At 30.5% G+C, this 57,671-nt stretch carries 52 protein-coding genes; 29 read left to right on the top strand and 23 right to left on the bottom strand.

Going from position 1 to position 57,671, the window contains the following annotated elements:
• Positions 1 to 23: 23 nt before the first annotated feature.
• Genes Q0C16_RS00580 through Q0C16_RS00565 form a run of 4 tightly spaced genes read left to right on the top strand, consistent with a single transcriptional unit; the run spans position 24 to position 5,363 of the window.
• A complete protein-coding gene (locus tag Q0C16_RS00580) occupies positions 24 to 1,241 on the top strand; it encodes a DNA double-strand break repair nuclease NurA (RefSeq protein ID WP_292319094.1) in 1,218 nt (405 codons plus the stop codon).
• Complete coding sequence (locus Q0C16_RS00575; protein WP_292319093.1) at positions 1,220 to 3,343, top strand: ATP-binding protein; 2,124 nt, start codon at positions 1,220 to 1,222, stop codon at positions 3,341 to 3,343. Before Q0C16_RS00580 ends, Q0C16_RS00575 begins: the two co-directional genes overlap by 22 nt.
• Positions 3,344 to 3,387: 44 nt before the next feature.
• Positions 3,388 to 3,909 carry a cob(I)yrinic acid a,c-diamide adenosyltransferase gene (locus Q0C16_RS00570; protein ID WP_292319165.1) on the top strand — a complete coding sequence of 174 codons (522 nt, stop codon included), beginning with the start codon at positions 3,388 to 3,390 and terminating at the stop codon, positions 3,907 to 3,909.
• Between the two features lie 5 nt (positions 3,910 to 3,914).
• Positions 3,915 to 5,363: an aldehyde dehydrogenase family protein gene (locus tag Q0C16_RS00565; RefSeq protein WP_292319092.1), complete on the top strand. Its 1,449-nt coding sequence runs from the start codon at positions 3,915 to 3,917 to the stop codon at positions 5,361 to 5,363.
• On the opposite strand, the gene pcn is transcribed toward Q0C16_RS00565, so the two are convergent.
• Positions 5,357 to 6,133: a proliferating cell nuclear antigen (pcna) gene (gene pcn, locus Q0C16_RS00560; protein ID WP_292319091.1), complete on the bottom strand. Its 777-nt coding sequence runs from the start codon at positions 6,131 to 6,133 to the stop codon at positions 5,357 to 5,359. The two genes, Q0C16_RS00565 and pcn, sit on opposite strands and share 7 nt — an antisense overlap.
• 59 nt (positions 6,134 to 6,192) lie before the next feature.
• Between pcn and Q0C16_RS00555 the strand changes: the two genes are divergently transcribed.
• The 4 genes from Q0C16_RS00555 (at position 6,193) to Q0C16_RS00540 (ending at position 10,259) form a co-directional block, all read left to right on the top strand.
• Positions 6,193 to 7,035 carry a UbiA family prenyltransferase gene (locus Q0C16_RS00555; RefSeq protein WP_292319090.1) on the top strand — a complete coding sequence of 281 codons (843 nt, stop codon included), beginning with the start codon at positions 6,193 to 6,195 and terminating at the stop codon, positions 7,033 to 7,035.
• A 9-nt stretch (positions 7,036 to 7,044) separates the two neighbouring features.
• Positions 7,045 to 7,767, top strand: a complete 723-nt coding sequence (locus Q0C16_RS00550) for a hypothetical protein (protein WP_292319089.1) — start codon at positions 7,045 to 7,047, stop codon at positions 7,765 to 7,767.
• A 352-nt stretch (positions 7,768 to 8,119) separates the two neighbouring features.
• Positions 8,120 to 9,298: an MFS transporter gene (locus Q0C16_RS00545; RefSeq protein WP_292319088.1), complete on the top strand. Its 1,179-nt coding sequence runs from the start codon at positions 8,120 to 8,122 to the stop codon at positions 9,296 to 9,298.
• 52 nt (positions 9,299 to 9,350) lie between these two features.
• Entirely contained in the window at positions 9,351 to 10,259 is a 909-nt protein-coding gene (locus tag Q0C16_RS00540; RefSeq protein WP_292319087.1) for a dihydrodipicolinate synthase family protein, read from the top strand.
• 182 nt (positions 10,260 to 10,441) lie between these two features.
• On the opposite strand, the gene Q0C16_RS00535 is transcribed toward Q0C16_RS00540, so the two are convergent.
• Positions 10,442 to 10,858 carry a PPC domain-containing DNA-binding protein gene (locus Q0C16_RS00535; protein ID WP_292319086.1) on the bottom strand — a complete coding sequence of 139 codons (417 nt, stop codon included), beginning with the start codon at positions 10,856 to 10,858 and terminating at the stop codon, positions 10,442 to 10,444.
• Between the two features lie 74 nt (positions 10,859 to 10,932).
• Between Q0C16_RS00535 and Q0C16_RS00530 the strand changes: the two genes are divergently transcribed.
• Positions 10,933 to 11,799 (top strand): NAD(P)-dependent oxidoreductase, encoded by an 867-nt coding sequence (locus Q0C16_RS00530; protein WP_292319164.1) that lies wholly within the window; start codon positions 10,933 to 10,935, stop codon positions 11,797 to 11,799.
• A gap of 8 nt (positions 11,800 to 11,807) precedes the next feature.
• Here the strand turns inward: Q0C16_RS00530 and Q0C16_RS00525 are convergent, their stop codons facing one another.
• Positions 11,808 to 12,176, bottom strand: a complete 369-nt coding sequence (locus tag Q0C16_RS00525) for a hypothetical protein (RefSeq protein ID WP_292319085.1) — start codon at positions 12,174 to 12,176, stop codon at positions 11,808 to 11,810.
• A 211-nt stretch (positions 12,177 to 12,387) separates the two neighbouring features.
• Positions 12,388 to 13,875 carry a carboxypeptidase M32 gene (locus tag Q0C16_RS00520; protein ID WP_292319084.1) on the bottom strand — a complete coding sequence of 496 codons (1,488 nt, stop codon included), beginning with the start codon at positions 13,873 to 13,875 and terminating at the stop codon, positions 12,388 to 12,390.
• 132 nt (positions 13,876 to 14,007) lie between these two features.
• Here Q0C16_RS00520 and Q0C16_RS00515 point away from each other — a divergent pair, with 132 nt between their 5' ends.
• From Q0C16_RS00515 to Q0C16_RS00505, 3 genes are all read left to right on the top strand, one after another.
• Positions 14,008 to 15,159 carry an acyl-CoA dehydrogenase family protein gene (locus Q0C16_RS00515; protein WP_292319083.1) on the top strand — a complete coding sequence of 384 codons (1,152 nt, stop codon included), beginning with the start codon at positions 14,008 to 14,010 and terminating at the stop codon, positions 15,157 to 15,159.
• An 89-nt stretch (positions 15,160 to 15,248) separates the two neighbouring features.
• Positions 15,249 to 17,204 (top strand): 3-hydroxyacyl-CoA dehydrogenase/enoyl-CoA hydratase family protein, encoded by a 1,956-nt coding sequence (locus tag Q0C16_RS00510; RefSeq protein WP_292319082.1) that lies wholly within the window; start codon positions 15,249 to 15,251, stop codon positions 17,202 to 17,204.
• Positions 17,205 to 17,329: 125 nt separating this feature from the next.
• Positions 17,330 to 18,976, top strand: a complete 1,647-nt coding sequence (locus tag Q0C16_RS00505; RefSeq protein WP_292319081.1) for a long-chain-fatty-acid--CoA ligase — start codon at positions 17,330 to 17,332, stop codon at positions 18,974 to 18,976.
• A gap of 21 nt (positions 18,977 to 18,997) precedes the next feature.
• Here the strand turns inward: Q0C16_RS00505 and Q0C16_RS00500 are convergent, their stop codons facing one another.
• The gene (locus Q0C16_RS00500; protein WP_292319080.1) at positions 18,998 to 20,977 is read right to left on the bottom strand and encodes an AMP-binding protein; all 1,980 of its coding nucleotides are present in this window, start codon (positions 20,975 to 20,977) and stop codon (positions 18,998 to 19,000) included.
• Between the two features lie 93 nt (positions 20,978 to 21,070).
• On the opposite strand from Q0C16_RS00500, the gene Q0C16_RS00495 reads away from it, so the two are divergent.
• The 6 genes from Q0C16_RS00495 (at position 21,071) to Q0C16_RS00470 (ending at position 28,002) form a co-directional block, all read left to right on the top strand.
• Entirely contained in the window at positions 21,071 to 22,225 is a 1,155-nt protein-coding gene (locus Q0C16_RS00495; protein WP_292319079.1) for a thiolase domain-containing protein, read from the top strand.
• A 10-nt stretch (positions 22,226 to 22,235) separates the two neighbouring features.
• A complete protein-coding gene (locus Q0C16_RS00490; RefSeq protein WP_292319078.1) occupies positions 22,236 to 23,414 on the top strand; it encodes a thiolase domain-containing protein in 1,179 nt (392 codons plus the stop codon).
• Positions 23,415 to 23,428: 14 nt separating this feature from the next.
• Complete coding sequence (locus tag Q0C16_RS00485) at positions 23,429 to 23,959, top strand: Zn-ribbon domain-containing OB-fold protein (RefSeq protein ID WP_292319077.1); 531 nt, start codon at positions 23,429 to 23,431, stop codon at positions 23,957 to 23,959.
• A 10-nt stretch (positions 23,960 to 23,969) separates the two neighbouring features.
• On the top strand, positions 23,970 to 24,425 hold the full coding sequence (locus Q0C16_RS00480; protein ID WP_292319076.1) for a Zn-ribbon domain-containing OB-fold protein: 456 nt from the start codon (positions 23,970 to 23,972) through the stop codon (positions 24,423 to 24,425).
• Between the two features lie 150 nt (positions 24,426 to 24,575).
• The gene (locus Q0C16_RS00475; protein ID WP_292319075.1) at positions 24,576 to 26,474 is read left to right on the top strand and encodes an AMP-binding protein; all 1,899 of its coding nucleotides are present in this window, start codon (positions 24,576 to 24,578) and stop codon (positions 26,472 to 26,474) included.
• 19 nt (positions 26,475 to 26,493) lie between these two features.
• Positions 26,494 to 28,002 (top strand): class I adenylate-forming enzyme family protein, encoded by a 1,509-nt coding sequence (locus tag Q0C16_RS00470; protein ID WP_292319074.1) that lies wholly within the window; start codon positions 26,494 to 26,496, stop codon positions 28,000 to 28,002.
• On the opposite strand, the gene Q0C16_RS00465 is transcribed toward Q0C16_RS00470, so the two are convergent.
• The gene (locus tag Q0C16_RS00465) at positions 27,994 to 28,416 is read right to left on the bottom strand and encodes a cupin domain-containing protein (protein ID WP_292319073.1); all 423 of its coding nucleotides are present in this window, start codon (positions 28,414 to 28,416) and stop codon (positions 27,994 to 27,996) included. The genes Q0C16_RS00470 and Q0C16_RS00465 overlap by 9 nt on opposite strands.
• A 94-nt stretch (positions 28,417 to 28,510) precedes the next feature.
• Here Q0C16_RS00465 and Q0C16_RS00460 point away from each other — a divergent pair, with 94 nt between their 5' ends.
• Positions 28,511 to 29,770 (top strand): M20 family metallo-hydrolase, encoded by a 1,260-nt coding sequence (locus Q0C16_RS00460; protein WP_292319072.1) that lies wholly within the window; start codon positions 28,511 to 28,513, stop codon positions 29,768 to 29,770.
• A gap of 4 nt (positions 29,771 to 29,774) precedes the next feature.
• On the top strand, positions 29,775 to 30,155 hold the full coding sequence (locus tag Q0C16_RS00455) for a putative metallopeptidase (RefSeq protein WP_292319071.1): 381 nt from the start codon (positions 29,775 to 29,777) through the stop codon (positions 30,153 to 30,155).
• A gap of 70 nt (positions 30,156 to 30,225) precedes the next feature.
• Here Q0C16_RS00455 and Q0C16_RS00450 read toward each other — a convergent pair whose 3' ends face one another.
• From Q0C16_RS00450 to Q0C16_RS00440, 3 genes are all read right to left on the bottom strand, one after another.
• The gene (locus Q0C16_RS00450) at positions 30,226 to 31,233 is read right to left on the bottom strand and encodes a hypothetical protein (protein ID WP_292319070.1); all 1,008 of its coding nucleotides are present in this window, start codon (positions 31,231 to 31,233) and stop codon (positions 30,226 to 30,228) included.
• Between the two features lie 259 nt (positions 31,234 to 31,492).
• Positions 31,493 to 32,749, bottom strand: coding sequence for an amidohydrolase family protein (locus Q0C16_RS00445; protein WP_292319069.1), 1,257 nt, complete (start codon positions 32,747 to 32,749; stop codon positions 31,493 to 31,495).
• 35 nt (positions 32,750 to 32,784) lie between these two features.
• Positions 32,785 to 34,173 carry an APC family permease gene (locus Q0C16_RS00440; RefSeq protein WP_292319068.1) on the bottom strand — a complete coding sequence of 463 codons (1,389 nt, stop codon included), beginning with the start codon at positions 34,171 to 34,173 and terminating at the stop codon, positions 32,785 to 32,787.
• A gap of 347 nt (positions 34,174 to 34,520) precedes the next feature.
• Between Q0C16_RS00440 and Q0C16_RS00435 the strand changes: the two genes are divergently transcribed.
• Positions 34,521 to 35,258, top strand: a complete 738-nt coding sequence (locus tag Q0C16_RS00435) for an exodeoxyribonuclease III (protein WP_292319067.1) — start codon at positions 34,521 to 34,523, stop codon at positions 35,256 to 35,258.
• A 6-nt stretch (positions 35,259 to 35,264) separates the two neighbouring features.
• Here Q0C16_RS00435 and asd read toward each other — a convergent pair whose 3' ends face one another.
• Together asd and Q0C16_RS00425 are read right to left on the bottom strand one after the other, a co-directional pair.
• Positions 35,265 to 36,329: an aspartate-semialdehyde dehydrogenase gene (asd, locus tag Q0C16_RS00430; protein ID WP_292319066.1), complete on the bottom strand. Its 1,065-nt coding sequence runs from the start codon at positions 36,327 to 36,329 to the stop codon at positions 35,265 to 35,267.
• A complete protein-coding gene (locus Q0C16_RS00425; protein ID WP_292319065.1) occupies positions 36,326 to 37,426 on the bottom strand; it encodes a hypothetical protein in 1,101 nt (366 codons plus the stop codon). The genes asd and Q0C16_RS00425 overlap by 4 nt, the downstream gene beginning before the upstream one ends.
• A 255-nt stretch (positions 37,427 to 37,681) precedes the next feature.
• Between Q0C16_RS00425 and Q0C16_RS00420 the strand changes: the two genes are divergently transcribed.
• Positions 37,682 to 38,821, top strand: coding sequence for an alkaline phosphatase family protein (locus tag Q0C16_RS00420; RefSeq protein ID WP_292319064.1), 1,140 nt, complete (start codon positions 37,682 to 37,684; stop codon positions 38,819 to 38,821).
• Positions 38,822 to 38,833: 12 nt separating this feature from the next.
• On the opposite strand, the gene Q0C16_RS00415 is transcribed toward Q0C16_RS00420, so the two are convergent.
• The 10 genes from Q0C16_RS00415 to Q0C16_RS00370 are packed head-to-tail and all read right to left on the bottom strand — an operon-like array spanning position 38,834 to position 47,983.
• Positions 38,834 to 39,958, bottom strand: coding sequence for an MFS transporter (locus Q0C16_RS00415; protein WP_292319063.1), 1,125 nt, complete (start codon positions 39,956 to 39,958; stop codon positions 38,834 to 38,836).
• A gap of 47 nt (positions 39,959 to 40,005) precedes the next feature.
• On the bottom strand, positions 40,006 to 40,626 hold the full coding sequence (locus tag Q0C16_RS00410; RefSeq protein WP_292319062.1) for a type I 3-dehydroquinate dehydratase: 621 nt from the start codon (positions 40,624 to 40,626) through the stop codon (positions 40,006 to 40,008).
• Entirely contained in the window at positions 40,619 to 41,845 is a 1,227-nt protein-coding gene (locus Q0C16_RS00405; RefSeq protein WP_292319061.1) for a hypothetical protein, read from the bottom strand. Before Q0C16_RS00405 ends, Q0C16_RS00410 begins: the two co-directional genes overlap by 8 nt.
• A complete protein-coding gene (locus tag Q0C16_RS00400) occupies positions 41,842 to 42,615 on the bottom strand; it encodes a shikimate kinase (RefSeq protein ID WP_292319060.1) in 774 nt (257 codons plus the stop codon). Before Q0C16_RS00400 ends, Q0C16_RS00405 begins: the two co-directional genes overlap by 4 nt.
• Positions 42,585 to 43,736: a chorismate synthase gene (gene aroC / locus Q0C16_RS00395; protein WP_292319059.1), complete on the bottom strand. Its 1,152-nt coding sequence runs from the start codon at positions 43,734 to 43,736 to the stop codon at positions 42,585 to 42,587. The genes Q0C16_RS00400 and aroC overlap by 31 nt, the downstream gene beginning before the upstream one ends.
• On the bottom strand, positions 43,705 to 44,454 hold the full coding sequence (locus tag Q0C16_RS00390) for a shikimate dehydrogenase (RefSeq protein WP_292319058.1): 750 nt from the start codon (positions 44,452 to 44,454) through the stop codon (positions 43,705 to 43,707). Before Q0C16_RS00390 ends, aroC begins: the two co-directional genes overlap by 32 nt.
• Entirely contained in the window at positions 44,442 to 45,482 is a 1,041-nt protein-coding gene (gene aroB / locus Q0C16_RS00385; protein WP_292319057.1) for a 3-dehydroquinate synthase, read from the bottom strand. The genes Q0C16_RS00390 and aroB overlap by 13 nt, the downstream gene beginning before the upstream one ends.
• Positions 45,482 to 46,276, bottom strand: a complete 795-nt coding sequence (gene aroF / locus Q0C16_RS00380; protein WP_292319056.1) for a 3-deoxy-7-phosphoheptulonate synthase — start codon at positions 46,274 to 46,276, stop codon at positions 45,482 to 45,484. The genes aroB and aroF overlap by 1 nt, the downstream gene beginning before the upstream one ends.
• Positions 46,266 to 47,204 carry a transketolase C-terminal domain-containing protein gene (locus Q0C16_RS00375; RefSeq protein ID WP_292319055.1) on the bottom strand — a complete coding sequence of 313 codons (939 nt, stop codon included), beginning with the start codon at positions 47,202 to 47,204 and terminating at the stop codon, positions 46,266 to 46,268. The genes aroF and Q0C16_RS00375 overlap by 11 nt, the downstream gene beginning before the upstream one ends.
• A complete protein-coding gene (locus Q0C16_RS00370) occupies positions 47,201 to 47,983 on the bottom strand; it encodes a thiamine pyrophosphate-dependent enzyme (protein WP_292319054.1) in 783 nt (260 codons plus the stop codon). Before Q0C16_RS00370 ends, Q0C16_RS00375 begins: the two co-directional genes overlap by 4 nt.
• 157 nt (positions 47,984 to 48,140) lie before the next feature.
• Between Q0C16_RS00370 and Q0C16_RS00365 the strand changes: the two genes are divergently transcribed.
• Genes Q0C16_RS00365 through trpC form a run of 7 tightly spaced genes read left to right on the top strand, consistent with a single transcriptional unit; the run spans position 48,141 to position 54,251 of the window.
• Entirely contained in the window at positions 48,141 to 49,409 is a 1,269-nt protein-coding gene (locus Q0C16_RS00365) for a TrpB-like pyridoxal phosphate-dependent enzyme (RefSeq protein ID WP_292319053.1), read from the top strand.
• Positions 49,409 to 50,137 carry a tryptophan synthase subunit alpha gene (gene trpA, locus Q0C16_RS00360; RefSeq protein ID WP_292319052.1) on the top strand — a complete coding sequence of 243 codons (729 nt, stop codon included), beginning with the start codon at positions 49,409 to 49,411 and terminating at the stop codon, positions 50,135 to 50,137. The genes Q0C16_RS00365 and trpA overlap by 1 nt, the downstream gene beginning before the upstream one ends.
• The gene (trpD, locus tag Q0C16_RS00355; RefSeq protein WP_292319051.1) at positions 50,124 to 51,161 is read left to right on the top strand and encodes an anthranilate phosphoribosyltransferase; all 1,038 of its coding nucleotides are present in this window, start codon (positions 50,124 to 50,126) and stop codon (positions 51,159 to 51,161) included. Before trpA ends, trpD begins: the two co-directional genes overlap by 14 nt.
• On the top strand, positions 51,151 to 51,741 hold the full coding sequence (locus Q0C16_RS00350; protein WP_292319050.1) for a phosphoribosylanthranilate isomerase: 591 nt from the start codon (positions 51,151 to 51,153) through the stop codon (positions 51,739 to 51,741). Before trpD ends, Q0C16_RS00350 begins: the two co-directional genes overlap by 11 nt.
• Positions 51,734 to 52,921, top strand: a complete 1,188-nt coding sequence (locus Q0C16_RS00345) for a chorismate-binding protein (protein ID WP_292319049.1) — start codon at positions 51,734 to 51,736, stop codon at positions 52,919 to 52,921. The genes Q0C16_RS00350 and Q0C16_RS00345 overlap by 8 nt, the downstream gene beginning before the upstream one ends.
• Complete coding sequence (locus Q0C16_RS00340; RefSeq protein WP_292319048.1) at positions 52,921 to 53,505, top strand: aminodeoxychorismate/anthranilate synthase component II; 585 nt, start codon at positions 52,921 to 52,923, stop codon at positions 53,503 to 53,505. The genes Q0C16_RS00345 and Q0C16_RS00340 overlap by 1 nt, the downstream gene beginning before the upstream one ends.
• A 2-nt stretch (positions 53,506 to 53,507) precedes the next feature.
• Entirely contained in the window at positions 53,508 to 54,251 is a 744-nt protein-coding gene (trpC, locus tag Q0C16_RS00335) for an indole-3-glycerol phosphate synthase TrpC (protein ID WP_292319047.1), read from the top strand.
• A gap of 159 nt (positions 54,252 to 54,410) precedes the next feature.
• On the opposite strand, the gene Q0C16_RS00330 is transcribed toward trpC, so the two are convergent.
• On the bottom strand, positions 54,411 to 56,039 hold the full coding sequence (locus tag Q0C16_RS00330) for an acyl-CoA dehydrogenase family protein (protein WP_292319046.1): 1,629 nt from the start codon (positions 56,037 to 56,039) through the stop codon (positions 54,411 to 54,413).
• Between the two features lie 35 nt (positions 56,040 to 56,074).
• Entirely contained in the window at positions 56,075 to 57,583 is a 1,509-nt protein-coding gene (locus Q0C16_RS00325) for an AMP-binding protein (RefSeq protein WP_292319045.1), read from the bottom strand.
• Positions 57,584 to 57,671 lie beyond the last annotated feature (88 nt).

Here is a 57,671-nt window from a genome sequence, read left to right as displayed (position 1 = left end):
TTATAAGATGATAGGCGATTGAGTTGAGCTTTGATCTTCCAACAAAAATAATAAATAATCTAGGAAATGATATAGTAAAATCATATAAAACTACTTCAACTCAGAAAAAATTTTCTCTAACTTTAAAAGATATAATTGGTAACGATGATTTGAACGAAATGGAAACCAATGTAGAACTCTATGAATACTCATCAAGATTTTTCAATAACAAAAAAATCATACAAGATAAAAACTTTTTCATGATAGGAATTGATTCAAGTAGCAGAGCAATAATGACTCCTGAGGCAGACATAATGATTTCTGCCGTTTCAATATCTGGTCAAGGACCTGTAGAGTTAAGTGATTGGCCATACCTATATCCGGATTTAGCATACATACCAGTAAAGCCAGAACCATTCATATATGTAGCATCGGATGACTTAGATTTATCTGATAATTTGAATGGAGCAATCAGTCAGATAGGCTTCTTAAATAGTGAGGATGATATATCTAAATTTATGGATTATTCAAGGCTCAAATTGGAGTCTTGGGCGCTTATTGAACCATCATATGCCTTAGGAAAATATTTTAAAGGCAAAAATAAAAAATTTGTTGTATTGCTTGATGGCCCAATATTTTTATTAGACAACAAAAATGATAATTTAAAGTTCGAACTAATGATAAATAGAGCTAAAAGTGTAGAATTGCTGGAAGCACAAAATATACCTGTTATTGGAATAGTAAAAAGGCTAGAGAGAGGGAAAATATTAGGAAAATTACAAGAGTTTTCAGCCATTTTTGATCAATGCATAGGCCATTATTCGAATTTTAATGATTTATTAATAATACAAAAAATGTTGTATTCCAGCTGCTATAATAATTATTATGGAAAAATACTAACGACCCCTAAAATTAAGATTAAATCCGATGGATTAGAAAAAATCGTAGAATATGTATTAATACCTCCGAGCAGATATCAAAGTATTAGTAAAGGAAGAATATTTAGATTGGAGTATACAGAAAAAACCTTAGAGATATTAACTAACATCTACAATACAGAACCTGTTCAAATGTTAATTAATGATTCCATAACAAAACAAAGCTCGGAATCTATAACAATTGCTTACAGCGATAAGAGGGGTAAAATGATAACTCAAGTTTTAAAAGATTTGCTTATCAATACAATAGTAGGTAGAGGCGCCCCAATATCTTACGATACGCTGAGAGAGGCTGAAGCTGAATGGATAAAAAGGAAACAATAGGCTTAAATGAGGAATTCTTAAATAGTGCAGAAGATCAAGCAAATAAACTTGAAAAACTATTATTGATGTCATATGAAGAAGCTAGAAAAGATGGAAAAATAATTGGAAAGATTTCTAGATATGGAGAAGTTAAAGTTGAAGAAAATTCAGAGATAGAATTCATAATTGACCCTGCTACATATTACTCAGATTCTGACGCACCTTTTCATAAAGTTGGGGATTATTTAGTTGTAATAGATCCAAAGGATTTGAGAAAAGTTTTGATAAGAATAAAAAGTATAATAAGAAAGGATGAATTAGCAGCTATAGGGTTAGAACCCCCAATAAGCCAAATAGTAAATAGTGTAGAACCTAGAGGGTTAATAACAAATACTCTAGTTAAGGGAGAACTCGTTTTAGAAATGACTAAGGATGATAAAAATCCAAGGCCAGCTACAAAAAGCATAGAGCCTCAATCACCGGTAGTAGATCCAAATCCTGATATTTTAATTAAGCTATTAGATTTACCAAGAGAAGGAATAACTTTAGGGGCATTAAGTACACCTTCAGGCCTAGTAAAGAATGGTCAAATACCAGTTAGGTTGCCTCTTAGTGCTCTTTATCATCATATGCTTATATTAGGTACTACTGGAAGTGGGAAGACAACATTACTAAAAAATTTGATAGCAAGCTTATATAATCAACTTGAAAAGCACCCAATATCTATAATTATTGATTTAAATCAAGATTTTGTACAGTTACCAATACCAAATAATATAACTCCTATTCCTCAAGAAATAGCAAATAGTTGCTATAAAGATGTTAGGCAACTTAAAGGTATAATATCCGTAGTCCCAATATCATCAGATTTAATAGAATCTAAATTAGACGTGAACATGATTGATATCAATAAAACATTTAAAGAAATTGCAAAAAAATACTTTTATGAAACTTTTGGACCTTTAATAAATAATAATAAGGTAGAATTTAACCAATTTGAAAGAAATAAAACAGTGATTTTACAGACTAATAATCCATTTAAGCTAATATTTATTCCATACGTAATAAATACATTAGAAACAAGTACAGACAATCTTTCTCCGTTATTACCAGGTCTTACTCCTTTAGCAAAAGATCTTCTCAAGAAAATGAGAGAAAAATTCAAGAAAAAACATGGAGTTTATTCACCAATTCAAGCGATTTATGGAGCTTTATCAATATTTATAGATAAATCAATTTACAGATCTTTTAATAAAAACTATAATAAAGATAATTATGATGAAAAGGACGAGCCATTAGAACAAGCATTAGAGTATGTTAAGCCATATATAATCAATTCTGATAATTTAGCTATAGAAAATATGACTGTAGATAACTATGACTTCACAATTCTAGATGCTATAGGAGAGTATGTTGATATATTACTCAAAGCTAGATCCCATGAAGAAACAATAAAGGCTTTATATAGAAGAATATCTTCACTCATTGAAACCCAAATTATTGATATTTTGGTACCGCAACAAAAAAAGTTAATACCTATTAATGAACCTGATTGGAGCACTATAGTAGATCTGAGTAATGATGAAAACATACCTATAATTTTAGACTTAAAATGGGGATTAGACTTAGCTGGATTCGATGCATTAAGGGCTATAACTTATAGGACATTAGATAAATTGATATCGTGGAAACATAAGTCTTGGGCAAAAAGAATTGAAACACCTAACCTTATGGTAATTATAGACGAATCGCATCAATTTTTCCAAAATGAAAGCAAAGTAAAAGAAGACTTAGATGCAATCAGGCAAATATCAGCAATGATTTCAAAAATTGCGCGACTTGGAAGAGCAAGAGGTGTTGGCCTAGTATTCAGCACTCATTCTCCTTCAGATCTTAATGATATTATACTCCAATTAACTAACACTAAAATTATATTGAGAACAGAAAAAAGCCAACTAGAAAAAATTTCTGTTCCTAAGGAAGCATTAGAATATTTGCCAAGGCTTCAAGATAGAATGATGCTTGTAGAAAGCTATGCATTTAGAATGGGCTATGTCTTTGCACAAACAACTACGCCTTTAACTGCCCATTATGATATCTCAGCAAATATAACATATTATTAAAATCTCTAAACGCACATATTAATTGGGTGCAGTTATTGAGCCACGTGTTTACGAGAACTGGAGATGACGGAAGTACCTACTGCAATCTATTAAAAACCAGGGTTCCTAAAGACCATCCTATAATAGAACTAATTGGGACTTTAGATGAAGCAAATAGCTTTATAGGATTAGCTAGGTCGTTTTTACCGCCATATATGAAAGACATTGAAAATGATCTTAAAGATCTTCAATACTTAACGTTTAGAATAGGGTTTCATGTTTCTGGAGTAAAAGCTATTAATGAAGAAGATATATCTAAACTAGAAGAATTGGCGGATAAATATTATGGTTTAGCGCCCTTAAAGCATTTTGTTTTACCTGCAGGTACACAATCAGCATCTGCGTTGCATGTTGCTAGAACAGTAGTAAGAAGAGCTGAAAGAGCTTTAATAAAAGCTGGTAGAGAATTTAATTTTGATGATATTGTTTATAAGGCCATTAATAGGCTTAGCAGTGCTCTTTTTGCTCTTGCTGTTTATATAAATAAAGTATCTGGATATCCTGAAGAACCGGTTTCTTTTAGGTGATATTGATGGGATTAATAATAAAAGAAATGAAAGCTATTGATTCATCTTTTGTCTCAAGTGATGGAAATGGATTACCTTATATATTAAACGGGAAACCATTAGAAGGCGAAATAAGAATATGGAAGGAAAATATACTAGACGAACCTTACAATTTTGGATTACCCGATCAAAATGATATAAAGAAGGCCATGGAAACATCATTAAACTCTGACTCCCTAAAATCTACTAATATTTATAATAGGATTGAAGAATTAATAGAGATATCAAGTAAGATAGAAAAATATGAAGAAAACATATCAAGATTAATATCATTAGAAACTGGAAAAAGTATTGAATTGTCTAGAGAAGAGATTCAAGCTGCTGAGAAGATTATGGAAAATTCGTGGGCTTTCCTATCTAATACAGAAACCTTAACAAGAGACGGACCTATATCATTTGTCTCAGATTCAAGCAATACAATAACTCAAGTAAAATTAGAAAAAGGATTAAGCATTGTTTTTCCAGCATATACTTCTCCATTTTTTACAACGATTTCTTCAATAACTAGGTCATTAATCTCAGGAACACCTGTAATAGTTAAGCCTTCATCATACTCTTTAGCCTCTTCTCTTTCAGCAATTTCTATGTTTTCTGACTCATCATTATTTGAATCCATTTCGTTTTTACCAACAAGAGGTATGTCTTATATTAATTTATTTGATAATGAAGAATTTGTATATTACTTTTATGGGAAAAAAATCAATTACAAAAACTTAATGAAAAACCTCTCTGGAAGGTTTATTGCTAATTGCTCTGGAAGGGTAGTTGTTGTTTTATGCAACTTACCTGAAAATGTTGATTTGCTTTCCAACATAATAGCAAGGCTTTCACTAAAACATTCTGGTCAGGCATGTGGTTCAGTTAGCTGGTTAATTTCACTTGAACACTTGAAAGATAACATAATAGAATCTATTGCTGATAGATTTTCGCAATCACTTGTCGGAAATCCATTAGAAGGAAAAGAGGTTGGACCATTAAAAAACAAAGAAATTGCCGATAGATCAACAAAATTAATTAATGATGCGATTTATAAAGGAGGATCATTGTTAACCGGGGGGTTAACAAATGGAAGATACATTGAGCCTACACTTATTGATAACATAGCTAAGAATTCAGAAATACTTTGGAATGATGTAGAAGCACCTGTACTAACATCAACAAGTGTTTCTACCTGCACTGAGGCCATATCTATAGTAAAAATGATGTCAGGAACAAATATTACAATAATATTTGGCAATGATAATATAATTAACAAACTAGCTAAATCTAAAAAAGGTGTTGTAATTAAAGGATCTGATAAAATAGAAACAATTTTAAATTCAATTTGTTACTCTAATGGAGACCCTATTAATGGAATAGCGAAAAGCCCCTTTCCAGGAGAGTTAGCTTTTGACAAATCTTTAATAATTTACTGAGTCGTTGGGGCAAGCAAATACCTTATCTTGCTCTTATCTGGAGCGTTAAATATTAATTCTATAGGCTTTTCGCTAGAAAATCTAACTTCAACTGTTTCAGCGATCTTAGCTAGATTTAAAACATTTTTTAAATAGTTAACATCGTAGGAACTAATGGATTTATTCTTAGTTTCTATTTCAATTAATGAAGTAGAACCTTTAGACAAATTAACTTCAGCTCTAGGTCCTTCACCTTTAGCTCTTATCTTAAAACTATTTTCATCAGCTTCCAGCTCTACTATGTCCCCGAAGGAGCTAGCGTCTGATAAGATTTTCTTAAAAGTGTCACCAATAACTACAACTCTTGTATCAAAATCTATCTTAATATCTTTGGGAACATCTATTGAGACTTCTATGTTTGGTATTAGATATTTCTTTATTACATCCCCTTCAATTTTAATTAATATATTTTGATCAGAGACTAAAAATGTGACATTATCACCTTTCTTGCCTCTTGATACTATATTACTAAGGGACTGCACATTAACTCCCATGTTTATTTCCTTCTCAACTTCATACTCTAAAAAAGTCTCATATGGCATGTTAATTTCTATGTAAGCTATCTTTCCTGGATCAGTAGCAACTATTTTTATACCTTCTTTTTTTATTTCAAAGTTTGCTTCCTCTATTATTTCAGATAATGTTGATGTTATTTGATATAAAACTCTAGAATCTGGATATTTAAATTTGGCAGATGCTTTTCCTATTTGTGATTCAATACTAGATTCCATTTTTAATCCCTCTTATTTATATAACGTTAGGGGATAATAAAAATAATGAGTTGATCAAAATGATTAAGGACTATATTAAATTAATAAGACCATTAAATGATATTATGATAGGTTTTTCCGTGATTGTTGGCTCATTTATCGCTTCTGGAAGACAAATTCCTCCTATAAATTCTCTAATATTTGGTTTTTTAACAGGATTTTTCATATCTTCAAGTGCAATGATATTAAACGACATAATAGACATAAATATAGATAAAGTAAATAATCCTAGTAGGCCTTTACCTTCAGGTAAGATAAATACAAATAGAGCATACTTTTTATTTTATCTATTTACATTTTTAGGTTTAATCTTCTCCTTTTTAACTGGTATAATAACATTCATTATAGCCTTGATATCTTATTTTATAGCAGTTCTATACAATAAGAAAGGTAAAAAATCTGGATTCATTGGAAATGTAATGGTTGCATACTCTATGGGGGTTCCCCTATTATATGGGGCGGCTATGATAAATAAACTTGGTTTGAATATCGTGATTTATTGGTTAATGATATTTTTATCAGGTATAGCCAGAGAAATAACTAAAGGCATTTCTGATGTCGAGGGAGATAAAATTGCTGGAGTTAAAACATTAGCAGTAATTTTTGGAAGGAGAACTGCAGCAATCTTTGCTTTTCTATTTTATATTATCGCGGTCTCTTTAAGTCCATTACCAGTTATCATGAATAAAGTATATACAATGATATATATAATACCAATATCCATAGTTGATATAATATTTATTACACTATCGTTACTAACTATCATAAAACCTACAAAAGAAATATCTACAAAAAACAAAAATATTTCCTTAATAGCTATGCTTATAGGATTATTAGGTTTTTTAATGAGCACAAAACCTTAGGTGGCTGAGATGAAAGATATAATAGCAGAGCTAACACCATATAGCAACAAAGAAAAACTTTTGAGATATGCAAAAGATCTAATAGAGTACTCAGATATTATAGATATACCAGATGCTCCTTTAGGAATGCCTTCACCCTCTTCTTCAATAATATCTTGCTTAGTAAAAGATAAGTTTGATAGCGCCAACATAATTACCAACTTGCGCTTGCTAGATATAAATAGGCTTAACTTAATTAACACAATTACTGCTCTTAAAATGAATCAAATAAATAATTTCTTATTAGTTAGAGGAGATCTACCGCAAGTAGGGAAAAAAATTGATGATATAACGCCAGATGAAGCTATAGATATAATAAGATCAAAGTATATCGATACAAATCTGGGATTATTATTAAATTTAAACAAACCTATTCGCGAAATAAATGACAGAATAGAACGTAGAGCCTCATTTTATTTGATAACAAGGCCATGGTTTAGTGAAAAACTGGAGGAAGTATCAAAAAAAGTTAAAGGACAAAGATCTAAACTATATTTGTATTTTGTTTTAATTACTGAAAAAAATAGAGAATTTTTATTAAAACATTTACCTATTGAAGAATTGATTCAAATGGAAAAATTAGATGAAGCCATTCAAAAAGTTGAAAACTACGTGGATGGAATTTTATTTTCCTCTCCGATGGATCATGAGGGATTAATCAACTCATTAAAAATATCTCACAAATTTATTTAGGCATTATTTAAATTATCATTTGCAAGAAACAAAAAAAGTAAAAAATTAAATCCATAACAGATAAAAGAAAAGTTCTTTATGCGAGCAGAAAATGGAATAATTCCTTCTAGAAAATCGTTTTGTAATTGCGAGAGAGTTCCTTAGACTAAATCTCTTCTACGAGGATGCTCTGGTATTTAAATATTATCACTTGATTAAATAGTCTAAGTATCTGATAATTATTTTTAATTATTCGAAAATTTATTATATTAAACCTTTAAATTTAACACAAGATCAATTATTTTATCATTAATGGTAACAAGTAATTAAGATATTTAAACCTTTAAATCAATGAATTGGATAGGGTATCCACATGGAAGATTATAGCAAGTTGAGGGCTTATACTTTCGTAAGTACTTCAATATCAATATTTCTATATGGATTTTCAGTAACTTTAGGTTCATTATTAACACAAATAAGTTTTTATCCAAAAAGTATGGAACTATACCTACTTATAGAACCGCCAGTATCTCTTTTATTGGGAAATTTTTTGTTTAGCTATATTGCAGATAAATACGGTAGAAAACCAGTATTAGTAATCACTCCAATATTGTTTTCTATTGGCATCTTGCTATTTCTTCTTCTTAATCCTTATATATCATTAATTGGAATAGGCCTCTTTCTCTTTTCTATAGCAGGTGGAGATGAACCAGCTATCATTTCTTATTTGACCGAAAATCTAAGCGCGAATGATAGGGGTAAATTTATAATGCTAATTACAAATTTTGTTAATATTGGAGCTCTTTTATCATCCATTATCTTTATATTCTTCGAAAATTATACAATAATTAAATTAACTATAACATTTATTTTAATCCTTTCTCTTACAAGTTCTTACTTTTTTAGAAAAAAACTCCCTGAATCTAAAGTCTGGGTTTTATCCAATTCAAAAAACATAAGTTTTATAAATGAAAATCACAAAAGAATTCTGCCTTTAATATTAATATCAATTTCAACGATTTTAACTTATGGTTTAATATCTTGGGTTATCGGGCCATACTATTATCCTAATTTAACTTATTATATAGTCTTTCTTTTTAATTTAGGAAACATTGCTGGTGGTCTTTTAGGTTATTTTATTATTAGTAAAATAAAGAGAACTTCATTTACATTATTTGGTTTTTTTGGTGGGTCTTTAACTTCACTAATTTTACTATTAATTGTACACTCATTTAATAATTATATTTTGTTTTTATCATTAATATTAACAAACGGTATTTTTACTCAATTAACCTGGGGCACTAGGCTAGTACTTGAAGGAGAGTTGCTTAGAACAAAATATAGAGCAACAGGAATATCTGTAGTAAGAGCATCTGGTTGGATTATTTATATATTTTCGGCCATATTTACTTATAGTTTTAGCATTGCCTTTTTCCAAATTTATGATATATTATTTTGGATAATTGGTTTGTTAGGATCAGCTTTATGGTACACCTATGGCTTTGATACGAATAACTTGCAAATAATAAAGCTTGATGAAATAAATTTATAGTTTTATCATTATAATAAAAAGCGAATTTATTAACTTTAATAATGCAAATATAATGGGTGAAAATTTGGAACTTAAAGGAGTAGTAGTTCCTATGGTTACACCTTTTAAATATAATGGCGATATAGACTATGAAGGACTAAAATGGCTAATAGATTATACTATAAATAATGGAGTTAACGCCTTATTTCCAAATTCAACTACTGGTGAATTTGTTAGTTTAAGAGAAGAAGAACAAATAAACTTTGTCAAAAAGACTATAGAATTTTCAAATAAAAAAGTTCCAATATTACCAGGTATCACAACAAATTCAACGCAATTATCTATTTTTCTAGGAAAGACCTACTTAGATTATGGAGCAGATGGATTAATTGTTATGCCCCCATTTTTCTATAAGTTGAAAGAAAGCGAATTATATATGCACTTTTCCACAATAGCTAAATCTCTAGATGCTCCAATTATATTATATAATAATCCTTTCACAACAGGGACTGTAATACCAATAAGCATATATGAAAAGTTGGCTAAAGAGCATAGCAATGTGATCGGGGTTAAGATAACATATGATAACTTTGATTATATAAGAAAAAGCATTGAAGTTATGAAAGGATTAAGAAAGAATTTTTATATATTAACAGGGATGGTTCAAATGTTCTTACCTGTGTTAATTATGGGCGGGGATGGAACTGTATCAGGGTTAGCAAATGTATTTCCTAAACTACATGTTGAATTATATAATGAATTTGTAAGTGGTCACTATGACAAAGCTTTAGAATTAAATAAAAAAATCTTACAAATATCAAGGATCTATGACATTGGTTTTTCTAATTCAAGCGCAACAAAAGCTGCATTAGAACTAATGAATTCTCCAATTAAAAGTTACGTTAGGATGCCATTAAGAGAAGAAGATGCTGAAAATAAAATAAAGATAAAAAGAGTAATAGATGAAGTTAATAAGTACTAGCTTTTCTCCGATCTATTGTAAAGGTGACTCCTATCATTTTGCAACCCCTAATAATTTAGGAACTTAGGTTATTCAGGGTGGAATGATAGATTATAAAATATGCCATTATAATATCTTGGATTGAAATGTAACGAGTTTAACAGAATATGAGCTGCGTTTCGCCATTAGATGAGGGAGACCAGTTAAATAACAGGATTAAATTCTTTTAAATTTGTTTCAGGATTGTATACTCTTGAAAATGATCCATCGATTTTTAATATAGTTAATTCAACTAGAGGATCTACAGTAGCTCTAATCAGATGTCCTCCTATTAATTCCTTTTTAGGTGATGCTAATCCAACGTGTATATGAAGCCTTGGCTCATTTTTGGTTATACTACCGTGCATAGAAACAAGTTCATACCTTTCATTTATATTTATTGAATCATAATTAGATCCATTAAAATAGCCCACTTCAAAGTTTTTCAACATGCCTATACCTGTTAAAATGATACCAGCATTTATATTATATAATACTGCAAGATTTTCTAATTGAAACATTAAATCTTCATCTTTATCTAACTTTGCAATAATAAAATTTCTATCAATTCTATGTTTCATATTAATTCACCACAATTTCTATTTTATGTACAAAACTTTTAATTTTTTAGCATAAATATAAAATTGTGATACAAATGAAAGTTGGTATTATTGGATTAGGAATAATGGGATATAGAATAGCCAAAAATCTTGCCAAAGATGATATATTAAATTATGTGTATGATAGAACTCCAGCGAAGGCCATGGAGTTTAAAAAAGAATTTGAAAATGTTGAATATTTTAATAATCCGACAGATCTTGCAAAAAACTCTGATGTAGTTATAACAATACTTTCTGACGATAATGCCGTAACATCAATAATCAAACCTCTGATACCAATTGCATCTAATAAAATAATTATAGATATGTCGACCATATCCCCAATAACTAGTTATGAACTAGCTAAAGAAATAAACTCCAAAGGATATTTTTACGATGCACCAATTATAGGAACTTCAATAGCTGTAGAAAATAAATCAATAGTTATACTAGTTGGCGGACCCTATGAAAAATTTGAAACAGTTAAAGAGATTTTAACACATACTTCAAACAATATAGTCTATATGGGTGGAAATGGGTTTGGCCTTAAAGGAAAGCTTGTTAATAACCTATTAATAGGGGTTTATATGGCAGCTCTTTCTGAAGCATTTAATTTTGGCCTTGATTTGGGATTAACAAAAGAACAAATAGGCGATATATTATCAAAGCTAAGCAGTGCCAGGTCCCCAACTAGTGAAATTAAAATACCCAAGATTATAAACGGAGATTATTCAACACAATTTTCAGTTAAAAATATCAGAAAAGATTTAGATATAATTATTAATATCTCTCAGCATTATAATTCCTTAGTTCCTTTAGCAAGCTTGACAGAAAACCTTTATAAAATTACTGAAAGCTTGGGTTATTCGAGTCTCGATTTCTCTTCTATTTTCGAGATGTATAGAAAACTAACATTAAAATAACTTAAATCTTATTCAACATATTTCTCAAACATGTCTTCAAAAAATTTTTTAAACTCATTGTAATCTCCACCTAGCAATCTATATTGCGATAAAAGTCCTGAAAGTTCCAATGTCATATATTTTGCATCTTCTCTTAACTTATAAATACGAAAAACTAGTGATGCCTCTTCGGATGATACTTCTGCTAACCTGCGTAATAATTCTTTGCATGAGTCATTATATACTCTATTATTATATTCCTCACTGCTTCCATTTGGTTTATATCCTTTAAGATCTCTTCTAATTCCATTCTCAGAACTTCTAATTTCTTCCTTTTCTCCAAAATCTCTTCGATTATTTCTTCCTGATTTATACAATTCTTTTCCATCTCTTCTCATTAAATAAAAGTTTTTTAATGTATGAATATTTTTCCATTTTTATGCTAGATAAAGAAGCTTTAAAATGCTATAATCTAAAAAATATGTATTATTGCTTATAAATAGTTATTTGTTTATTATTTTACGGTGAAGAAATTGTCGGAGAAAGAAGAAAAGAAAACAACAAAGGCAAAGAAAAAAGGTTGCTAATATTTTTATGATTACATGTTTTTTACTTTAAATATTTTTCTGTTAAATATTTTATTAGATATTCTGGGTTATATACTTCGCCTATTTTCATAAGTAATAATTCTTTAGGTTTATATGTAGATCCATACTTATGAATTAAATCCCTTAACCTATCTTTAATATCATTAAATCTTTTTTCATTTATAAGGTCATATAAAGGTGTATTTTTCATCAAATATTCTCTTATCTGAGCTGCAACGATGTTTCCTAATGTATATGTTGGGAAATAACCTAGATCTCCATGGCTCCAATGAACATCTTGAAGAATTCCTTCACTAAATGTTTTAGGTCTAATTCCTAAAAGCTCTTCCATATTCTGATTCCAAATTTCTGGTAGTTCATCGACTTTTGTTTCACCTTTTAGCATAAGCCTTTCTAACTCAAATCTTAACAATATATGGAAATTATACGTTAATTCATCAGCTTCTGTTCTTATTAAACTTGGTTTGACGCTTGCAAAGTATCTGAAAAGATCCTCATCTGTATATTTTTTAGTAAATTCTAAATTTTTATCTAATATGGATTTTACTATGCTAGTGAATTGATAGCTTCTGCCTATTATATTTTCCCAGAACCTACTTTGACTCTCATGAATACCTAAGCTTACTCCTCCACCTATTGGCGTCATTTTTAGATTTTCATCTATTTGAAGTTCATAAGTAGCATGACCAAATTCATGGATAACGCTGAATAGTGATCTTTTAAAATCATAACCTTCGTATCTTGTTGTAATCCTAACATCATTTATACCTAATCCTTGAGTAAATGGATGAGGGCTTACATCTAATCTGGCCCTATCCCATGGATATTGAAGTAAATTTAAAATTTCTATATTAACTTTCTCCATTTTTTCTTTCTCATATTTAATTTTTTCTAATTCTGGCTCAAAATAGAAATATTTCTGTGATATTACCTTATCTAATAATCTCTTTAGATTAGGTCTCAAATAACTAAATATGCTAACAACGTCTCTTGCTCTTAATCCTTCTTCAAATAAATCTAATAAGGCATCGTATGGCTCTTCTTCGTATCCAAGTTTTTCAGCTTTTTCTATGTTAAGTTTAATTATTTTTTCCAAATAAGGTGCAAATATTGAGAAATCATTCTTTTCTCTAGCTACTTTCCAAGCATGAAAAGCCTCTTCAGAAGTCTTTGATATCTCATATATTAATGATGGAGGAAGTTTTTTGAATATTGATATTTCCCTATCTAAAACTCTAACAACTCCCTTTTCGTAATCATTTAAATTATCTTGATTTTTTGCCTTTTCAACTAGCTGAACAAAGCTATCACTCAACAAAAGTTCTTGTAATAACGTGCTTAGTTCAGCAAAGGCATATCCCCTTTCTTCGCTACCTTTAGGAGGCATATATGTTTCATTATCCCAACCCATTAATCCCATAGCATGACCTATTGACCATATTCTTCTGTATTTATTTAAAATTTCCTTAACAACTTCGTTTTCAAACATAGTTATCACACCTGTTTAATGAAATATTCTAAGTAATATATTTTTATTACAAGAACTAGTTTTTCTATACAATATTGGTCATAATGTAAAGTATTTATTTTTCACTATGGTTGTACTAATTGGTGTATAAAATTGAGTGCAAAATCTGATATAGATTTGTTGAGAAGTTCTGTAAGAGAATTTTCTGAAAAGGTTTTGTCTCCAGTTGCTAAAAAGATTGATAGTGAAAACTATATCAGTCAAGATATTTTAGATCAAGTATCAAACATGGGTTACTTTGCATTAAGAGTCCCAGATAAATATGGTGGGCCTAATTTATCAACAATGGAATCAGTTATTGTTGTTGAAGAGCTTGCTAGAGCATCTGGAGCTGTAGCAATAATGGCCACAGTTTCAGGTACAATGGTTGCATATCCATTAGTTCACTATGCTAGTGAAGAAATAAAAGAAGAATATTTAACAAGGTTAGCAAAAGGTAAGATAGGTGCTTTTGCATTAAGTGAACCCTGTTGCGGTTCAGATGCAGCTAATATAATAACTAGAGCAGAAAAAGATGGTAATGATTTCATTATAAACGGTAGGAAGACTTGGATTACTAATTCAACATATGCAGACTTCTTCTTAGTTGCAGCGAGGACTGGTAAACAGGAAGATAGGCATAGAGGTATATCAATTTTTGTTTTAGATAAGAAGGATTGCATTGAGATAAGCAAATTAGATATGATGGGATATAGAGGAAGTGGCACTAGTGAATTGTTGTTTAAGGATTGCAGAGTGCCTAAAGAAAATCTAGTTGGTGAATTAAATAATGGTTTTAAAATAGTAATGGATGGGTTAAATGAAGGAAGAATAATTACTGCATCAACTGGCTTAGGTATTATGCAAGCTGCATTTGACGAGTCATTAAATTATGCAAAGATGAGAGAAACTATGGGAAAGCCAATAATAGAACATGAAATGGTTCAAAGCATGATTGCAGATATGAAGGTTAAACTGGAAGCATCTAGATTATTAATTTATAATGCTGCACAAAAGATTGATAACAATGATATAGATTATCCTATGTGGTCATCAATAGCTAAATACGCAACTGCTAAATGGGGTGTTGATTTGGTTAGACTTGCTATGCAAGTTGAAGGAGGTTTTGGTTATAGCAAGGAAAGCAATATAGAAAGATATTATAGAGACATAAAGATGATTGAAATAGGTGATGGAACAAACGAAATACAAAAACTAGTTATAGCAAAATCTTTAATGGGGAAAATTACGGCTATAAAAAAGTGATAATAAATATGTCAATCATAAAATATAAATGTTTTCGTTTAAACAGTTTTTAAATAAAATATAATACAACTATGTATTAGGTGAGGAATTTGGGTGATATTAAAAAAATTGGTATTATAGGTTCTGGAACAATGGGACACGGTATTGCTGAGGTATCTGCTTTAAATTCATATGATGTGGTTTTGATAGACATTTCTCAAGAGATCTTAGATAACGCTATCAATAAGATAAGCTCAAGCCTATCAAAACTTATTGAAAAGGAAAAAGTTAATGAAGTTTTAAAAAAAATTAAAACCTCAACAGATTATAAAGATTTAAGAGACTGTGATCTTGTAATAGAAGCTGTTCCAGAGAATTATGATATAAAAGTTAAATTATTTAAGGAAATAACTAATTACTTAAAAAATGATACAATTTTAGCTACTAATACTTCTACAATACCAATTAATGACCTTGCAAAAGAAACAGATAGGAAAGACAAATTTATAGGAATTCATTTTATGAACCCCCCTATACTAATGCCTCTAGTTGAATTAATTTTAGGAAAAGACACCTCTAATGAAACCCTTGATAAAGCAATAGAATTTGTAAAGAAAATAAAAAAGGATTATGTAATTGTTAAAAAGGATGTGCCTGGGTTCTTGGTTAATAGGATTAATACTAAAACATTTTTAGAAGCCATGATAATGCTTGAAGAAGGATTTAGTAAGGAAGATATAGATACTATGACAAGGTTTAGACTTGGATTTCCTATGGGATTTATAGAATTATTGGATTACGTAGGAATAGATGTTGTTTACAATGCTTTAAGTGAAATGATAAAAAGAGGAGAGAAGCTTTTTATACCAAAAACTTTAGAAATAATGGTTAAAGAAGGAAAAATAGGTTCAAAAGTAGGAGTAGGATTTTATAACTATCCAAATAAGATCTTCAAAAAGCAATTATTGGTACCAAAGGAATCAATGTATAAGATAAATCCTGCGAGAATAATTTCAGTCGCAGCTAATGAAGCTGCATGGTTAATAAGCAATGAGGTAGCAACAAAAGAAGACATAGAGAAATCTATGACATTAGGAATGAATTGGCCTTATGGACCTTTGCATTTTGCTGATTATTATGGATTAAATAATATAATAAATTTATTAGAAAAAAGATACAAAGAGACTAATTATGATTTATACAAAACTGAGCCTTATTTAGTTACAATTTCAAAAAATGGTTTAGGTATTAGATCAGGTAAGGGATTCTTTGAATATTTTTATTCAATCGAAAATATGGGTCCTGTATCATATGAATTAGTAGAAAATTATGCTATAATAACTATAAGAAGACCTAATAAATTAAATGCTCTAAACGAAGAAGTATGGAGAAATATTAGAATATTCCTAGAAAAGGCTGAAAATGATAAAAGGATAAGTTCTGTAGTATTAACTGGCGAAGGAAGTTCTTTCTGTTCTGGAGATGATATAGAAATGATGAAAAATTGGACTAATTCTGCTATAGCGAAGAAGTGGCTAGATGATTTAGCCTGGCCTTTAGTAAACACAATGCTAAATTATACAAAACCTATTATAGCAGCTGTAAAAGGTTATGCGTTTGGAGGCGGTATGGAATTAACAATGCTTGCAGATATAGTTATTTCTACAGAAAATGCAATATTTTCCATACCAGAAGCTGTTATAGGAGCATTTCCACCAATAGCATCTCCTTTGGGTACATACTTTACAAACAAAAAAATTGCTAGATATGCCTTAACAGGGGACTGGCTTGATGCAAAAGAGGCAGAAAATCTTGGATTAGTTGATATAATAGTTCCAGAAGATCAGCTAGATATAGCTATATTTGAAATCACGAATAAATTAGCGAAAATGCCTCCTCTATCGCTAAAATCAGTTAAAAATGCTATTAATAACTCTAAATCAATTTTTGTAAGTTCTCTTAAGAACTCTTTGAATGAATTAGTAATATTAGCTGATTCAAAAGATTTTGCTGAAGGAATGAGAGCTTTTCTAGAAAAAAGAAAGCCAGTTTACAAAGGTGAATAAATTTTATTGCATATATGTTTCTATTTTTATATTATTATCTTGTTTTTCTTCATTAAGTATTAGAAATGAACCTTTATATACTTAATTGGATACATTAAATTAATGATAAATCTGTGGTGATAGCTATGATTGAAGGTTTTCCATCTACTATAAATGATTCATATCAATTAAATCTCTGGAGGGTAATAGATTATGCAGCAAAAATACATTACGATACTGAGGTTATCTCATATAGAAACTTGCAAGGCGGAAAAATTCACAGAATGACTTATAAAGAAGTTTATGAAAGAGTTAGGAGAATTTCAAGTGGATTAGAAAGCTTAGGGATAAAACCAGGAGACAGAGTTGCTGTTTTAGGGTGGAACGATCATAGATATTATGAATCTTATTTCTCAATAACTGGTTTAGGCGCTGTCATGCTACAGCTTAACCAAAGGCTTGCTATAAATGACTTGGACTATATAATAAAGCATTCTAAAGCAAAAGGAATTTTTGTTGATGAAAGTCTTATTGAAATTGGAAATGCACTAATTAAGAACAATAATCTGGACTTTGCTGTAATAATGACTGATGACCCATCAAAATTAAACCTTAATTTTAAAAACAACATATATAATTACGAGGACTTAGTTAAAAATAATCCTCCGAAGAATTATGAGGAAATAAACGAAAAGTCAGCTGCGACAGCATGTTATACTTCAGGAACAACAGGTAAGCCAAAAGGAGTTTATTATTCACATAGAAGTTTAATATTGCATGCCTGGGCAATAAATGGTGTGTTAAACTTTAAGCCAGAAGATACTTTCGCAGCAATAGTTCCATTATTCCATGCAAACGGTTGGGGAGCTCATATTGCTGCAACCATGATGGGATCAAAAATTGTTTTGCCAGGAAGATATACGCCTGAAAGTTTAGCAAATATCTTAATAAATGAAGGAGTCACTGCTTCAGCAGGAGCGCCTGCGATATTAATTCCTTTATTAGAAGTTTTCAGAAAGATGGAACCCAAGCCAAAGCTAAATAATTTAAGGTTCATTTCAGGAGCAACAGAACCACCTTTAGCCTTAATGATGCAGTTAAAAGAATTTGGGATGAACATAATGCACGCATACGGTGCAACAGAAACAACTCCACTAGTTACAGCTAACTTACCAAAGAAGAAGATAAAACAAATGAGCGAACAGGACCAAATAGAAAATGCCAGAAAGCAAGGGTTACCAGTATTTGGAGTTGAAGTAAAGATTGTAGACCCTGCTGGAAAAGAGCTTCCATGGGATGGAAAAAGCGTTGGAGAACTGTTGATAAAGGGTCTATGGATAGCAAATCAATATTATAATGATGAAAGAAGTAAAGAATCCTTCATTGATAATTGGTGGAAGTCTGGAGACGCTGCAACTATTGATGAGAATGGGTATGTAAAAATTGTAGACAGAATAAAAGATCTAATAAAAAGTGGAGGCGAATGGATTTCAAGTATAGATCTAGAAAATTACCTAATGGCTCATCCTGCAGTTTTAGAAGCATCAGTAGTTGGTGTTCCTCATCCTAAATGGGAAGAAAGACCCATTGCTCTAGTTGTGTTAAGAGAACAGTATAAAAATAAAGATTTTAATGAGCTTGAAAAAGAATTAAAGGAACATTTGTCAAAAAGATTTGCTAAATGGCAGATTCCGGATAAAATATTCTTTGTAAATGAAATACCAAAGTCAAGTACAGGAAAATTTGATAAAAAAACTATTAGAGCTCAGTATAAAAATATATACAATGTTTAAAATAAATTATAATTTTTAACCTCATGTTTCCATCATTTTCTTTAATTCATTAACTGCTCTTTTAACCTCCTCAATAGAATCAGGATTTTCAATTACTGGAGATATATTGGCTTTTCCTTCTTTTGCTACATCTCTTATAATTCTTCTCATAATTTTTCCGCTTCTGGTTCTTGGTAAATCCTTTACTTTCACTATTTTCTCTGGCTCGAAAGGTTTGCCTAGCTTTTCTGAAACTAAACTTTTTATTTCTTTTACCTCTTTATCAGTAATGTCCTTATTTGGTCTAGGTATTGCAAAGCAAACTATAACCTCACCTTTTACTGGATCAGGGTAACCAATGCATGCACTTTCAGCAACACTTTGATGAGAGTTTATTATTGTTTCAACTTCTGCCGGTCCAATTCTTTTGCCTGCTACTTTTATAACATCATCAGCTCTACCCAATATATACCAAAGACCATCTTCATCAATTAATGCATAATCTCCATGGAACCATACTCCTTTAAACGTGCTCCAATAAGTTTCTAGATATCTTTTCGGATCCTTCCAAAGCCCTCTAGTCATGCTTGGTGCTGGCTTTGTAGCAACAAGATATCCAGGCCTATTTCTTACCGAATTACCATAATCATCAAATACATCAACGCTCATTCCTAATCCAGGTCCCCAAAGAGTTGAAGGCTTTAAATTAACTACAGGGCTTGGCAAAAGGAAACATCCTAATATTTCTGTTCCTCCACTCAAATTAATTAAAGGTCTCTTTTCCTTGCCTACATCTTTCATTACCCAAAACCATGTATCCTCATCTATTGGCTCTCCAGTATTTCCAAATGCTCTTAAACTCTTTAGATCGTGATTTTCTAATGCTTCATTACCGAAAGACTTTAAAAGCCTTGCTGCAGTTGCAGCAAATCCGAGATGTGTTATTTTAAATTTCTCAATAAGCGCCCATACCTTATCTTTACTTGGATAATCTAATGCTCCCTCTAATGAAAAGTGAGTTGCTCCTAAAATTTGTGTTCCTATAACTTGCCACGGGCCCATCATCCATCCGATATCAGTAATCCACCATAATATATCATTATAATCTTTTATCGATCCTGGCTTAATATCTAGGTTAAAATAATGCTCTTTCGATGGCTGTAAAATAGATCCTATTTGACTAATTACTGCCCCTTTTGGATTACCTGTTGTACCACTTGTAAACATAAGCAGTGCTGGATCCTCAGATTCTGTATCTACAGCATCAAAATTTGGCCTTTTACCATTTATTGCAGAATCAAACCATATATCTCTTTTATCATCCCATGGCATATCTATTTTGTTGAATCTTTTTGCAACAATTACTTTTAAATCAACACCTGATTTCTTTACAGCCTCATCAGCGCTTTTCTTAAGCTCTATTATTTTTCCTTTTCTATAATATCCATCTGCTGTTACTAATACCTTTGAGTTTGCAGCTTTTATTCTCTCTGCAACTGCGTCTGGAGCAAATCCGCTGAAAATTGGATTAGCTATAGCTCCTATCCTAAAGGATGAGTACATTGCTATTACAGTTTCTGGCATTAAAGGAGCATAAATTGATACAACATCACCTTTTTTTACACCTATTTCGCTTAGATAATTGGATAACCTATTTACTTTATCAAGCATTTCTATATAGCTTAAGTTAACTATTTTACCATCTTCTCCATACCATATCATTGCCGTTTTGCTTCCGAGTCCATTTTTTATTATTCTATCAAGAGCATTATATGATATATTAATTTTTCCTCCTACATACCATTTAGTCCATTCTATTCCTTGAGATGTATCATATACCTCTTTAAATTTGCTAAACCATTCTAGATCTAACCAATCTGGTAAATTTCCCCAGAACCACTTCAAGTCATCTTGACTTTTTTTAACTAAACTGCTATAGTTATCAAAATTAAATTTTTGCATAAATTGAGCTACGTTAGATGTCTCTTTTAATTCCTTTGGAGGGGTCCAGATATATACCATTCTCCCACCACTTAGTCTGTGTACACCGTTATGTATATTAATATACTCAGAGTATTTATACAAGTTTCCTTCAAAATACATATGGGTGTGCTAATGTCCCGTGTGGCTATAGTTGGAGTAGGATGGTATGGTTTTAAGCCAACGACAATTGATGTTTCATTTCAAGATATGATGTTCGAATCATCAGCAAGGGCCTATGCCAATGCAAAAATTGATCCAAGATACGATGTAGATGCATTTGTTGATTGTCAAGAAGATATGTGGGAAGGTATAGCAATTTCTGATGAATTTGCTCCTGAACCGATAGGTGGAGCTTTAAGGCCAACTTTTACAGTTGCTGGAGATGGATTAGAAGGGATTGCTCACGCATACATGCTTATAAAAACAGGTCATTTTAATGTAGTATCTGTAGAATCTCATGGAAAGCCAAGCGAAATTAAAACTCTACAAGATATTTATAGATTTGCATTGGATCCCTTACATGTTAGGCCATTGGATTATGTTAATCCTTTATTTTATGCAGGCTTAGATGCTGTTGCCTATATGAAAAGAACAGGTGCTAAAAGAGAGCATTTAGCTATGGTTGCAGTAAAAAACAAAAACAATGGGTTAAGTAATGAAAGAGCATCTTTTTCAACAAGAATAGATTTAGATTATGTATTATCGTCTAGCTATAGTATATATCCTATGACAAACTATGAGATAGCCCCGTTTAGCGATGCAAGCATAACATTTGTTTTAGCCAATGAAGATTATGCAAAGAAGTTAACAGAAAATCCTGTATGGATAGAAGGAATAGGATATTCTACAGAAACTGGAACTGGAGCAACTGAATGGCATGAATGGGGAAAGATGAAATCATTTAGAAGTGCGGCTCTTATGGCATATAAAATGGCAAATTTGAATGGAAACCCACAAGTAGATTTTGCAGAAATAGAAGATAGGTTTAGTTTTATGGAATTATTGGCATTAGAAGAGACTATGTTAGTAAAAGAAGGGGAAGCTCATAAAATGTTGGAAAAAGGCGATTTGAATCGCGATGGATTTTTACCAGTTAACCCGAGTGGAGGGAGTTTATCCATGGGAGTTCAATTGGAGGCAACAGGACTTTCTAGACTCTTAGAAGCATATCTCCAATTGACTGGTAAAGCAGGAAATCACCAGTTAAAAAATGTTAGAAGGGGCTTGGTTGCATCATGGAGGGGGGTTCCTACATATACAAGTATGGTAGCCCTTCTTTCTGTATGAGGTGAAAAATATGAGATCTAATATATTTATGAAGGATAGGGTAGCTATAGTTGGTGCAGGTATAACAACATTCATGAGAAGAGCATTAGAAACTCCTAGAGAATTAGCATGGGAAGCAGCTAAGATGGCTTTGGACTCTGCTGGGCTAACTCTAAGCGATATAGATTGTGTTGTTATAGGTTCTGCTCCTGATACTTTTGATGGAATGCACCTCAAAGGGGAATATTTGGGAGATGGTTCGGGTGCAATAAATAAACCTATGACAAGAGTATATGTTGGAGGAGGAACAGGAGTTTTCGTTCCTGAATCAGCATATTGGCATGTTGCTAGCGGTGTATGTAAGAAAGTTTTAGTTGTTGCTGAAGAAAAAATGAGTCCTGCTCATCCACATCCGCAATATGTTTTCAAGTATATATGGGATCCAATAATTGAAAGACCATTAGGACCTAATTTGCTATGGATATTTGCAATGGAAATGAGAAGGTACATGGCTAAATGCGGTGCTAAGAAAGAAGATATTGCTCTTGTTAGCGTTAAAAATAAGAGAAATGCTTTAGATCATCCCGCTGCATTGACTGCTGCTAATATAACTGTAGATGATGTTTTAAAGAGTGAAACTCTTGTCTGGCCTGTTAACTTGCTAGATGTTTCTCCTGTAACTGATGGAGCGGCTGCTTTAATAATGACATCTGAAAATGTTGCTAGAGAAATTACTGATAGTCCAGTTTGGGTAGATGGTATAGGATTTACTTTAGAAAATCAACATTGGTATAATAGGGAACTGGCATTTCCAAGGTATTTAAATTATGCAGCAAGAATGGCCTATAAGATGGCAGGAATTGAAAGACCATGGAAAGAAATAGACGTTGCAGAACCTTATGATCCATTCGATTATAAAGAGTTACATCATATAGAAGGTTTAATGCTCGCTAGACCATGTGAAGCGTGGAAATTAGTTAGAGAAGGATACTTTGATAGAAATGGAGAATTACCAACAAGCCCAAGCGGAGGCTTATTAGGCGTAGGAAATCCAATAGCTGCTGCAGGACTAATGAAGGTTGCAGAGCTTTTCTGGCAACTTAGATACGAGGCTGGAAAAAGACAAGTCAAGAAACCTGTTCATAAAGCAGTTGCTAATGCATGGGGAGACCTCATGCAAGCTGGTACAGTTATAGTTTTAAGTAATTAGGGGGGTGTAATGTTATGAGCTCAAAGATAAATAAGTTACCAGGAATAAAACTGAAGGAAAAGGAAATGTATTCCTTAATAGGACTTGTTGAAGATATGCCCCAAGCGAAGTACGACTTTGCAGCTGGAACAACAATATCAAAGTTTTTAGAAGGACTAAAAGAAGGCAAGATATTAGGAAGAAAATGTCCAAAGTGCGGAAGAATATTTGTTCCTCCAAGATCTTATTGTGAATGGTGCCATGTTGCAACAAATGAATGGATAGAGGTTCCCCAAACAGGAGAAATACATACAGCAGTTATTACATATATATCAACAAAAAGAGAGAAAATAGAGAGGCCAGAAGTTGTAGGAACAATAAAACTTGATGTGCCTGGATACAGAGATGGAGAATACGAATTTGCTGGTTTGTTCCACAAGATATGTGTTGATCCCCAAGATGTAATAAGCGGAAAAGCTATAGGAATGAAAGTTAAAGTAAGGTGGAAGCCGAAAGAAGAAAGAAAAGGAAATATATTAGATATAGAATGTTTTGAACCATTATGAGGTGATATGTATGAGTTATGATAAAAGAAATAGAATGGAAGATTTAGTTATATTTCCAGGAGAGCAAGAAGTTGAAAAATACGTGTATACGCCGGGCATTCACGGTTTGGAGTTTGCTAAAGGATTAAAAGAAGGAAAAATACTTGGCATGAAATGCAAAGATAAAATATACGTCCCACCAAAAACATTCTGTCCTGATTTTACTCAAGGTGAATTGATAGAAATTAATGATGAATGGATTTTAGTTTCATATACAATAGTATATCAAGATATGTACAAAAATAACTTACCGAATCCAAAAATTATAGGCGTAATTAAGCCTAAAAATGCTGAAACAGGATTAATACATCTATTAAATGTGCCTTTAGATAAACTGGAAATAGGCATAAAACTTAAGCCCGTATTTAAGCCAGAAAATGAAAGAAATGGTACCATAAACGATATAAAGTATTTTGAATTAAGCTAAATTTATTTTTCTAAATATTTCATAAATAATTTTTTCCTAAATTTATATAAATTTCAAATTATTAGCATATAAACAATTCGTATAGTAGGAACTATGTGGGAAAATTTAAATATTCAAAATTAAATACTATAATGTGTACAGGTGAATAATATGGAGGGTGAGCTATTTTCTTATAAAAAGATAAGGAAGATGAATGAGGAAGGTCTCCAAAACCCCGAAAAGTTTTGGCGTGATAGACTAAATTTAATTACATGGTTTAAGGAGCCAGTAAAAATATTAGAAGGTAATCCACCTTATGAGAAATGGTTTGTTGGAGGAATTTCAAATTTAGCATATAATGCTGTTGATAGGCATTTACCAAATGAAGCGAATAAAGTAATATTTTATTGGATGGATGAAAGAGGAAACAGTAAATCTGTTACATACCAGGATTTATATTATGAAGTAAACAGAGCAGCTTATGTTTTGAAAGAAATGGGAGTAAAACATGGAGATACTGTATCTATGTTAATGGCAAGTTCCCCAGAAGCAGTTGCATTTGGATTAGCTGTTCATAGACTGGGAGCAATTGCTGTGATACATTATGTTGGATTAACAGATGAAATTATTGCAACAAGGTTTATTGATACTGGATCAAAATATGCTGTAGTATTTGCAAACACAATTAATGCTGGAAGTGAAATTAATATAAAGAACTATTTTGATAATGTAGCCAATAAATTTAATTTACCCGTAGAAAAAGTCCTTGTTGTTAGTAGAGGTTTTTCAAATTTCTCTTTAAAACAAAATAGGGATTTGGTTTACGAGGATATTGCTCCTAAAGGAAAGGTCTATGTACCGCCAGAACCAGTAGAAGCGAATGAAGTAGGTACGATTTATTATACAAGTGGAACAACAGGGAAACCTAAAGGAATAACGCAAACCCAAATAGGATATCCTCTCTCTTTAAATTGGACCTTTAGAGGATTATATGATTTAAGACCTAACGATGTATGGTGGACCGTATCTGCTCTAGGATGGCCTGTTTGGCCCATGGCTAATCTCTATACAGCACCAGTTTCTAGTATAACATCTGTTCTTTTTGAAGGTTTCATAGGAGCAAGGCCAGATTTATGGTCAAGAATTATAGAGAGATTTAATGTATCGTTGATATGGTCTTCCACTACTTCGTTATATACACTAAAATCAATAGGAGATGAATCAGTTAAAGCTGGAGATACTTCTTCGCTAAGAATTGTTCTAAACACTGGTGAAACATTAAATGTAGGTTTCTTCAAATGGTTTAGGGAAATGCTGCCAGATGTATATATAGCAGATGCATATTGGTTTACGGAACACCTTTCACCAGCTGCTGCAACTCCATATGGCATAGGAGAAATACCATTCAAGCCAGGTTCAGCAGGCATTGAATTTCCATTAAGCAAGGTTGTTATAGTAGATGATGATGGGAATCCATTGCCACCAGGCAAAAAAGGTTACATAGTGTTAAAACCATATTCTCCAGCTTTAGGAAAGATGTGGAATGATCCAAATCTGGAAAGATATAGCAAAGTATATACATCAAGATTCCCAGGTTATGTATTCTTCGGGGATTATGGATATATGGATTCTGATGGTTATCTATTTGTATTAGGTAGAGCTGATGATGTATTAAGGCCTGGAGGAGAGAGAGTTGGAACTATGGAAGTTGAAAGCCTCATAGGTTCTCATCAAGCAGTTGCAGAAGTTGCTGCAACCAGTATGCCGTCTTTTGAAGGAAAAGGAGAAAAATTGTTGCTATTTGTTGTTCCTAGAAAAGGATATACTCCAGATCAAAACCTAACAAATCAGCTCAAAGAATATGCAAAGAATTCTGGTTTCATAATTGATTACATAATTTATGTTAATAAACTTCCCAAAACCAAGAGCGGTAAAATAATGAGAAGATTGTTAAGAGCAACTGTTAGAAACGAACCCCTTGGCGATTTATCGACTTTAGATGATCCTGTTGCGTTTGAAGACCTAAGGAAGAGATACGAAGAGTTTAAAAAAGCTATGACAGAAAGCTAATAATGGTGATTTTTTATATATGATAAAGGATATCTCATTTATTGATAAACCTATTTTTAAATTCTTTGATGAAATTTCAGAAAAGAATCCTAATCAATGCAGTTTGATTCAATTAGAAAATTACCATTGTATAACATGGCATAAAATGAAAATATTATCTGATAAGATAGCTGATTTCTTATTAGAAAATAAAATTATGGAATCTCAAATCCTATTTTCTGCTCATAATACAATAGATGCCGTTATAGGATTGCTTGGGATAATGAAAAGCAATAATATAGCAGTTTTAGTTGATCCTTTAACAATATCTGAAGACCTAAAAATGGAAGTTGAAGATAAGAATATAAAATTTTCTTTTGTCTCATGGCAATTTTATGAAAGAGAGGCAAAAACTCTTAAGGAATTAGGTATTGAACAATCATTTGTTTTGGATGGCCAAGTTAAGGAAAGCGAAGGAACACCAAAAGTTATTTATTTTAAAGATATATTAAGTAAAAATTTTACTACTCATGAAAAAACAATTGATAATTTAGAAAATACATCTGTAATAATGTATTATGCTGGGATTGCAGGAAGAACGTTGCAAACTTATCACTCCTACAAGGGTTTATCATATGCTGTCCAAGCACTATCCAAGACTGTTTCGTTCGATTTCAAACCAAATTCATTAGTAATAGCTCCTATCACTCATGTATTGGGTCTTCAGGTAAGTCTTTTAGTTCCCTTATTTAATGAAGGAACTGCTATAATGCTTCAGAGATGGGATCCTAAAATTGTAAAGAATTCAATAAAAAATTTGAATATTAATTTTATGTCTGCTGCACCCATGTCGTTCGATTCGCTTATAGATGAGATCACTCAATCAAATGAAAGCTTTAAAAATACAATTAAACTAGGAATTTCTGCAGGGGCTCCATTAAAGCCAGAAACTCAAGAAAAATTTGTTAAAATATTTGATGCACCATTGGTTCAATCATATGGTATGACAGAATCATGGGTAGTTACATATCAACCTAAGGAATTTTCATATGTTAAGAACACGCTCGGCTTGCCAATATATGGAGCTGAAGTAAAAATTGTAGATCCAACAGATCCAGAAAAAGTAGTTAATAAGGGAGAAACTGGAGAACTCTTGGTTAAGGCACCATGGCTAATGAAAGGTTATGAAGATAATGAGGAAACAAAAAAGGCTTTTCATAATGATTATTTAAAGACTGGAGACTTAGTTTCAGAAGATGATAAAGGATTTCTATATTTTAAAGGTGTTAAAAAAAGGATGCTAAAATACAAAGCATATCCTATATTTCCAAAGGATATTGAAAATGTTTTGTTGAGGCATGAAGCAGTTAAATCAGCTTACGTATATGGTGAGAAAGATCCAGATGTTGGCGATTTACCAGTTGCAAAAGTTATCTTAAAAGAAGAATATAAAAACAAAATTAAAGAGGAAGACTTAATAAATTATGTGAACTCTAAAGTTGCGTTTTACAAAAAAATAAGGAAAGTTTATTTTGTAGATTCACTTTGAAAAAGTTAATTTATTTTTATATTTTATTTCTAATGCAGTATAATCTTGGCTTGGATTGACAGGTCTATGAGCTATACCTCTAGGTATAATTAACATTTCTCCTTCATTTAACTCAAAATTACCAGTTTCTGTTTCCCATAAAGCTTTTCCTTTTAAGCAAATTATTAGTTCATCATAATCCATATTTCTGTGATAAAATGGTAAAGAAAATCTTCTCCTAGAAAATTCTATAGATAGGTTATCAGAAAAAACCAGTCTAAGTGGTGGTATTGCTACAGGATCCTTCATGTCAGGAGTATCTATATTAATAAAACTTAACTTTTCAGCTTTTCTTGTTACCTTTTTTAAATTAATATTTCCTTTCTCATATTCTATATCAACTTCATCAGAAGTAATTTTTTCTTTAAAACTCATTTTTGTCACAATTAACTAATAATAACTCAACTTAATATGTTTTTATTGTATAGACTTTTAAATTATTTAATGTTTTAAATTAAGAGGGATAAAAATGGAAAAATCTGTTTTAGAGGAAGTTGAAAAAATAAAAGATGAAGCAATTAGATCTTTTCTTGAGCTTTTAAAAATACCTGCAATTAGCCCTGATTTTGGTGGCGAAGGAGAAATAGATAAGGCTAACAAGCTTATAGAAATTTTAAATAATAGCTTTAATTTCGATAAAATAGAGAAGTTCTATTCTGTTGATGATAGAGCTAAAGATAAGGTTAGGCCAAATATTATTGCAACTTATAAAGGGGAAGATAATAGAGCTTTATGGATTATCACTCATATAGATGTAGTACCGCCTGGAAACATGCTTGATTGGACCATAACAAAACCTTTTGAGCCTAAAATTATAGATAATAAAATATATGCTAGAGGAGCAGAAGATAACGGGCAATCAATAATATCATCTTTATATGCAGCAAAAGCTTTAATGAACAAAAAGATTAATCCAGAATTAACTATAAAGCTTGCCTTTGTAAGTGATGAAGAAGCAGGATCTAAATATGGAATGAAATATCTATTGGAAAATCACAACTACCTTTTCAATAAAAATGATTATTATTTAATACCTGATGCTGGGAATAAAGATGGTACCTTTATTGAAATAGCTGAAAAATCTATATTACAATTTAAGCTTATAGTCAAAGGAAAACAAGTTCATGCTTCTACACCGGATCTAGGCTTAAATGCGCATAGAGTTTCTCTTGAACTGGCCAAAAAAATATATGATAATCTTCATAAAAAATTCAATAGCAAAAACAACTTATTTGATCCTCCAGAATCTACCTTCGAGCCTACAATGGTAAAAGGAAGTTCCTCTTCACCAAATATAATACCTGGACTTCATGAAGTTACTTTTGATTGCAGGGTTATTCCAGACTATAAATTAGATGATGTATTAAAAGAAATAAATAGGGTAATTGTAAAATTAAAAGAAAAGAATAAAAAAATCATTGAAAACAAAGAATTTCCAGAGATAGATCTTGAAATAATTGATAAAAACGATTCTCCTAGACCAACAAATCCTGAGAATAAACTAGTTATGGAAATTAAGAAAACAATAAAAGAGCTAAGAAAAAGAGAAGCGGTTGTAGGAGGTATTGGCGGAATAACTTTCGCAACATTTTTGAGAGCATATAATTATGAAGCGGTTGTTTGGTCAACTAATGATGATGTCGCACATCAACCTAATGAATACGCTATTATAGAAAATTTAATTAACGATTCAAAAGTTTTCGCTACACTAATGCTAAGGCTAAGATGAGATAATGATAAAATTTGAAAATGACAAATTCTTAGAAAATTTAGTTAAATGTATAGCAAATGATTTAAGACTAGATTATATTAGGCTTGAAAACGTTTATGTTATTAGAAGCCATAATGCAAAAACAAAGGCATATGCAAGAATTTATTCTATGCCTTCGGCTATAAGGTTTGCACTAAGATCAGAACCTGTCTATGTAATAGAGGTAATTAGTGAAAAATTTGATTTATTATCGAAAGAAGATAAAATAAAAGTTATAATACACGAATTGTTGCACATTCCTTCGAATTTTACAGGTGGTTTAAGGCCGCATGGAAAAAAAGTAAATGAAAGGATCGTAAATAATCTATACAAAAAAATAGATGTAAGTAAATGCCCAAATTGAAAAATTTTTAATTTTAAAATCAAATTTAATTGTATTTTATTAAAAACAATTGAAAATTTTCTTAACTTTGTTACTTGGTTACGGAATTAATAGAACTTTGTTTTGTTATGTTTATTATACTAATAATAAATATGAGAAATGTTAATATTAAAAGAGCTGAAAATGTAAACGAAATTGAAAAATTGGATAAATTATTTTTACCAAAACCATAAAAATAATTTAAACTAAAGCTACTACCAACATTATTTAGTGATGAAAGAGGCATACCCATAAGTGAATCTATTAGCATACCTATAAAAAATAAGCCAGATATGATGCCCAAAATGGTATAGCTAGTCTTTGATTTTACTACATACATTGTAGGATTTAACACTATTAATAATATAGTGTATAAAATAAGCAAATAATAATGAATACTTGCAAAATTTCTTAATGTCGAATCAGCAACGATCAGATAAAGTGATAATATAACGCTAACTATAGACAACCCTGTTATAGTAAATTTGCTGGCTGAAGATCCTTTAGTGAAATATAATGAACCTCCTATTATTATAGCTAATAGTATCATTACTATTATTACGTATGAGAAATAATTATTTTGTGTTTTAGGCATTGTAGTAACTTCTGGAGATGTTGTAGTAGAAGTATGGTTTGAAGTTGTTTGATAAGGCAGAGAAGTTGTAGTAACTTCTGGAGATGTAACATAGACAATAATCGTTATAGGAGACGTGGTAGGATCATCTCCCGTTGCGCTTACATTAAATTTATATTCTCCTGGTTTAACATCGCTTCCTACTGATATTGTTAAAGTACCGGAAAAAGTGGGATCGCCAGTGCTTGGATTAAAAATTATTGATATACCAGTTACGGATGGCGAAACATCAATGCTTGTACCCCATGTACTTCCACTACTTAAAATTAATTGGAATTTTTCATTTGTTTTTTGACCAGGAGTTAGATTGAATACAGTTTGATTAATAATTAGTTTAGAAGTTCCCGTTGCAGAATAAGCAAAAGGTATGGATAACAATATCAAAACACACAATCCTAATATACAGAATAATTTATAATTTACCAATTTTAGGTTCACCTAAATTTTATTAATTATCTAAAATTATTTTTTAAATGTATGTATTTAACTAATATTTTACTTATGTAGTATATACAAGGTTATTATAAAATTTATGAATATACCTGTATATTTTTGTAATTATGAAAATATCTTTGTAACAAATTGTTAATTTCTCTATCATGGAAAGAAAGCTTTTTTCTTAATCTATGCAAAGTTAAAATTAAAAGATTAATAGTTAAATTTAATAGTAAGAATTTTTACATATTTATGTTAATTTATTTTTATATATTTCTCCTTCTTTCATAACAAGTTGTATATTTTCTTTATTTAATAATACATTTATGTCATCTAACGGATTCCCATTAATAACAATTAAATCTGCTAGCTTTCCTTTTTCAATTGTTCCGATTAATTTTTCAAGTCCTGTTGCTTCAGAAGCAATCTTAGTTGAAGAAATTAAAGCTTCTTCGTTTTTCATACCAATTTTTTCTACAAAAAGTTTTAATTCCATTGCGTTGTCTCCATGTTTCCCTACTCCTCCAGAATAATCTGTTCCAGTTGCTAATTTAATTCCCATTTTATACGCAAGTTTAGCATTTTCTACATGTATTTCATATAATTCTTTTATTTTTTTCATTCCCCATTCTGGCACACCTAATTCGCTTCCCTTTTCTAATAGAGCATAATCAATAGCAAATGTTGGAATCACTACACTTCCAGCTTTTAATACTTCATTAGCAGCTTCTTCGTCCATCATATCCCCATGAGCTATTACTTTTATTCCAGCTTTTGCTGAATTTATTATGCCTATTTTCCCTTCAGCATGAGAATGTACCCATTTACCAACAGCATTAGCTTCATCAACTATAGCTTTAAGTTCCTCTAAAGTAAACTGTCTATATTCAGGCCTATCCCTTTGAGATAATACTCCTCCAGATGCCATCACCTTTATAAAATCAGCACCTTCTCTAAATGCATATCTTGTTGCTTTTCTACATTCATCTGTACCATCGCAAATCAATGACATGAAGGGTGTTAATTTTCTTGTAGTCCTATAATCTACATATTCTATTGGTAAATAATGGGTATCTCCATGACCAAAAGTTTGAGATAATACTGGGCCTGCTGCTATAATTCTAGGTCCTGTTATAGTTTTTTCGTTAATAGCTTCTTTTAACTGGACAGCGATTATACTTCCTGCATCTACAACAGTTGTAAAGCCGGCATTTATAATAGATTCTAAGTCTTTAATAGCTCTTGCAAAAAATACACCTATAGGAGTTATTAAATCTTCTTCCACCTTTCCGCTCCTGCTTCCTGTTAAGTGAAGATGCGCGTCTATCATGCCCGGCATAACAAATTTATTTTTTAAATCAATTATTTCGTATTCATCAGGTATGTTCATTTCGTTTGCTTTTCCAACCTTCTCTATTTTTCCTTCATTAATTAAAATATTTCCCTTAAAAACAGGTTTTCCTGTTGAATCAAAAACAAGTCCATTAACTAAGGCAATCTTACCCATTTATTTCCCCTTTCACAAAAAGTTTATAGTTATGTTTATATATTTATTTGAAATTTATTCTTAAATAAAAAATATGTTAAAATTGTTAATAGAGATGATATTATTATTGTAATCAAATAATAAACATTTACTATCGAATAATAAAAAGTTATCCCCAAAATAACTAATCCTATAATACTTATAATTTTACCTTTTATTTCAGAAATTAAGAAAGCAGAAATTGATAATAATGCAAGAGAAATGACATAATAAAGAGAATCTATCGCATACGCTTTTTCCATAGCATTATATGTTATGTTTATCAAATTACCATAATTTAAAGATATTAAATAAAATATAATAATTGCAATTAAACTCATTAATGTGCTGGCATTTAAAGCATTTATGGGACTTTTAAATTTTTTATGGGTTACACTTAATTTGTTAGGTAAAATTCCTTCTTTGCTCATACCATATAACATTCTAGATGTAGCATTTAATGTAGCTAAATAACATCCAAAAACACTAATTAAAGTTATAATGGAAAAAACTGTTAAGCCTAATATGCCCAAATATCTTCTCATTAAAAGGAAAACAGGATTTACACCTTCTCCCTGAGCTTCTGAAATAAAATTGTTTACCGAATTATAGCTGTATCCTATGTTTAATAATATAGCATAAGTTGCTAAAATGTACAATATACCCATGATAAGCGTTGATATTAATGTGCTATTTGGTATGTTTTTATTAGGTTCTTTAGATTCTTCCCCTAATTGAGTTGAAACTTCAAATCCCATAAAATAAGTTATAGAAAATATTAATCCTCCTGAAATCGCAACTAATTCTCCCATTAATGAATTTGTAAAAGTACCTTTTAGGGTAAATGGCATTAATGAAATATTTTTTGAATTATATACAAAAGAAAAAACTATAAATATTATTAAAATGCTTATTTCTATTAGTGAAACTAAATATTCCGACTTAATACTTGGTTTAATTCCTAAATAAGCTATTATGTAGGCGACTATAACAGGTATAATAATTAGAAAGAGAGGGTTAATTTCTATGCCTGTTAGTGCGTAAATACCTTCATATCCCAAATAGGCAAATGCAATTGCTATTGATCCTATACCAACAACGCTATAAAAAATTGTATATATTAATCCATTAAAATAACCTGATGATTTGCCTAAAATTTTTGAAACATAATAATAAAAACTAGCTGAATGAGCATATCTTTTCGATAATATTATAACTGAATATACAATAGTTATCACACCGATCAATGTTATTAGCATAGCTAAAGGCGAGGAAACATAAGATGTACTCAAAATATATGCAGTTCCACCCGCTATACTATAGGTTGGTGCTTGGCCTGCGAGCGAGTTAAAGAAATCTCCTAAAAATGTTACTGAATTTTTTGATAGACTATTTTTGTTTTCCATTTTTAACACCTAGTTTACAATAATTAAATAATAAAAATTTACTTTGCTGAACGTTCAATAAAAATTTTTATTGCAAGGTTATGCATATAAAATATTTAAAATATCACAATAGCATCTATTGCAAAGTCAAAATTTTCAAAATCTAATGGCTTAGTATAGCAATAAGAAATCATTTATAGATAGAAGATGGGTTTCAATTTCTAAGTTTTTGATAAAGAGCAAAATAAAATTAGTAATCGTATATGAAATTTATTTATTATTTATAGATTTCTATTCTGATTTATTTTTAAAATCAATCTTTATTAATATTTAAATATTTAGTTTTAAATTTAACAATTGGTGATTTAATGAAAATTTTGACTTGGAATGTAAATGGATTAAGGAGTCTTTTAAATAAGGGCATTCCAAAAGAAATATTAGAATTTGATATAATAATGTTCCAGGAAATTAAAACAGACTCAATACCAGAAGAGCTAAATGGACTAGGATACGAGATATATATTAATCCGGCTAAGAGAAAAGGTTATTCAGGAACTCTTACTATGAGCAAATTAAAACCAATCAATGTTACTTTTGGAATTGGCAATGAAGACTTCGATTCTGAAGGCAGAGTTATTTCACTAGAGTTTAAGGATTATTATGTAATTAATGCCTATTTTCCAAACGCCCAACATGGGTTAACAAGGCTCGATTATAAGCTAAGTTTTAACAGCCTATTCGAAAAATACTTAAGTAAATTAAAGAAACCAAAAATAATATGCGGTGACTTTAACGTTGCACATAAGGAAATAGACATAGCGAGACCAAAAGACAATATCAACAATCCAGGATTTACTCAACAAGAAAGGGATTGGATGACACATTTTCTTGACTTAGGATATGTTGATGCTTTCAGAATATTCCATAAAGAACCCAATAGATATTCATGGTGGACTTATAGATTCCACGCAAGAGAGAAGAATATAGGTTGGAGGATAGACTACTGTGTAGTATCAAGTGATATAGTAGAGAGGGTTAAAGATTGCGATATAATGGACAAAATCATGGGCTCAGATCATGCTCCAGTATATATAATTGTAGAATAAATACATTTAAATATCTAATGAATCAATGTTCTTTAATAAAGTCTCTGCAATCAAAACCCCATTTCCTGCTGCGCCTCTTATAGTATTATGACCTAAGACATTAAACTTAATCCAATTTTTCTTATCTTTTCTAATTCTTCCAACAACTACACTCATTCCATTACCTTCGTTTCTATCTAATCTTGGTTGAGGTCTATCAACTTCCTCTCTAACAATAATTGGGTTTTTTGGTTTTGATGGCAAATCAAAATTCTTTATTTTGTTTTCTTTAAATTCCGTTAGGGCCTTTTTTATATCATCGATATCGACCTCTTTTTCTGTTTTTATAAACACGCTTTCTAAATGACCCTCTAAAACATTTACTCTATGAACTGATGGAGATACATAAAATTTATCATTTAATTTTATACCTTTTGGAGTTATATAACCCAATATCTTTAAACTCTCGTTTTCTATCTTTTCTTCTTCATGCTCAATATATGGTATTATGTTGTCAAGTATTGCCATAGAGGGAACACCATTAAGTCCAGCGCCTGATAAAGCCTGCATAGTTGAAACAAAAACTTGTTGAATTCCAAAATCATCATAAATTGGCTTTAAAGCCAGAGTTAATATAGACGTAACACAATTAGGTACTTTGAACAATCTACCTTTCCATCTCTCTTTTTGAAGTTTTGATACAAATATATGATCTGCATTTACTTCGGGATTAAGCAATGGTATATCTGGTTCCATCCTATTGTTGCTAGCGTGAGAAATAACCAAAAAACCTCTTTTTACTAACTCTATATCATAAAACTGAGACATATTAGAAGGTAATGCAGTGAAAACTATGTCAGGTTTAAGAGAAGTTATTAAATCAATATCGGTATCATAGACTATCATATCTTTGACTTCTTTTGGCATTTCATTTTCTAAACTCCATTTTACAGCATCCATATACTTTTTGCCGGATTTTTCTTTTGATGCAGTTAAACCAATTAATTTAAACCATGGATGGTTTGTTAGATAATATACTAATCTTTGTCCAACTAAACCGGTTGAGCCAACAACTATTGCATTTAGTTTCATTTGTAATCACCTATAAACTTATCATGAATAGAATTTAACAGTTCATAAAAGTTATAATTTTTAATATAAATTGAAAGAGATGGTCTGGTATCATTTTTTTCTATAATTAATTCATCATATTTATTTTTAAGCATTTCATTAACTTCATTTATAATGTCTTCCTTATTCATGCCCTCTCCAATTAAACCAACTAGCTTATCGATTCCATTTTCTTTATAGCCTATGAGCTTAGCATATCCGTTATAATAAGTATTATTATTTATTAACGTATTATAATTATTTGGCATACCTACATATACATTGACATTTGTTTTTAGTAAAGGATAAAAAGTCTTGTAGTTTATACCCTTTACTTTGTATTTTGAAGCCTCGATAGCTTCCTCAAAACTTAATCTCTTTACAATTTTTGGATTTTTTACAATTTTTGGATCACTAGAAAAAATTCCAGGCACATCTGTAACTAAATAAAGCTTTTCAGCATTTAACAAATATGCTAACGAAGATGCAGTATAATCAGATCCGCCTCTACCCAATGTTGTTACATTATTATCATAAGATCTTCCTATAAAACCTTCAATTAAAAACACTTTTTTGTTAATTTTAATTTTATTTAAAGCTTTTTTTGTTTCAATTAAATCAATTGAAGCATCTCCATAATTATTATTAGTTATAATAATTTTATCTGCATCAAGAGTTTCTACATCTATGTCATTATAGTTTAAGGCGTATTTCATTATTATTTTACTTAATTTTTCTCCATAAGAAACTATGTAATCCTTTAAAGCAATATTTACGTTCGCTTCATTGGTAATCTTCATAAGCTTGTCTATCCTCTCTTTTATCTCATTAATTAAATTTTTATTATCAAAAGAAGTAGATATTTGTTCATATAAATTAACGAATTTTTTTAAAGAATCTTCATTACCTTTATCGCAATAATCTATGAGCAGGTCAGTTGCTCCTTTTATAGCTGATACAACTATAAACAGATTTTCATCGTTTTCTTCTAAGTAATCTTTAATATAACTTGATATATTTATATAAGAATTCTTTGAGCTTAAAATAGATCCTCCTATTTTAAAAATACTTATTTTCATATAAACCACCTTTACTACAAATTAACTTTATATTAATCAGAACTACTTGTTTTAACAGATTAACAAAAACGTCTAAAATACTTAGAATACAATATACTATACATCTAACATTTTTGTTTGGTGTTTCATCATCCCCACCTCTTAATTCCCACGTTCTTATACAAGTATATAAATTTTTATTAATAAATGTTAATAGGTACTTAATTTAAATATAACAGTTTAAATTTCCCATAAATTCTTAATACTGGGGATATTATGGAAGGACTAGTTTACCCTGACTATGAAACAAACAAAACAATATATGGATTAGCATGTGGATTAGCGAAATTTTTTAATGTAAGAAGGAGTTGTCTAGTTAATCCAATGGAATTCCAAGGGAACAAGCTAGTTTTTATATTTTTAGATGGATTAGGATGGGATCTCTTCAAAAAAATAAATATAGAAATTAATGGAGAAGTTGAACAAATAAAAACGATTTTTCCTTCAACTACATCCTCAGTTACATCAACTATATTTACTGCACAATCTCCAGGAGAACACGGAATATTAGGTTATACTATGTTTAACAAAAAACTGGGAGGTATAATAAACACTTTGAGATATAATTATGTGGGAGAATCTATTAGCGATAGCCTGAAACAATATATACCGTATAATCAAGCCTTTCCGGTAAGACCTTGGCTTTATGAAACTGATAAAAAAATATTATCTATAGTTCACAATAGCATTTCAAATACTGAGTTTACAAATACTTTTCATAAAGATTTAAAGAGACCTGATTTAATTTCTTTAAACGGTTATCACAATTCAACAGATATGATAATTAATTTAGTTAAAGCTCTTAACTCTAATCAATACGATGGTATTTTCGTTTATTATGATAGTCCTGATCATTTGGGTCATTCTTATGGCTATAATAATGAGTACCAAGAATTCATAATCTATGATACTAAATATGTTTTAGAAAACATATTAAAAGTAGCTTATAAATTTAAAAACTATACGTTTATAATATTTGCAGATCATGGACAAATTACTGTTAAGAAAACTATTGTCTGGAATCAAGATAAAGAATTAATAGATATGCTAGAAATACCTCCATATGGTGATTCAAGGGCTATATGGTTTAAAACAAGAAACAATATAAAGAATTATTTAGAAGAAAAATACAATCTAATGGTCCTAGATAAAAATGAGATAATAGATAAAAAATTATTAGGCAAAGTAGATGAATATGTATTAAATAATAATATGGGAGATTATTTAGGTATAGCAAAGGATAACGAGACAAAATATCTGTATACATATAGGGAAAATGATCCAGGATTAAATTTAAGAGGAAATCACAGCGGTTTAACATATGAAGAAATTTACGTGCCTTTAATTAAAATTTAGTCGATGTTATTTTTACATAAGTTTGCCCTTGAAATGACCAATAATTTCTATTAATAATAATAAAAATGAAAATATCACTAGAACAAGCCATGGCAAAATATAACCTAATTTTGTAGGTATGCCAGCAACTAATGGACCAATTACATAACCAACCCCTATAGATGATTCAAATATACCTGTTTTAGATGTAACATCCTTATGAAATGTTCTAAATATGTTTATTAATGCTGAATAATAAACAAGCCCCATACCAAATCCCAATATAGAAAATGAAACAATACTTATCAAAACTGTATGATATAAATAGACAAGAAAAACAAATAGGCTCATTATTGTTCCAATAACAATTAATTTACCTGACTTGATTCTTCTTGAAATTAACCAGCTTATAACGAATGCTATTGTTTGAAAAATACCATAAAAAGTTCCAATCAAACCTGTACTATACTTTCCAAAATTATATATTGTCCCATAAACACTATAAAAACTATAAAATATTGATGAATCGAACCCATATATCAACATAGGAAAAACTATATTAAAAGCAATTGAAAATCCCTCAAAACCTTCTATGATTTCTCCTTCTTCGCCTGGCTTTGATATTATAATGAAAATAAAAGATAAGAGACTAATAATAGATGAAAAGAACAATGGATACAAATCATTGTAAATAAGCAGAAATGAAGCTATGTAAGGAGCTATTGAAGCTCCAATACTCCATCCAAATGTATACATAAGTAAAGCGCTTTCTTTATTTTTGTTACCTAGTTTAGATGATAGTCCCTCAACGGCTGGCCAAACCATAGCCATTGATACCGCCTCAAGACTTTTTCCTAATAAGTATTCATAAGGAGTCCTAAATTGCGTATAAATAAGAGATATTACTAAATATAATATCATGCCTAAAGAAGCCATTCTTTTAATCCCAATTTTTTCTGAATACCTACCAAATATTGATGCTAAAACAAAATATATGGAGCCATAAACTGTTCCTAATAGGCCTATTATAAAAATTGATGCACCTGCATTATGGGCAAATATAGGTATAACAAATCTTAACGTAGTTAAAGGAATTTGAGCTGTTAGTGATATTAATAATATGAGCAAATATGAAACTAGTTTTTTATTTGATTTCATTTTAATCCCATCTAACTTATTACTAATGAAAATAAAAACATAAATGATTAGCCATTAAATATTTCTTTTAATATTTTAGCAGCTATACTTAATTTTGGTTGGCCTTCCCCTGTTTGTACTTTGTCATAAACATATAAAAGTTTGGAACCAAGCAATGAATATGAAATTCTCTCATACCAGGGAGCTCCTATAGGAATTACTGTGGGATTGTTTATTATTTCTAAGAACTTTGCTAATATAGACTTATATCCATTTATGTTTTTAATTGCAACCTTTGCTGTAAACAAATTGTCAAGTTTCTTATATTTTTCTATAAGTTCATTTATACCTGGCAAAGAATTTAAATAATGAGATGAAACTATCTGGCCTTCGTATGGTATCTTATACTTTTCCAAAAATCTCATTTCGACGTCATACTTAATTCCATAATCAAAAATTTTTTTATATATGTTTAGTTTAGCATCATCTCTTATTGGAAAAATTCCTCCTTCACTTAAATCCCTAATAGTTAAAATTACTTTTTCTTTATATTTTAAAAACTCATCTATGTCATATATTGTTAAATTTTTCTTATAGTCTAACCTTACTTCAATATAATCGGCTTCAGAATTAATATACTCACTAACATCACCATATGGTATAGACAGTACTATCAATGGTTTATTCAATTTTCATTTCTCCTCCTAATTTTTTATATCTTTCCCAATGCATCGGATCGCTTTTGTTTATGCATTCAGCATTATTAATTATTCCTCCCTTAATAAATGAAATTGAAGCTGCCATCATAGCTACCCTATGATCATTGTTACAATTAATCTCAGCCATTTTTAATTTACCTGGATTTATTATAATTTTATTATCATAAATTTTTACATTATTGCCAAATTTTTCCAAGGTATCTTTAATAGATAATATTCTGTCGCTTTCTTTAATCCTTAATCTTCTTATCCCATTGATTTCAATTTTTAATTTAGTCCCTAAGGGAGCTAACGACATAGCCATATCAGGTGTGTTCTCAACGTCTACATTTATTTCTCCATTAATCTCATTACCATAAACAATCCATTTATCACCTTTAACCTCCGATTTAATATTAGCATAATTTAAAATTTTTACTATGTCATGATCGCCATTGTATTTTGGAAGCTCATAAAGCCCTTTTATAATTGTTAACCCCCCGGTTAACAATGATGAAACAGCATAAAATGACGATAATAAATAATCTCCAGGAAATGATGTTTCATAAGCATTTTTTGTACATTTGCCTATATGTATTTCATTTTCTTCTAACTTTATATCGCATCCCATTTTATTCAATAAATCAATAGTTAACATTATATAATATAACGACGGAATTTTTTCCTTCATTTTTATGATACCTCCATCATTTAAAGCCATGCCATAGATTATACCAGAAACATACTGAGAGCTTTCAAGCTCAGGCAATTCAATATAATTAACCTTTCCCTTACTTTTTACCTTGATTGGCAATCTATTACTAGAAACCTCAGAATCAGTTAACTTAGAAATTTTTAATAACCCATCAAAAGGTCTATTTCTTAAACTTTGATCTCCATCTATTACAGTTTCTCCACCCAATATAATTGCTAACCCTGATAAAATTCTCGCAACAGTTCCTGATCCCCCAACATAAAAAAAATTATTTAGGCTTATCGAATTAGGCTTTTTTAGCTTATTTTCTTCATGCAAAACTCCCATTTTTAAAATAGATCGATATGCATAAATAACATCATCAGACTTAGGAATTTCTTCTTTCAATAAAACGTCATTTATCAAAGATCCAAATAATATTCTTATAGCTATGCTTTTTGATTTAGGAGCTTCCAATTCTCCTTTAATTATAGAAGGTAATATCGTAACCTTCATTTTACCACCTGGGTTAATACTATTTTAAATCCTTCAAAGTGATCGAGCAAAGGCCCTTCCTCTCCTTTCTTAACTAAGCCAAAATATGATGGCCCATTACCTGAAATACCTGCAGCAATTGCACCTTTTTTAATCATATAATCTAAAATTTCTGTTTCATAATTGTTTATTTTCGCCATAAGGTAACCATTAATTTTAATTGCCCCAAATATATCTCCATTAATACCTCTTTTAAATGCCTCATCAAAGAATTTGCAATTTTCTCTCATTAAGTTTACATTTAACTCATTCCTCCTTCCCTTTATTACAATTATTACATTTAAATCGTAAGGGTTTTCGATTAATTTTAATATTTTTAAATTCAAGTTATCTGTAAAACTAATTTTTCCTTCATAGCTAGAGACTGCGTCATCAAATGCCCCTGTGATTGAAAGGCCATATTCTTTTGTTATAATTGCAGACAAGAGTGGAGGATATACTTTCGTTTTTTCTTCAATAGATGATAATATAGCAACAGAAACAGCACTACTGCTCTTTAAACCTACACCTTCAGGTATTTCAGAGAAAATTTGAAAGGTTGTTTTCAAATTATATTTTTTATATAAATAATCTTCAATGGCACTTATTAAAGGAGAATCCCTATTTTTACTTCCTTCTTTAGCATATGCTTTCAAATTAATAGGTATTACAGCTCCTCTTCCGCAAGGAATAGCATTAACTATAGAAACACCTGCATAAGCTATATGCATTTCTTCTTGAATTCTGACCACCTCTTTTCTATAATTTCACTTTGCTGATCGGTTAATCTAACCCTAGGTATTATACCAGATAGCATAGAATGATCAACTAAAGTTAAGGCCACCATCGATTCTGCTACTGAAACACCTCTAATAGCTATGCATGGATCATGTCTTCCAATTATTGATAACGTAGTTGGTTTTAGATTATCCAGTAAGTCTACTGTTTTCTGTTCTTTATTTATAGAGCTAGTTGGCTTAAACGCTATTCTCAATATTATGTCTTCACCTGTGGATATACCTCCTAAGATGCCTCCAGAAACGTTTTTTCTAAACCTAAATTCTCCATCGTAATATATTTCATCCATTACTTCACTACCTTTAAGTTTATAAGAATTGAATCCTATTCCATATTCAAACCCAACAACTCCTGGTATAGACAATAATGCTTTTGCAAGATCGGCTTTAAGTTTATTGAAAACAGGTTCACCCAATGTTTTAGGCGGATTTTTTACAATTATTTCTACAAGCCCTCCTATACTATCTCCTTCTCTTCTTACTTTTTCAATTATTTCCTTAAACTTATTTTCTTCTCTTTTTATAGTTCTAACTTCACTTTCTCTTGAACAAAGAATATCATCAAAATTTGGTGTTTCTTCTATAAATAAATCTGCAGACGCTTTAATATAACCTGCAACCATTGTATTATAAAGCAATAGAAGTTTCTTAGCAATGGCACCCGCTGCAACCCTTGCTACGGTTTCTCTAGCAGAGCTCCTACCGCCGCCTCTATAGTCCCAGTTTTCATATCCATATTTTTCAATAAATGGTAGATCTGCATGCCCGGGTCTTGGCTTATGTTTGATTTCTTCATAGTGTATCGGCATTGCATCTTTATTTTCTATAAGTATTGCTATAGGCATTCCTGTCGTTTTACCGTTAAATATCCCGCTTAAAATCTGTGGTTTATCTTCCTCTTTTCTTGTTGAAACATATTTATTTCCAGGTTTTCTATATTTTAGTTCAAAATAAATATCTTCTTCACTTAATTTTAAACCTGCTGGAACACCATCTATGACTACACCTATTGCTTTACCGTGGCTTTCACCAAATGTAGTTATTCTAAAAAGATTTCCTAACGAGTTTCCTGACATATTTCTTAACCTCTTCATCTGCTTTAATATTAAACCATATTTCATCAGATAACAAACCCTGTTCTATTAAGAAATCAATGCCATCAATTATATTTTGTGAAATTTTTTTGGCTTTTCTCGTATAAACTAGATCAACATAAATAGTTTTCGATTTAATATTAAAGTCTAGATCAACAGGAATTGTATTTATTAATGCATCTACTTCTATTCCATTTAAACTTTGTATATATGTTGCATTAGTACCAATTTTTTTGAGATCATTTATCAAATTCATAGCCCTTTCTACACTTCTATTATATATTAAAATAATGTCAGGATCTAATTCAGAAACTGCAAAAGATGCTGCCCTTGCGGATCCTCCTGCACCCATAATTAAACAAGTTTTTATATCATATTGCGATAGCATTTTTTTGAAAGCGAGATAATCTGTGTTATATCCAATATCACCTTTAATAGTGTTTATTGCTCCAATTTTTTTGGCATCATCTGAAACTTCTTTTGTATATTTTATTATTAATTCTTTATATGGCATCGTAACATTTAGTCCATAGTTATTTTTAATTATGTAATTAATTTTTTCATGAAAACTTTCCCTTTTTATTTCATATAATTTATATTCAGCTTCTATATTAAAATAATTATAAATGAAATTGTGAAGGATTGGAGAAGGACTTTTACTAATATTTTCTCCCAATAAGCCGAGGCTTAATTTAGACATCTTATAAATCCCTTCTCAATTATATCTAAATCCAACGTAAATATCTTAAATTCTCCAATTCTAACAGGTAACGGAATCATAATTTTTCTATTATTCAATCTCTTCTTATCTTTTCCTAAAGATTCCAAAGCTTTATTTATATTTATATTATTTAAATCTATTTTTATATTATACAAATCAACAGCATTCTTTATAGCGTAATAAACATCTTCGTTAATAATTCTTTCATTAATTCCTATTTGAGTTTCACAAATCATACCATAAGATACTGCAAAACCGTGTTTAATTTTAAACTCGCTCCCAGATTCTATTGCATGACCTATAGTATGTCCAAAGTTTAGAACAGTCCTCAACCCATTTGTTTCCTTTTCATCATTAATAACTATTTTCATTTTATCTTTTATAGACGATTCTATAATAAAAATTAATGGCTCTTTATTTAAGTTTAGTATATTATCTTTATTGTCTATTAAATAATTATAAAGATTTTTATCCATAGTAACAGAATATTTTATCACTTCTCCCATGCCATTCAATATTTCTTCTTTAGGTAAAGTTCTCAAAAACGATATATCGTTTATTATTATTTTGGGCTGATAAAATGTACCAATAACATTTTTAATTCCTTCAAAATTTACACCATTTTTTCCTCCTATAGATGCGTCTACCATTGATAAGAGTGTTGTCGGTATATTAATAAGGTCAATTCCCCTCATATAAATAGATGCAACAAAACCAGCTAAATCAGAAATAGTTCCTCCTCCCAATGATATTATAGCATCTTTTCTTGTATACCCTTTTTTTACCATTTTCTTTATTATATCTAATACAACATTAATATCTTTGGCCCTTTCTCCATCAGGTGCTTTATAAATATCATAATATTTCAAATTAGATACAATTTTATTTAGTTCGTTTGATAATGAATCCTGATATATTATAAAATACTTTTTCTCTTGATCAAATTTATTTAATATATTATCTCCTATCAAAATATTTACTTCATTTCCGTTTATATTAAATATCATTAAATCACCGCTATTTTCTTTATGTCGTCCATTAATTGCTTAAACATATCAAAAGTAAGCTGCTGAGGGCCATCTGATAAAGCTTTATCTGGTTCTGGATGAACCTCTATCATTAATCCATCAGAACCTACTGCTATGCCAGCTTTTGCTAATGGAGGAACTAAAACCCTTTTACCAGCTGCATGACTTGGATCTACTATAACTGGTAAATGCGTTAGGCCCTTTAATACAGGTACGGCTGCTATATCTAAAGTAAACCTAGTTGATGATTCGAATGTTCTTATACCCCTCTCAACTAATACTACCTGTTCGTTTCCTCCATTTAATATGTATTCTGCAGATTGTAAGAGCTCCTCAACAGTGTTGCCAAATCCTCTCTTTAAGAAAATCGGCTTATCAATTTTCCCCAACTCTTTCAATAATGAATAGTTTTGCATATTTCTTGCTCCCACTTGAAGAGCATCAGCATACTCAGAAACAATCTTTATATGCTCTATATCCATTATTTCTGTTACAAAAGGTATTTTTGCCTCATCCGATGCTTCTCTTAAAAGCTTTAAACCTTGTTCACCTAAACCTTGAAAGCTATACGGCGATGTTCTGGGTTTATATGCTCCCCCTCTCAAAATTTTTGCTCCATTTTCCTTAACAAAAAAAGCTGTTTTAATAATTTGCTCTCTGTTTTCTACAGCACATGGACCTGCTATTATAACAGGTTTCTCTCCAACAACTACATTACCTACTTTAACTAAAGTTTTTTCCTTATATTCTTTGCTAACTAACTTATAATTCATCACGCATCACCTTTAATTTATCTTCAATAAATTTAGGAGTTAATTTAAAAAATTCAATTAATTCAAAATAGCTTCTACCGGAAGTTCCAAAAGAATCTTCTATTCCTATTTTAGTAACCTTTCTAGGTATTCTGGAAGACAAAAAAGAAGATATCATATCGCCTACTCCTCCGTTAACGTTGTGCTCTTCTATAACAACAACATGATTTGCTTTTTTCGAATACTTTATAACAGTTTGTTCATCAAATGGTTTTATAGAATAAAGATCTATTAATGATATGCTAAAACCTTTTTTATTTAATGAATTAGCTACTTCTTGTGAAATAGCAACCATAGGTCCATATGAAACTATTAAAATATCTTCTCCTTCCATTAGTACTTTAGATTTACCTATTCTGAACTCCTCACTTTCATCATAAATTTTCGGTGAATTGTCTCTACCGATTCTCATATATACTGGTCCATAATGGTCTACCATCTCATAAACAAGTTTCTCAGTTGCAATTATATCTGAAGGTGATAAAACAGTAAAATTGGGCAATATTCTAATTAAGGATATATCTTCTATTGCTTGATGTGAAGATCCATCTAAAAAATCAGATAAACCCGAATGAGTTCCAACTATTTTTACGTTTAAATTATCCCTTGCAATGGTGTTTCTTATTTGTTCCCATGCTCTCATTAAAAACATTGAAAATGCAACAGCAATAGGTATTTTCCCGCCTAAAGCGAGTCCTGAAGAAAAACCTATAAGATCTTGCTCGCTAATCCCAACAGATACGAACCTATTTGGGAATTTTTCAGCAAAATATTTTGTATATGTAGACTTAGATACGTCAGAATCAACAACAATTACCTCTTTCTTTTTTTCTCCTACTTTAACTAATGCTTTACCAAATGAGTCTCTATAGCTATAATTTAGGTTCAACTTTGTATATCACCTTTAACTATTAAAGCCTTAGGAATTCCGTTTATTTCTGATAACATATCTAAAGCAATGATTAATTCCTTTATATCATTCCTTACTTCTAGTGCGTACCAGCCAAATGCTTCAAATTTCTTCTTTATAGATTCTTTTATTTTTATTTCTTCCGTTGGCCCAGATAACTGAAAGCCGTTTCTATCTATTATAGCTAAAACATTATCTATTTTTAATGAAAATGAAGTAGATATGGATTCCCATATTTGTCCTTCATCGAGTTCTCCATCACCTAAGATAACTGCTATTTCTTTTCTTTCCCTATTCAGTTTAGCAGCAAATGCTATACCATTTGCAACTGAGAGACCTTGCCCTAATGAGCCTGTTGAAAACAATATACCAGGAATTTTACCTCCTTCTGGATGAGACTGTAAGCGTGAATTCGGCATTGCAAAGCTTTCTAGTTCTTCCTCTTCAATTTCATTATTTTGTGAAAGTAAAACATAAAGAGCTGGAGAAGCGTGTCCTTTACTAAGTATTATGGACCTTTTTATGCCGAGATCGATTCCTTTTGGAACCCAGTAATTATAAAGAGTTATCAATATGTTTAAAACAGATCTAGACGATTCGGCATGATAATTATTTATTTTTTTAAGGAATTCGTTTAAATTATTGCTGGCATTAATTTTTTTCTTTATTAACAATTCATAAACATTTTCCAAGCTAGGAGAAGAACGAGGTTTATCCCCACTGTTTAATATTGGCTGGGCATCATACCCTCGCCCCATTGGAATTCCATCAACTCCACCTCAAAACTAAATATAATATATCCCACTATTTAAACTTTTATCTTGATTTAATTTAATGTTATTTATTAAATTAAATATAGTGAAAAATTTATATATAAGTATACTTAGGTAAATCTTAGGTGGTTATAGTGCGCCAATGGTAGATAATGAGGAGATAGTTCCTAAGGTTTGGTATAATATAATACCGGACCTTCCTAAGCCTTTATCACCTCCTCGTGATCCCCCTAGTTCTGATTTCTCGAGGATTGAGCTGTTAAGGGAAATAATGCCAAAAGAAGTATTAAGACAGCAATTTACTGTAGAAAGATTTGTTAAAATACCTGACGAACTAAAAGAGAAATACGAAATATTAGGCAGGCCTACACCTCTGATGAGAGCTAAAGGGTTAGAAAAATATCTTAACACTCCAGCTAAAATATATTTCAAATATGAAGGGGCAACACCAACAGGATCTCATAAAATAAACACTGCGTTGGCACAATCTTATTTTTCACTAGAGGAAGGCATTACTCATGTAGTGACAGAAACTGGCGCTGGACAATGGGGAACAGCGGTTGCATTTTCTTCTTCACTTTTCAATATTGAATCAAGCATATTTATGGTAAAAGTTAGCTATAATCAAAAACCAATGAGAAAAACAATTATGAAACTTTACGGGGCACACGTATATCCGAGTCCTTCTGACCTAACAGAGGTGGGTAAAAAGACAATCAAAGAAAATCCTGATCATCCAGGATCCTTAGGTATTGCTATGAGTGAGGCAATAGAATTTGCTTTAAAAAATAAGTTCAAATACCTTGTGGGTAGTGTATTAGATGTTGCTATACTGCACCAAAGTATTATTGGTCTAGAAGCAATAAATCAATTGAATCTAATAGGAGAAAGCCCTGATATATTAATAGGCTGTGTAGGTGGAGGAAGTAATTTTGGAGGATTCGCATTCCCGTTTATAGGGAACAAAATTGGGGAAGAATTCATAGCTGTTGGATCAAAGGAAATTCCTAAGTTCAGTAAAGGAGAATATAAATATGATTTTGCTGATACTGCAGGTCTTTTACCATTGATAAAAATGATAACTTTAGGGAACAACTATGTTCCACCTCCCATATATTCAGGTGGGCTTAGATATCATGGAGTAGCGCCGTCTTTAAGCATGTTAATTAGAGAAGGCATAGTAAAGTGGAAAGAATATAGTGAAAAAGAAATTTATGAGGCAGCAAAAATATTTGCTAAAACTCAGGGTATAGTTCCAGCACCTGAATCGGCTCACGCGATTAAGGCTGTTATTGAGAAATCTTTGGAATTAAAGAAAAACAATGAAAAGAAAACAATAGTGTTCAATTTAAGTGGTCATGGCTTATTGGATTTAACTAACTATGAATCCATGATGGAGAGGTGGTCCTAATGAGTTATAGATGCTTAGTTTGTTATATGACTTTAGGATACCCAAACGATGAAGAATTCATAGAATTCATCAACAAATCCCAAAAAGAAGGTTGTGATATCTATGAAATTGGTATACCAACAAAATATGCAAAATATGATGGGCCAATTATTAGAAGAAGTTATAAAAAGGTTTTTGATGAAAAAATTGATTTTATTGATTTACTTAAAAAATTACCTAACATCAAAAAATTAATTGCATTAACATATTTAGAAGACCAAATAAATGATTTTGATTCATTTCTAAATATTATAAGAGATAAATTTAATGGTGTATTATTACCAGATCTGCTTATAGATTATTTAGATTATTTAGATTATTATCATAAAAAAATTAACGAATTCGGCTTGAAGAATGTAATATTTACTACACCAACATTTCCTGATAAACTTATATCAAAAGTAAGCGAAATGTCTGGAGAATTTCTTTATTATGGATTAAGACCTACTACTGGAATTGAATTACCAATATCACCAGATGCTTTAGTAAGTAGAGTAAGAGGAATTGTTAATAATAAATTAATTGTTGGCTTTGGCCTCTCATTAAACGATATAAAAAACGTATTGAAAGCAGGGGCAGATGGCATAGCTATTGGAAGCGCTTTCATACAGAGAATTGAAACTAATGGGATAGATTATGCCATTGATTTAGTTAGAGAACTAAGGGGGATTTTGGATGAATTTAAATGATTATCTTAAGATTTTAATAGATAAAAGGAATTTAAGGCAAGAAGAAGCTGAAGGTCTTGCTGATATTTTATTAGAGGAAAATATTGATGAAACTATTGCATCAGCCGTATTGACAGCATTAAAAATGAAGGGAGAAACTTCAGACGAAATTGTTGGATTTGCTAGATCTTTAAGAAAACACTCATTAAAAATAAATTATGATAACGCAATTGATATTGTTGGAACGGGTGGAGATGGATTAAATACATTAAATGTTAGCACTGTTGTTTCGATATTGTTAAGTAAATACAATCCTGTAGCGAAACATGGAAATAAGGCATTTTCAAGTAAGTCTGGTAGTGCAGATTTTTTAGAAACAATAGGATATAACATAAACATAAATCCAGAGAGAGCAAAAGAACTAATAGAAAAATATAACTACGTATTTTTATTTGCTCAACTTTATCATAAAAGCATGAAAAACATAGCCCCTATAAGAAAAAAGCTAGGCATAAGAACCATATTTAATATAATAGGCCCTTTAACAAACCCTGCTAATGTTAAAAGGCAAATAATAGGTGTTTATCCAGAAAGCTATTTGGATATAATTGCAAATGCCGTTAAAGAATTAAAATATGACAAAATAATATTAGTTACAGGATATCCCGGTATTGATGAAGTTTCTCCTATAGGAAAAACAAAGATTATAGAAATAAAACAAGAAAAAGAAGAAAAATATGAAATTTCACCAGAAGATTTTAATTTAAAACCAGTTAAAATTTCAGATATAGTTGTTAATAACCCAGAAGAATCAGCTATTAAAGTTTTAAGAGCATCTATGGGATTAGATAAAAGTTCCGAAACATTTATTGCAATCAATGCTGCTCTTGGACTCTATTTATTAGGAATTAAAGATATCAAAGATGGTTATGAGTTATCTATTGAACTACTAAGAAACTTAAAAGAAAGGTTAAAAGAAATTGTTTCATCAAACGGAGACATAAACAAGTTAAATAAATTAATGGTGATGATAAATGGGCAATAAATTAAAGATTTGCGGTGTTAAATACATTGAAGATATCGTATCATTAAATAAAGTAGGGGTTGATTTTATTGGTATGATAAATGATAAAGTTAGTCCCAGATATGTTGATAAGGAGACTATAATTAATGCAGTAAAGTTTTCCAACAAGCCTATTGTTACTGTAAAGGTTAACGATAACATAGAAGAAATAATGAATTCCCCAACTAATTATGTGCAAATACATAGGTTACTTAGTGACTATGAGCTAAATCAAATAAGATCTTATAACAAGAAAGTTATTTTATACGTTCCGGCAGATTTTTCATATATAAATTATCTCAAAAAGGCTGTCAATTATACAGATATGATACTGTTAGATTCTCCAATAAAAGGACAAAGAATTAATAAAGAAATTGTTAAGGAAATGCTTGATTATCTTCCAAATGCAGGTATTGGAGGAGGAATTAATTTAAATAATATAAAAGAATTTGTTGAGCTAAACCCAGGCTGGTTTGATATATCTAGTGGTGTGGAAAAAGAAATCGGTAAGAAAGATATCGATTTAGTTAAGAAAATTATTGAGGTGATAAATAATGGATAACAATATCAAAATTGAGAATTTAGTAAAATGTCTAGATAGAGAAAATAAGATATTAGCTATTTTAGAAAATAATTATAATAAAAATGAAATAATAATAGCGTATAGTCCAAAGGATTATATAAAAGGTTATGATGAATCGTTTCTCGATCAATTGAATTATTTGACAGAAAAATATAAACAGAAAGCTTTTGGTTATATTTCGTATGACTCTGTAAAGTTCTGGGAAAAACTAAAGGACATAAGTAAACCAATAGAGAATTGGCCTTATGCGGAGTTTTTTATACCAGAGGAAACAATATATATAAAAGATAATGTTATTGAGCAGAAAATAAATAAGTGCGAAACTGACGAGGTTAAAGTAGATTATTATGATTCTTCTCTGGGCAAAGAGGAATATAAAGAAAAAGTAAAAACAATTTTAGATTACATTCACAGAGGGTATGCATTCCAGGTTGTATTATCAAGATTTTATAGATATAGTTATAATGGAGACCCAATAAATATTTACCTAAAACTAAGAAAGATTAGTCCATCGCCCTATTTATATTACTTAAAATTTTATAATAGGATTTTGATAGGTGCAAGTCCTGAACTACTATTTGAGCTATATAATAATAACATCGTAACATATCCAATAGCTGGAACAAGAGAAAGAGGTATAGACGAAGAAAGCGATAAAAAACTTGAAAATGAACTATTAAATTCAGAAAAAGATAATGCAGAGCACTTAATGCTTTTAGATTTGGCAAGGAATGATATAGGTAAAGTTAGTATTCCAGGCACAGTTAATGTACCTAAGTCTTTTTATATACAAAAATTTAGTCATGTTCAACATATAGTCTCAAAAGTTACAGGTAAAATAGACAAGAATAGAGACCTATCATATATAATAAAATCTCTTTTTCCTGCAGGTACTGTCTCTGGAGCCCCAAAGCCTTTTGCTATGAATTTAATAGACGAACTTGAAATATATAAAAGGGGTCCATATGCTGGAGTCGTCGGTTATGTTTCCAACAAAGATACTAGGATGGCATTATCAATAAGGTCAATCTATATAAATAATGAAATAATGAGAATTCAAGCCGGTGCTGGCATCGTCTACGATTCTATGCCAGAACTGGAGTATATTGAGACAGAACAAAAATTAAAAGCGCTAAAAATTTCTTTAGGGGTGATATGATGGATTTAACACTTATTATAGATAATTATGATAGTTTTGTTTATAACATTTTCCAGATCGTTGGAGAGCTTGGCTCAAGACCGATAGTTGTAAGAAATGATGAAATTTCACTAAATATAATAGAAAGAATAAACCCTGATAGAATTATAATTTCTCCAGGCCCTGGTACACCGGAAAAAAGTGAGGATATAGGTATTTCTAAAGAACTAATTAAAAAATTTGGTAGCAAAATACCAATTCTTGGAATATGCTTAGGGCACCAAATTATTGGTTATACATATGGGGCAAAAATTAGAAAGGCAAAGAAAATATATCATGGGAAAACAAGTAAAATTGTTTTAAAAAATACTGACTCAAAGATTTTTAGAGGGGTTCCAAAAGAATTCTATGCAACAAGGTATCATAGTTTAGTAATAGACGATGTAAAAGATCCCCTAAAAATTGATGCAATTTCCTATGATGATAACGAAATAATGGCAGTACATCATGAAGAGTTTCCGGTTTTTGGGTTACAGTTTCATCCAGAAAGCATAAAGACTGATGTTGGTAAATTAATTTTAAATAATTTTGTCAATGGTGTTTAAACGTGCCAAAAAACTTTAACAATTGGTTAAATGATGTTATACAACATTCATTAAAAAGAAATAAGTTTAATGGTAAAAGAGATAGGAAAATTTATTCTTTAAGAAATTCAATAATAGAAAGTAAATATAAAAAATTAAATCCAATAATTGCAGAATATAAGACTAGATCCCCTTCTGGATTTATTTCTGATAGAGACTATAAAGAATACGTAAAATTTTTAGAAAATTATGTTGCAGGATTTAGTGTATTAACAGAAGAAAAATATTTCAATGGTTCTTACGAAGTTTTAAATAATATAGCCAAATTAACATCAAAACCCATTTTAATGAAAGATTTTGTAGTTACATTTGATCAAATAGAAAGCGCATATAATCTAGGAGCAGATGTTGTATTGTTAATAGCCTCAATTATTTCCGAAAAAGAATTGGAAAATTTAATAAATGAAATAAAAAATTATGGTATGGAATCCTTAGTTGAAATACATGATCAAAACGAACTAGAAGTTGTCATAAATTATAATCCAAGCTTTGTAGGAGTTAATTCTAGAAATCTTTTCAATTTGAGTATTGATTTAAATAATGCAGTTAAGTTAATTGAAAAAATTCCAAAGAACTTCATAAAAATTGCAGAAAGCGGATTAAAAAATAGAAACGATATAGATATTTTTAAATCTCATGGAGCTGATGCATTTTTAATTGGAAGCTCTTTAATGAAAGATCCGCATTTAATAATTTCTTTAATTTAATTAATTATTAACAAAATACTATTATCATGATAAGATACATTACAAATGATGAGAAATTAAAATTTAAATAAGAAAAATTTATTAGCTATATAAAAACCAAATAAGAAAAATTTTGAATTAAATTTGCATTGTTAATTTGTCTATAATATCATATGAAAATCAAATACTTCCGTGTATGGATATAATTTCGTCATACTTATCTATCATGTCTAATTCTTTCTTTTCAACATACACCTTATAATATTGTTTTGATATTAAATCGTAAAGAACATCTCCAGTTTGTTGGGCTAAATTATTTAATAATATAGATGAAAGAATGTGACCCTGTTGTCTTAAGAAATCCTTTGAATTAAATTCCGCCTCTTTTGGTGACAAAGAGGAGAAAGACCTCAAAATATCATTTGCTTTATGCAATAAATTTGTTGTGAATTCTTTATCATAAGAATCGTTTACTAAACTCTTTAAATCTTCTAAATAAACTTCATGAGCCCTTTTCTTTACCATGCTCTCAAGCATGTCTAATGCTTGGATATTGCTTGTTCCTTCCCAAATGGGCGTAATTAGAGCTTCTCTGTGCCATCTTTCTATTGGATATTCATTTAAGAAACCTATTCCTCCAAATGTTTCCATGGCTAGCTGTGTTACCTTTGATGATAATTCAGCAGTAACATTTTTTGCAATGTGTGTTAAGAACCTAGCGTAATGATATTCCTTAGTATATGGAGGTCTTGCATTAATCGAGTTTTGAAATTCGCCAATTGCCTTATAAGTTAATGCCAATCCTCCTTCAATGCTTATTTCCATATCAAGTAAATCTCTAATCATTAATGGATGTTCAATAATTCTTTTACCGAATGCGTTTCTTTCTCTTGCAAAACCTAATGCCTCTAGATAAGCTTTCCTAGCTACACCCATCGCTCCCACAGCGTTGGCTAATCTTGAAACTGTTAAATCTTCCATAATATAATATATCCCTTCATCTTCTTTCCCTATTAAGTCTGCTTCGGAATTTATTAACTCAACTTCTCCTGTTGGAACAGAGTTTGTTCCGCTCTTGTATTTAAGCCTTCTGATATAGTAATTTAATTCCCCTTTAGAATTGTACCTAGGCAATAAATACAGGGCTAAACCTTTAGCTCCTTCTCTTCCCTTCTCTGGTCTTGCTGAAACTAATGAAATGTCTGCAATACCAGCTCCGCTTGAAAAATATTTGTAGCCATTAAGCAAATATTTTTTATCAACCTTCTTAGCTGTTGTTGTATTAGCACCTAAATCGCTTCCTCCTTGGGTTTCAGTAAACCATGTTGCGCCCAACTTTAATTTATTACTTAAACCTACTAGGTTTTTGTATTCGTTTTTCAAGTCACCTTCTGCATATTTATTTAAAGCATATGCAGTTTGTATTGTTATTGTTAATATACAAGATAAACCAGGATCCCCTATCAAATATATTCCAGCATAATGATCATGCCATGTTCCGTTATCAAAGGGATATTTATTGACACCATAATTCATTATGAGCTCATTTACTATATACCTTTCATACGGATCTAGCCATGTATAATCAACTCTTTCTCCCTTTGCTCCCCAATAAATTAATCTAGGCAAGCTTTCTAAATCAACTCTATATGTCGATTCATAAACTTCTTTTCCAGCAAATTTTCCTAATTCTGTGAAGTCATTTTTTGACTTTGTATATATTTTAAGAAGATCTTTCAAGGGTTTATCCAAAGCATAATGATTTAACCCATAAGCGTAGGATATACCTTCTAAACCGTTCAGTGGCACTTTTATCACCTTTCTAATTATTAATTATAAATTTTTTATGTTTTATAATTACCACTTTCATTACTTTTCGCTATAACATCTTTTAAAACTTTTTTATCTATTTTTCCAGTGCCAGTTAATGGAATATCGTTGACAAATATTATATCGTCAGGAACCCAGAATTTGCTAATCTTTCCATCGTTAACATATTTGTTTAAATGACTAAGTATTTTTTCTTTAGCATCTTGAGTTTCCTTAGAGAGTTTTACTATTGCAATAGGCCTTTCTCCCCACTTTTCATCTTTTTTAGCTATTACAGCAACCAATGATACAAATGGTAGTTCTGATATAGCGGCCTCTAATATACTAGAAGGTATCCATTCACCTCCACTCTTTATAACATCCTTCATTCTATCTAGAACAACTAATCCGCCATCGTCAGCAATATACCCAATATCACCGGTTTTGAACCAGCCATCTTGTGTGAAAGATTCAGCTGTTTTTTCTTTGTCATTATAATAACCACTTGGCATCCATGGTGCTCTAAACAAAATTTCTCCTGGTTCTTTTTCTGATTTGGATTCAATTTTAAATTCTGCCATAGGAACTGGATGAGTTACTTTATGATATTCTAATAACCCATTAGATGTATATTCTGTTTCTATGGTTATTGAAGCAGCAAGCATATCTGTACCACCATAAATTGCCGAAAAACGCATGTTGTTATCTTTCATCTTTTTTACTAAGCCATCAGGTATTGCGCTTCCTCCAATTAGTACTTTTAATCCTTTTTTACTTAGACCTGCATCAAAGAGCATTTGCATCATGGTAGGAACAACGCTAATCCATGTAACTTTTTCTCTTTCAATTGTTTCTACAGCAATTTTTGGATCAAACTTTCCTCCATAAACAAGTTTCGCCCCGATAAGAGGTGCTATTATAAGAGATCCCCATGATAATATATGATATATTGGTATTTGAGGAAACATTACATCATTTTGAGTTAATTTAGCTGGAGCATTATAATATGACAACTGATTTAAAATTGATAATGCTCCGCTTATCATTTTTTCATGATTGTACATAACCGCTTTTGGCAAGCCAGTAGTTCCGCTTGTAAAAAGTATGACTGCATTATCATGCTTTTCAGATTCAGGTTTTCCTTCTTCCATATTAAACTTTAATTCATCGAAAGAAATTACTTGCTCATTCCTTTTTGATTTAACGAGATCAGCATAATCCTTGAATAATCTTTCATATATAAAATACTTTGAATTAGCTTTATTTAATGTATATAACAATTGATCTGGCGGGAGTCTCATGTTTATAGGGTATGCAATCGCTCCCATAGAAGTAATGGAATAAATTAATGTTAAAAATTTTATACTATTTAATCCTATAATTGATACTACATCTCCTTTTTTAACTCCATTATTTTTTAAGTAAGTTATTAGTCTTAAAGAATCATTGTAAATCTCCTTATAATTCTTCTTTTCATTAACATCAACAACTTCTTGCTTTGGAAATAATGTAGAGGCACGCCTTAATACATAGGGGAATGTCAACAATTTTATCACCTTCTAAACAATTAAGATTCCTAATATAAATACTTTTATTACAAAAATTTTTATAATAAATATTCATAATAAATCT

It is taken from the genome of Caldisphaera sp. (assembly GCF_023256325.1).
Taxonomy (GTDB): Archaea; Thermoproteota; Thermoprotei_A; order Sulfolobales; family Acidilobaceae; genus Caldisphaera.
Note: the sequence above shows the minus strand (reverse complement) of the source record. Positions and strands in the feature narration are given on the sequence as shown.

Bases quoted from the DNA above. Each gene is read 5' to 3' on its own strand.
- Q0C16_RS00575 (WP_292319093.1), top strand. From the start codon at position 1,220: ATGGATAAAAAGGAAACAATAGGCTTAAATGAGGAATTCTTAAATAGT.
- Q0C16_RS00565 (WP_292319092.1), top strand. From the start codon at position 3,915: ATGGGATTAATAATAAAAGAAATGAAAGCTATTGATTCATCTTTTGTC.
- pcn (WP_292319091.1), bottom strand. From the start codon at position 6,133: ATGGAATCTAGTATTGAATCACAAATAGGAAAAGCATCTGCCAAATTT.
- Q0C16_RS00555 (WP_292319090.1), top strand. From the start codon at position 6,193: ATGATTAAGGACTATATTAAATTAATAAGACCATTAAATGATATTATG.
- Q0C16_RS00550 (WP_292319089.1), top strand. From the start codon at position 7,045: ATGAAAGATATAATAGCAGAGCTAACACCATATAGCAACAAAGAAAAA.
- Q0C16_RS00545 (WP_292319088.1), top strand. From the start codon at position 8,120: ATGGAAGATTATAGCAAGTTGAGGGCTTATACTTTCGTAAGTACTTCA.
- Q0C16_RS00540 (WP_292319087.1), top strand. From the start codon at position 9,351: ATGGGTGAAAATTTGGAACTTAAAGGAGTAGTAGTTCCTATGGTTACA.
- Q0C16_RS00535 (WP_292319086.1), bottom strand. From the start codon at position 10,858: ATGAAACATAGAATTGATAGAAATTTTATTATTGCAAAGTTAGATAAA.
- Q0C16_RS00530 (WP_292319164.1), top strand. From the start codon at position 10,933: ATGAAAGTTGGTATTATTGGATTAGGAATAATGGGATATAGAATAGCC.
- Q0C16_RS00525 (WP_292319085.1), bottom strand. From the start codon at position 12,176: ATGAGAAGAGATGGAAAAGAATTGTATAAATCAGGAAGAAATAATCGA.
- Q0C16_RS00520 (WP_292319084.1), bottom strand. From the start codon at position 13,875: ATGTTTGAAAACGAAGTTGTTAAGGAAATTTTAAATAAATACAGAAGA.
- Q0C16_RS00505 (WP_292319081.1), top strand. From the start codon at position 17,330: ATGATTGAAGGTTTTCCATCTACTATAAATGATTCATATCAATTAAAT.
- Q0C16_RS00500 (WP_292319080.1), bottom strand. From the start codon at position 20,977: ATGGTATATATCTGGACCCCTCCAAAGGAATTAAAAGAGACATCTAAC.
- Q0C16_RS00495 (WP_292319079.1), top strand. From the start codon at position 21,071: ATGTCCCGTGTGGCTATAGTTGGAGTAGGATGGTATGGTTTTAAGCCA.
- Q0C16_RS00490 (WP_292319078.1), top strand. From the start codon at position 22,236: ATGAGATCTAATATATTTATGAAGGATAGGGTAGCTATAGTTGGTGCA.
- Q0C16_RS00485 (WP_292319077.1), top strand. From the start codon at position 23,429: ATGAGCTCAAAGATAAATAAGTTACCAGGAATAAAACTGAAGGAAAAG.
- Q0C16_RS00480 (WP_292319076.1), top strand. From the start codon at position 23,970: ATGAGTTATGATAAAAGAAATAGAATGGAAGATTTAGTTATATTTCCA.
- Q0C16_RS00475 (WP_292319075.1), top strand. From the start codon at position 24,576: ATGGAGGGTGAGCTATTTTCTTATAAAAAGATAAGGAAGATGAATGAG.
- Q0C16_RS00470 (WP_292319074.1), top strand. From the start codon at position 26,494: ATGATAAAGGATATCTCATTTATTGATAAACCTATTTTTAAATTCTTT.
- Q0C16_RS00465 (WP_292319073.1), bottom strand. From the start codon at position 28,416: ATGAGTTTTAAAGAAAAAATTACTTCTGATGAAGTTGATATAGAATAT.
- Q0C16_RS00460 (WP_292319072.1), top strand. From the start codon at position 28,511: ATGGAAAAATCTGTTTTAGAGGAAGTTGAAAAAATAAAAGATGAAGCA.
- Q0C16_RS00455 (WP_292319071.1), top strand. From the start codon at position 29,775: ATGATAAAATTTGAAAATGACAAATTCTTAGAAAATTTAGTTAAATGT.
- Q0C16_RS00445 (WP_292319069.1), bottom strand. From the start codon at position 32,749: ATGGGTAAGATTGCCTTAGTTAATGGACTTGTTTTTGATTCAACAGGA.
- Q0C16_RS00440 (WP_292319068.1), bottom strand. From the start codon at position 34,173: ATGGAAAACAAAAATAGTCTATCAAAAAATTCAGTAACATTTTTAGGA.
- Q0C16_RS00435 (WP_292319067.1), top strand. From the start codon at position 34,521: ATGAAAATTTTGACTTGGAATGTAAATGGATTAAGGAGTCTTTTAAAT.
- asd (WP_292319066.1), bottom strand. From the start codon at position 36,329: ATGAAACTAAATGCAATAGTTGTTGGCTCAACCGGTTTAGTTGGACAA.
- Q0C16_RS00425 (WP_292319065.1), bottom strand. From the start codon at position 37,426: ATGAAAATAAGTATTTTTAAAATAGGAGGATCTATTTTAAGCTCAAAG.
- Q0C16_RS00420 (WP_292319064.1), top strand. From the start codon at position 37,682: ATGGAAGGACTAGTTTACCCTGACTATGAAACAAACAAAACAATATAT.
- Q0C16_RS00415 (WP_292319063.1), bottom strand. From the start codon at position 39,958: ATGAAATCAAATAAAAAACTAGTTTCATATTTGCTCATATTATTAATA.
- Q0C16_RS00405 (WP_292319061.1), bottom strand. From the start codon at position 41,845: ATGAAGGTTACGATATTACCTTCTATAATTAAAGGAGAATTGGAAGCT.
- aroC (WP_292319059.1), bottom strand. From the start codon at position 43,736: ATGTCAGGAAACTCGTTAGGAAATCTTTTTAGAATAACTACATTTGGT.
- Q0C16_RS00390 (WP_292319058.1), bottom strand. From the start codon at position 44,454: ATGTCTAAATTAAGCCTCGGCTTATTGGGAGAAAATATTAGTAAAAGT.
- aroB (WP_292319057.1), bottom strand. From the start codon at position 45,482: ATGATATTTAATATAAACGGAAATGAAGTAAATATTTTGATAGGAGAT.
- aroF (WP_292319056.1), bottom strand. From the start codon at position 46,276: ATGAATTATAAGTTAGTTAGCAAAGAATATAAGGAAAAAACTTTAGTT.
- Q0C16_RS00370 (WP_292319054.1), bottom strand. From the start codon at position 47,983: ATGGGGCGAGGGTATGATGCCCAGCCAATATTAAACAGTGGGGATAAA.
- Q0C16_RS00365 (WP_292319053.1), top strand. From the start codon at position 48,141: ATGGTAGATAATGAGGAGATAGTTCCTAAGGTTTGGTATAATATAATA.
- trpA (WP_292319052.1), top strand. From the start codon at position 49,409: ATGAGTTATAGATGCTTAGTTTGTTATATGACTTTAGGATACCCAAAC.
- trpD (WP_292319051.1), top strand. From the start codon at position 50,124: ATGAATTTAAATGATTATCTTAAGATTTTAATAGATAAAAGGAATTTA.
- Q0C16_RS00350 (WP_292319050.1), top strand. From the start codon at position 51,151: ATGGGCAATAAATTAAAGATTTGCGGTGTTAAATACATTGAAGATATC.
- Q0C16_RS00345 (WP_292319049.1), top strand. From the start codon at position 51,734: ATGGATAACAATATCAAAATTGAGAATTTAGTAAAATGTCTAGATAGA.
- Q0C16_RS00340 (WP_292319048.1), top strand. From the start codon at position 52,921: ATGGATTTAACACTTATTATAGATAATTATGATAGTTTTGTTTATAAC.